This window comes from Pseudoalteromonas sp. Z1A2 (assembly GCF_011378755.1).
Lineage (GTDB): Bacteria > Pseudomonadota > Gammaproteobacteria > Enterobacterales > Alteromonadaceae > Pseudoalteromonas > Pseudoalteromonas distincta.
Genome location: NZ_WTKX01000023.1, coordinates 1 through 57,671, shown reverse-complemented (window position 1 = coordinate 57,671; position 57,671 = coordinate 1). Strand labels below are relative to the sequence as shown.

At 40.2% G+C, this 57,671-nt stretch carries 53 protein-coding genes (1 of these 53 running past the window's edge); 17 read left to right on the top strand and 36 right to left on the bottom strand.

Annotated elements, in window-relative coordinates:
- From GQR47_RS15360 to aceK, 3 genes are all read right to left on the bottom strand, one after another.
- Positions 1 to 107, bottom strand: the start of a protein-coding gene (locus GQR47_RS15360; RefSeq protein ID WP_007582532.1) for a DUF2999 family protein. Its footprint begins 145 nt before the window's first position; the window shows 107 of its 252 coding nt (coding positions 1-107); its start codon is at positions 105 to 107; its stop codon lies beyond the left edge, outside the window.
- 62 nt (positions 108 to 169) lie between these two features.
- Positions 170 to 1,132: a zinc-binding dehydrogenase gene (locus tag GQR47_RS15355; protein ID WP_024595341.1), complete on the bottom strand. Its 963-nt coding sequence runs from the start codon at positions 1,130 to 1,132 to the stop codon at positions 170 to 172.
- Between the two features lie 64 nt (positions 1,133 to 1,196).
- Entirely contained in the window at positions 1,197 to 2,969 is a 1,773-nt protein-coding gene (aceK, locus tag GQR47_RS15350) for a bifunctional isocitrate dehydrogenase kinase/phosphatase (RefSeq protein ID WP_154903268.1), read from the bottom strand.
- A gap of 380 nt (positions 2,970 to 3,349) precedes the next feature.
- Here aceK and GQR47_RS15345 point away from each other — a divergent pair, with 380 nt between their 5' ends.
- From GQR47_RS15345 to GQR47_RS15335, 3 genes are all read left to right on the top strand, one after another.
- Positions 3,350 to 4,297: a LysR family transcriptional regulator gene (locus tag GQR47_RS15345; protein WP_154903270.1), complete on the top strand. Its 948-nt coding sequence runs from the start codon at positions 3,350 to 3,352 to the stop codon at positions 4,295 to 4,297.
- A 74-nt stretch (positions 4,298 to 4,371) separates the two neighbouring features.
- Positions 4,372 to 4,578, top strand: coding sequence for a hypothetical protein (locus GQR47_RS15340; protein ID WP_154903272.1), 207 nt, complete (start codon positions 4,372 to 4,374; stop codon positions 4,576 to 4,578).
- 424 nt (positions 4,579 to 5,002) lie between these two features.
- Positions 5,003 to 5,434, top strand: coding sequence for a hypothetical protein (locus tag GQR47_RS15335; RefSeq protein WP_154903273.1), 432 nt, complete (start codon positions 5,003 to 5,005; stop codon positions 5,432 to 5,434).
- A 12-nt stretch (positions 5,435 to 5,446) separates the two neighbouring features.
- Here GQR47_RS15335 and icd read toward each other — a convergent pair whose 3' ends face one another.
- Positions 5,447 to 6,715, bottom strand: a complete 1,269-nt coding sequence (gene icd / locus GQR47_RS15330; protein WP_138488944.1) for an NADP-dependent isocitrate dehydrogenase — start codon at positions 6,713 to 6,715, stop codon at positions 5,447 to 5,449.
- A gap of 188 nt (positions 6,716 to 6,903) precedes the next feature.
- On the opposite strand from icd, the gene GQR47_RS15325 reads away from it, so the two are divergent.
- A complete protein-coding gene (locus tag GQR47_RS15325) occupies positions 6,904 to 7,707 on the top strand; it encodes a hypothetical protein (RefSeq protein WP_039490175.1) in 804 nt (267 codons plus the stop codon).
- Here the strand turns inward: GQR47_RS15325 and GQR47_RS15320 are convergent.
- The gene (locus GQR47_RS15320) at positions 7,704 to 8,255 is read right to left on the bottom strand and encodes a hypothetical protein (RefSeq protein ID WP_154903276.1); all 552 of its coding nucleotides are present in this window, start codon (positions 8,253 to 8,255) and stop codon (positions 7,704 to 7,706) included. The genes GQR47_RS15325 and GQR47_RS15320 overlap by 4 nt on opposite strands.
- Positions 8,256 to 8,626: 371 nt before the next feature.
- Between GQR47_RS15320 and GQR47_RS15315 the strand changes: the two genes are divergently transcribed.
- Both GQR47_RS15315 and GQR47_RS15310 read left to right on the top strand, forming a co-directional pair.
- Positions 8,627 to 8,794, top strand: a complete 168-nt coding sequence (locus GQR47_RS15315; RefSeq protein ID WP_002961566.1) for a hypothetical protein — start codon at positions 8,627 to 8,629, stop codon at positions 8,792 to 8,794.
- A 139-nt stretch (positions 8,795 to 8,933) separates the two neighbouring features.
- Positions 8,934 to 9,776, top strand: a complete 843-nt coding sequence (locus GQR47_RS15310) for a transporter substrate-binding domain-containing protein (protein WP_154903278.1) — start codon at positions 8,934 to 8,936, stop codon at positions 9,774 to 9,776.
- Between the two features lie 84 nt (positions 9,777 to 9,860).
- Here GQR47_RS15310 and GQR47_RS15305 read toward each other — a convergent pair whose 3' ends face one another.
- From GQR47_RS15305 to GQR47_RS15285, 5 genes are all read right to left on the bottom strand, one after another.
- Entirely contained in the window at positions 9,861 to 10,442 is a 582-nt protein-coding gene (locus GQR47_RS15305; protein ID WP_039489966.1) for a YceI family protein, read from the bottom strand.
- A 1-nt stretch (position 10,443) separates the two neighbouring features.
- Entirely contained in the window at positions 10,444 to 10,995 is a 552-nt protein-coding gene (locus GQR47_RS15300) for a cytochrome b (protein WP_002961572.1), read from the bottom strand.
- A 146-nt stretch (positions 10,996 to 11,141) separates the two neighbouring features.
- The gene (locus tag GQR47_RS15295; protein ID WP_039489969.1) at positions 11,142 to 11,978 is read right to left on the bottom strand and encodes a ScpA family protein; all 837 of its coding nucleotides are present in this window, start codon (positions 11,976 to 11,978) and stop codon (positions 11,142 to 11,144) included.
- Between the two features lie 6 nt (positions 11,979 to 11,984).
- Positions 11,985 to 12,605 carry an L-threonylcarbamoyladenylate synthase gene (locus tag GQR47_RS15290; protein ID WP_154903280.1) on the bottom strand — a complete coding sequence of 207 codons (621 nt, stop codon included), beginning with the start codon at positions 12,603 to 12,605 and terminating at the stop codon, positions 11,985 to 11,987.
- Positions 12,602 to 13,456 (bottom strand): PHP domain-containing protein, encoded by an 855-nt coding sequence (locus GQR47_RS15285; RefSeq protein ID WP_154903282.1) that lies wholly within the window; start codon positions 13,454 to 13,456, stop codon positions 12,602 to 12,604. The genes GQR47_RS15290 and GQR47_RS15285 overlap by 4 nt, the downstream gene beginning before the upstream one ends.
- 464 nt (positions 13,457 to 13,920) lie before the next feature.
- Here GQR47_RS15285 and GQR47_RS15280 point away from each other — a divergent pair, with 464 nt between their 5' ends.
- From GQR47_RS15280 to trpA, 6 genes are read left to right on the top strand one after another with little or no spacing between them, the layout of a single operon-like run.
- A complete protein-coding gene (locus GQR47_RS15280) occupies positions 13,921 to 15,489 on the top strand; it encodes an anthranilate synthase component 1 (RefSeq protein WP_165724016.1) in 1,569 nt (522 codons plus the stop codon).
- A 1-nt stretch (position 15,490) separates the two neighbouring features.
- Positions 15,491 to 16,093 carry an aminodeoxychorismate/anthranilate synthase component II gene (locus tag GQR47_RS15275; protein WP_154903286.1) on the top strand — a complete coding sequence of 201 codons (603 nt, stop codon included), beginning with the start codon at positions 15,491 to 15,493 and terminating at the stop codon, positions 16,091 to 16,093.
- A gap of 11 nt (positions 16,094 to 16,104) precedes the next feature.
- Positions 16,105 to 17,142: an anthranilate phosphoribosyltransferase gene (trpD, locus tag GQR47_RS15270; protein ID WP_154903287.1), complete on the top strand. Its 1,038-nt coding sequence runs from the start codon at positions 16,105 to 16,107 to the stop codon at positions 17,140 to 17,142.
- A complete protein-coding gene (trpCF, locus tag GQR47_RS15265; protein ID WP_154903289.1) occupies positions 17,135 to 18,499 on the top strand; it encodes a bifunctional indole-3-glycerol-phosphate synthase TrpC/phosphoribosylanthranilate isomerase TrpF in 1,365 nt (454 codons plus the stop codon). Before trpD ends, trpCF begins: the two co-directional genes overlap by 8 nt.
- 7 nt (positions 18,500 to 18,506) lie before the next feature.
- Entirely contained in the window at positions 18,507 to 19,691 is a 1,185-nt protein-coding gene (gene trpB / locus GQR47_RS15260) for a tryptophan synthase subunit beta (RefSeq protein WP_002961582.1), read from the top strand.
- A complete protein-coding gene (trpA, locus tag GQR47_RS15255; RefSeq protein ID WP_024595006.1) occupies positions 19,688 to 20,509 on the top strand; it encodes a tryptophan synthase subunit alpha in 822 nt (273 codons plus the stop codon). The genes trpB and trpA overlap by 4 nt, the downstream gene beginning before the upstream one ends.
- Before the next feature lie 64 nt (positions 20,510 to 20,573).
- On the opposite strand, the gene GQR47_RS15250 is transcribed toward trpA, so the two are convergent.
- Positions 20,574 to 21,152, bottom strand: a complete 579-nt coding sequence (locus GQR47_RS15250; protein WP_024595007.1) for a type 1 glutamine amidotransferase domain-containing protein — start codon at positions 21,150 to 21,152, stop codon at positions 20,574 to 20,576.
- Between the two features lie 364 nt (positions 21,153 to 21,516).
- A complete protein-coding gene (locus GQR47_RS15245) occupies positions 21,517 to 21,786 on the bottom strand; it encodes an HU family DNA-binding protein (protein ID WP_007375441.1) in 270 nt (89 codons plus the stop codon).
- 191 nt (positions 21,787 to 21,977) lie between these two features.
- Between GQR47_RS15245 and GQR47_RS15240 the strand changes: the two genes are divergently transcribed.
- Both GQR47_RS15240 and GQR47_RS15235 read left to right on the top strand, forming a co-directional pair.
- Positions 21,978 to 22,553 carry an inner membrane-spanning protein YciB gene (locus tag GQR47_RS15240; protein WP_154903291.1) on the top strand — a complete coding sequence of 192 codons (576 nt, stop codon included), beginning with the start codon at positions 21,978 to 21,980 and terminating at the stop codon, positions 22,551 to 22,553.
- 66 nt (positions 22,554 to 22,619) lie between these two features.
- Positions 22,620 to 23,261: a CPBP family intramembrane glutamic endopeptidase gene (locus GQR47_RS15235; protein WP_002961594.1), complete on the top strand. Its 642-nt coding sequence runs from the start codon at positions 22,620 to 22,622 to the stop codon at positions 23,259 to 23,261.
- A 134-nt stretch (positions 23,262 to 23,395) separates the two neighbouring features.
- Here the strand turns inward: GQR47_RS15235 and GQR47_RS15230 are convergent, their stop codons facing one another.
- The 8 genes from GQR47_RS15230 to GQR47_RS15195 form a co-directional block, all read right to left on the bottom strand.
- On the bottom strand, positions 23,396 to 25,276 hold the full coding sequence (locus GQR47_RS15230; RefSeq protein ID WP_154903293.1) for a hypothetical protein: 1,881 nt from the start codon (positions 25,274 to 25,276) through the stop codon (positions 23,396 to 23,398).
- A 9-nt stretch (positions 25,277 to 25,285) separates the two neighbouring features.
- On the bottom strand, positions 25,286 to 26,377 hold the full coding sequence (locus GQR47_RS15225) for a hypothetical protein (protein ID WP_039489982.1): 1,092 nt from the start codon (positions 26,375 to 26,377) through the stop codon (positions 25,286 to 25,288).
- 62 nt (positions 26,378 to 26,439) lie between these two features.
- The gene (locus GQR47_RS15220; RefSeq protein ID WP_154903295.1) at positions 26,440 to 29,475 is read right to left on the bottom strand and encodes a hypothetical protein; all 3,036 of its coding nucleotides are present in this window, start codon (positions 29,473 to 29,475) and stop codon (positions 26,440 to 26,442) included.
- Positions 29,476 to 29,976: 501 nt separating this feature from the next.
- Complete coding sequence (prpF, locus tag GQR47_RS15215) at positions 29,977 to 31,143, bottom strand: 2-methylaconitate cis-trans isomerase PrpF (protein ID WP_154903296.1); 1,167 nt, start codon at positions 31,141 to 31,143, stop codon at positions 29,977 to 29,979.
- A gap of 11 nt (positions 31,144 to 31,154) precedes the next feature.
- On the bottom strand, positions 31,155 to 33,764 hold the full coding sequence (gene acnD, locus GQR47_RS15210; RefSeq protein WP_165724014.1) for a Fe/S-dependent 2-methylisocitrate dehydratase AcnD: 2,610 nt from the start codon (positions 33,762 to 33,764) through the stop codon (positions 31,155 to 31,157).
- A gap of 158 nt (positions 33,765 to 33,922) precedes the next feature.
- Positions 33,923 to 35,050: a 2-methylcitrate synthase gene (prpC, locus tag GQR47_RS15205; RefSeq protein ID WP_165724013.1), complete on the bottom strand. Its 1,128-nt coding sequence runs from the start codon at positions 35,048 to 35,050 to the stop codon at positions 33,923 to 33,925.
- Positions 35,051 to 35,098: 48 nt separating this feature from the next.
- Positions 35,099 to 35,977, bottom strand: coding sequence for a methylisocitrate lyase (prpB, locus tag GQR47_RS15200; protein ID WP_165724011.1), 879 nt, complete (start codon positions 35,975 to 35,977; stop codon positions 35,099 to 35,101).
- 118 nt (positions 35,978 to 36,095) lie between these two features.
- Complete coding sequence (locus GQR47_RS15195; protein WP_002962362.1) at positions 36,096 to 36,788, bottom strand: GntR family transcriptional regulator; 693 nt, start codon at positions 36,786 to 36,788, stop codon at positions 36,096 to 36,098.
- A gap of 264 nt (positions 36,789 to 37,052) precedes the next feature.
- Here GQR47_RS15195 and rsmF point away from each other — a divergent pair, with 264 nt between their 5' ends.
- Positions 37,053 to 38,504, top strand: coding sequence for a 16S rRNA (cytosine(1407)-C(5))-methyltransferase RsmF (gene rsmF, locus GQR47_RS15190; RefSeq protein WP_165724010.1), 1,452 nt, complete (start codon positions 37,053 to 37,055; stop codon positions 38,502 to 38,504).
- A gap of 308 nt (positions 38,505 to 38,812) precedes the next feature.
- Here rsmF and GQR47_RS15185 read toward each other — a convergent pair whose 3' ends face one another.
- The 14 genes from GQR47_RS15185 to yceD form a co-directional block, all read right to left on the bottom strand.
- A complete protein-coding gene (locus GQR47_RS15185; RefSeq protein ID WP_165724008.1) occupies positions 38,813 to 40,672 on the bottom strand; it encodes an alkaline phosphatase D family protein in 1,860 nt (619 codons plus the stop codon).
- Positions 40,673 to 40,676: 4 nt separating this feature from the next.
- The gene (locus GQR47_RS15180; protein WP_024600474.1) at positions 40,677 to 41,456 is read right to left on the bottom strand and encodes a YchF/TatD family DNA exonuclease; all 780 of its coding nucleotides are present in this window, start codon (positions 41,454 to 41,456) and stop codon (positions 40,677 to 40,679) included.
- A gap of 115 nt (positions 41,457 to 41,571) precedes the next feature.
- Entirely contained in the window at positions 41,572 to 41,898 is a 327-nt protein-coding gene (locus tag GQR47_RS15175; protein ID WP_002962367.1) for a PilZ domain-containing protein, read from the bottom strand.
- An 11-nt stretch (positions 41,899 to 41,909) separates the two neighbouring features.
- Positions 41,910 to 42,824 carry a DNA polymerase III subunit delta' gene (locus GQR47_RS15170; protein WP_165724006.1) on the bottom strand — a complete coding sequence of 305 codons (915 nt, stop codon included), beginning with the start codon at positions 42,822 to 42,824 and terminating at the stop codon, positions 41,910 to 41,912.
- A 1-nt stretch (position 42,825) separates the two neighbouring features.
- Positions 42,826 to 43,452 carry a dTMP kinase gene (gene tmk / locus GQR47_RS15165; RefSeq protein ID WP_002962371.1) on the bottom strand — a complete coding sequence of 209 codons (627 nt, stop codon included), beginning with the start codon at positions 43,450 to 43,452 and terminating at the stop codon, positions 42,826 to 42,828.
- A gap of 6 nt (positions 43,453 to 43,458) precedes the next feature.
- On the bottom strand, positions 43,459 to 44,445 hold the full coding sequence (gene mltG / locus GQR47_RS15160) for an endolytic transglycosylase MltG (RefSeq protein WP_165724004.1): 987 nt from the start codon (positions 44,443 to 44,445) through the stop codon (positions 43,459 to 43,461).
- Entirely contained in the window at positions 44,439 to 45,254 is an 816-nt protein-coding gene (pabC, locus tag GQR47_RS15155; RefSeq protein WP_165724003.1) for an aminodeoxychorismate lyase, read from the bottom strand. The genes mltG and pabC overlap by 7 nt, the downstream gene beginning before the upstream one ends.
- 59 nt (positions 45,255 to 45,313) lie before the next feature.
- Positions 45,314 to 46,552: a beta-ketoacyl-ACP synthase II gene (fabF, locus tag GQR47_RS15150; RefSeq protein ID WP_002962376.1), complete on the bottom strand. Its 1,239-nt coding sequence runs from the start codon at positions 46,550 to 46,552 to the stop codon at positions 45,314 to 45,316.
- 215 nt (positions 46,553 to 46,767) lie between these two features.
- Positions 46,768 to 47,004 carry an acyl carrier protein gene (gene acpP, locus GQR47_RS15145; RefSeq protein WP_002962377.1) on the bottom strand — a complete coding sequence of 79 codons (237 nt, stop codon included), beginning with the start codon at positions 47,002 to 47,004 and terminating at the stop codon, positions 46,768 to 46,770.
- A gap of 250 nt (positions 47,005 to 47,254) precedes the next feature.
- Complete coding sequence (fabG, locus tag GQR47_RS15140) at positions 47,255 to 48,001, bottom strand: 3-oxoacyl-ACP reductase FabG (RefSeq protein WP_002962378.1); 747 nt, start codon at positions 47,999 to 48,001, stop codon at positions 47,255 to 47,257.
- Between the two features lie 11 nt (positions 48,002 to 48,012).
- On the bottom strand, positions 48,013 to 48,939 hold the full coding sequence (fabD, locus tag GQR47_RS15135; RefSeq protein WP_165724001.1) for an ACP S-malonyltransferase: 927 nt from the start codon (positions 48,937 to 48,939) through the stop codon (positions 48,013 to 48,015).
- 52 nt (positions 48,940 to 48,991) lie between these two features.
- Positions 48,992 to 50,032 (bottom strand): phosphate acyltransferase PlsX, encoded by a 1,041-nt coding sequence (gene plsX, locus GQR47_RS15130; RefSeq protein ID WP_002962380.1) that lies wholly within the window; start codon positions 50,030 to 50,032, stop codon positions 48,992 to 48,994.
- Positions 50,033 to 50,044: 12 nt separating this feature from the next.
- Positions 50,045 to 50,215 (bottom strand): 50S ribosomal protein L32, encoded by a 171-nt coding sequence (gene rpmF, locus GQR47_RS15125; RefSeq protein WP_002962381.1) that lies wholly within the window; start codon positions 50,213 to 50,215, stop codon positions 50,045 to 50,047.
- 9 nt (positions 50,216 to 50,224) lie between these two features.
- Positions 50,225 to 50,749: a 23S rRNA accumulation protein YceD gene (gene yceD / locus GQR47_RS15120; RefSeq protein WP_007375269.1), complete on the bottom strand. Its 525-nt coding sequence runs from the start codon at positions 50,747 to 50,749 to the stop codon at positions 50,225 to 50,227.
- A 131-nt stretch (positions 50,750 to 50,880) separates the two neighbouring features.
- Between yceD and GQR47_RS15115 the strand changes: the two genes are divergently transcribed.
- Positions 50,881 to 51,480: a Maf family protein gene (locus GQR47_RS15115; protein WP_154903353.1), complete on the top strand. Its 600-nt coding sequence runs from the start codon at positions 50,881 to 50,883 to the stop codon at positions 51,478 to 51,480.
- A gap of 9 nt (positions 51,481 to 51,489) precedes the next feature.
- Here the strand turns inward: GQR47_RS15115 and GQR47_RS15110 are convergent, their stop codons facing one another.
- Both GQR47_RS15110 and rluC read right to left on the bottom strand, forming a co-directional pair.
- On the bottom strand, positions 51,490 to 52,152 hold the full coding sequence (locus GQR47_RS15110; protein WP_024596137.1) for an HAD-IA family hydrolase: 663 nt from the start codon (positions 52,150 to 52,152) through the stop codon (positions 51,490 to 51,492).
- Positions 52,149 to 53,108, bottom strand: coding sequence for a 23S rRNA pseudouridine(955/2504/2580) synthase RluC (gene rluC / locus GQR47_RS15105; protein WP_024596136.1), 960 nt, complete (start codon positions 53,106 to 53,108; stop codon positions 52,149 to 52,151). Before rluC ends, GQR47_RS15110 begins: the two co-directional genes overlap by 4 nt.
- Positions 53,109 to 53,880: 772 nt before the next feature.
- On the opposite strand from rluC, the gene rne reads away from it, so the two are divergent.
- Positions 53,881 to 57,138 (top strand): ribonuclease E, encoded by a 3,258-nt coding sequence (gene rne, locus GQR47_RS15100; protein ID WP_024596135.1) that lies wholly within the window; start codon positions 53,881 to 53,883, stop codon positions 57,136 to 57,138.
- The last annotated feature ends 533 nt before the right edge of the window (positions 57,139 to 57,671 follow it).

Sequence of the window (57,671 nt, the reverse complement as noted above, 5' to 3'; positions counted from 1 at the left end):
ACAAGCGCCATTGCCATCATTGGGTTTTGAGTAAACGCTTCAAACAATGCTTTTACTTTTTCGTCGCTTACATTGTGCTCTTTAAGTATTGCTAGTATTGGATTCATTATTAAACCTTAAGTGTTTTTTATAGGGCTTAGTATATGGGCTAAACCCTAAAATTAAAGAGTTACTCTACAAGTAAAACCACTTTTCCTGCGTTTTCATTACGCTCTAAAATAGCATGGGCTTCGTTTGCGTCGCTCCAAGGCAATGTTTTATACAAGTTAAAGTCGTACTTTTTAGTGGCAATATCGTTGTAAAAACGCGCTACAAAGTCGTCGCGCACCTGACGTTTAAACTCAATACTACGATTTCTAAGCGTTGAGGCATGAAACGAAATACGCTTTTGTAAAAGCGCGGCAAAATCAACCTCTGCAAAACGTCCATCTAAAAATGCAAGCATTACAATTTGGCAATCCATGGCTGCAATAGCGGCATTTTTATTTAAGTAACTCCCCGAAACAGGATCTACAATTGCATTTGCTGTTAACTCATTTGCTTTCATATATTCTACAAAGTCGGTGGTTTTGTAGTTAATTGCATGATCGGCACCGAGTTCTTTTGCGTGTTGGCATTTATCATCCGTACCAGCGGTAATAACTACGGTAGCACCTGCGCTTTTAGCCATTTGAATTGCTGCACCGCCCACGCCACTAGCACCTGCATGAATAAGCGCTGTTTGCCCTTTTTGTAATTTACCAAGCTCAAATAACGCGCCAAATGCCGTTAAATACACTTCGCTTATTGCGGCGCCCTCAGCCATTGTTACATCATCGGGTAATTCCATAAGCTGTTTTGCATCAACTGCTACATATTCGCTATAAGCACCACCAGAGCACAATGTAAAAATACGCTTGTTTAGCCAGCTTTTATCTACATCTTTTCCAAGCTCAGTAACTGTACCCGCACATTCTAAACCTAAAATCGGGCTATCTCCCGCAGGGGCCGGGTATTTACCTTGGCGCTGCATACTGTCTGCACGGTTTACACCTATTGCTGCAACTTTAACAAGTACCTCATGGCTCTTTAAAACCGGCTTTTCGGTTTCACTAAATGCAAGATTGCCATCTTCATGAGAAATATATTTCATTGTTGCTCCAAGTTTAAAAACTGTAATAACATATAGATGGGGATGAACACAGATTCAAACAACCTCAAAAGCGCCAACTTTGTTTATAAGGATAAACATCGGGTAGATAACCATTATGAACTTGTTGCTGACAATCCTGCCAGAACGTCGCTAAAAACAAGTTACTGTGCTCATTATTAAAATAGTTAAACGCAATATCGTTGGCACTAAAAAACACCTTAAATTGGCTCGGAAATATATCGTTTTCAGCTATATCAAAATACGAGTTACTACTTAGCTCTTCGAGTGCATTTTGGGTTTGTGGAACGTCTCTAAAGTTGCAATCGGTTAGTGGGCAAATTTCGTCAAAATCGTAAAACACCACTCGCCCCCATCGCGTTACGCCAAAGTTTTTCATTAGCATGTCGCCCGGAAATATATTAGCGCCCGCTAACTCTTTAATTGCTTTACCGTAGTCATGCATCACGCTCTCTAAGATTTTGTTATCGCATTGGTTAATATATAAATTAAGCGGGGTCATTTTACGCTCAACATAAACGTGCTTTAAAATGAGTGCCTTACCCGATATAACCATACTGCTACCAATTTGGTTTTTCATCTGCTCAAGCAATTCATCACTAAAACGGCTTAAATCAAACGCTAAATATCTAAATTCGTGTGTGTCTACCAAACGCCCAACCCTATCGGCTTGTTTTACAAAGTTATACTTGTCTATCACTTGTGCTTTGGTGGCTGTTTTTGGCGCACTAAATTTGTCTTTAATTACTTTATAAACGTAATCTAGCCCTTCAATAGTAAATACCAGCATTACCATACCTGGCGTCCCTGGTGCTGTGACATACTTGAAGTTGGCTGGGCTATTTTTAGTCGTATCGACCTTATACCGATAAAACTCAGTTTTGGCGTGCTTTATAAAACCAATGGCGTTAAATAACTCAAAGCGTTGTTTGTGTGGCATTAACACACTTAAGTAATCTACATAACGAGCGGGCTTATCGGTATCAACCATAAAATAGGTGCGTGCAAAGCCAAATAATAAACTTAATTGATCGGCGCCCATCATTACAGCATCAAGCTTTAGTCCCTCATCGGTATTTAAAATAGCGATAGCAAAAGGCATATTGTCGCCATTTTTAGCAATGCAGCGCCCAATTAAATAACAGGCTTTGTTTCTAAAAAATAATGAGTTGGCGTATTCAATATAACCGTCGTTTAAATTTATAAGTTCGTACACCTGTTTGCATTGCTGCTTAGCGCCTTGCATTAACGTACTTTGTAATGTGGCTACATCAAGTTCTAAATGACTAAACGGCACTCTAAATACTTGATTAGTGATAAGCGTTTTAACGGCGTTATTAAACCCATTATTTAGCGATACCCTGCTCACTAAGCTTTCATAAGAGCGTGGCTCACTACGATACTTTGCTTTTAATACAAACAAATGCACAGTACGAATTTTTTTATCGTCCCAAATTGCGCCAAACGTTGAATTAAAAAAAGTATGCGCAATAGGTTTGTTTTCGTGATTTTGTACCATATCGCCGTAAATATTTTTAGCTAACTGCCACGTTTGCGGGCAAGTAAGCTCAGCATAAGCAATAACTCTCACGGCTTCACTCACGTTTTTCACTTCGCGCTCATACACTTGTAAACGTTCACGCATAGCACTTTGCACACTATGGTACTGTCGTTGTTCAAAACGGCTTTGTGCACCCAGTGTAATATTTAAAAATTGCGAAAACATCGCCTCAAATCCAGCAAAAACAGATCGTGCAAGCTTACTGGCAATAACGTTTTGCAGCGTATTATTAGATTGATGTGTTAGCCTATTTTGCATAAATACAGCACTTATATTGATGCCAGTTATGGCGGTTATTTTTATTAATTGTTTACACCTTAGCAAGCAGGCTTTAATTTAGATAATTAATAAACCATATAAATAGAATTTATTGGGCGTATTGACCTTTCGAGGTTAATTTTGCAGCCGTGTATTTGGTTTATAAGCAAGGCAAAGTACATGTAGTGTGGTGGCTCCCCATAAATGTACTTTAACGCTGCATAAAGGCCAAATACACACTGCCCATAGGGTTCTTTCTAGGGACGATTAACTCTTTGTTGCTCGATTTTTACTTAGCCCACTAGGTGGCAAACCTCGCGCCGCGATTAAATCGCCCCTAGATTGAACAAATTTCAACCCTGAAAGGCCAACACGCCCATATGAATATAAGAAATGTCGATCTTAACCTTCTCGTTTATTTAAATGTGTTAATAGATGAAAAAAGTGTGTCGAAAGCTGCAAATAAACTCGCGCTTACGCAACCGGCTATGAGTAACGCATTAAAACGTTTGCGCGATTTATTTGACGACCCGCTACTTGTGCGTGCCGCAGGCTCTATGACGCCAACGGCAAAGGCACTTGCGTTAAAGCCTGAAGTTGAGGCGCTCTTAAAAATGGCCGAAGCTATTACGCAGCCTAGTGAGCAATTTAACCCTGCAACCGCTGAAGTTACCTTTAGAATAATGGCAAATGACTACATAGAGTCGACCTTAATAGCCCCTTTTATAACTGCGCAGCTTAGTAAAAATCCCGGTATTAATTTTGATGTATTAAGTCCAAGCGACATAAACCTGCAAGACATGGAAAAAGGCACTATAGATTTAGCAATAAATCGCTTTAATGGTTTGCCACGCTCGTTTCATCAAGCCAGTGTATGGCGCGATAATTACTGTTGTTTAACCCATCCTAAAAATACATTTTTACAACAATCAGGGTTAGACGACTACTTAAAAAAAGAGCATATTTGGGTAAATCGTGCCGGCTGGGGGCCTGAAGCCGCTGTTACTAATAAATCAGGAAAGCAAAAATTAGGCTGGGTAGATGAAGCGCTTTGGCAACTAGAACAAACCCGTAAAATACGTGTTTTTACTCGCCACTACATGGTCGCAAGCCTGCTTTGCCAATCAGAGCAACTTATTGCCACCCTACCGCGCAGGCAAGCTAAGTTATTAACCTCTCATACTGATTTGGTAATCAGCCCTGTACCATTTCAAATAGTGCCTATTGAAGTAAAAATGATATGGAGCCCACTGCTGCACCATGCAACGGCGCACCAATGGTTAAGGCGTGAGTTATTAGCGTTTGCTAAAACGATTGCAGATAGATAAGTTAAATACAGATATGCTGTGCTATGAGTTTCAAACAAGCTCGGTTTTAGACAATAACTTCAAATGGAGTAAAAATGGAGAGTGCATCAATAATTGCGTGGAGTGTTTTGTTTGGCGGCATTGGTATTGGCTACCTTACTTACGGGCGAAGAAAAAAAGCCGTAGTGCCACTTTGCATTGGTTTATCGCTATTGGTATTTCCGTATTTTATGAGCAGTGTGAGCATGCTGTTGATTGTAGGCGCTATTTTAGTGGCTATTCCCTACTTTATTAAAATTTAACATTACTATTGTTATTGCTACTGTAACGACTAAATAAAATAAATGCTCAAAATAAAAAAGCGCCGTGGTATTCAACTTTGGGAAAATACCATGGCGCTTTTGGAAATCGTCGATATAGGAGTCTACCTACAGTGTATGATTAGCAAGCTTAGTACCAACTTCATAAAACAATTAAAATTCAATAAAAACAATTAACTAAGCATCCACCTTAACTCATCAACTAATCCCCTTGTTCCAGTTTTGTGCACGTTTTTACCTCTCTGCACCAAATTAATTAGTATAATTTAGGTATGTTTTCTATTTTTTATTTAGTTTTAAAACTTACTATTGATGAAATCAATGTCAGTTATTGAAAACAACAATTTCATTAATAATACACTTAGCGCTAGAGTGAAGTTAAGCCAACAAACTAAGAGTAATAATTATGACAACATCAAGCTTCACACAACAAGACGGGTTATTTATTGATGCTAACTTACATCAGTTTATTGAAGAGCAGTTATGCGTAAAAACTAACACCACTGAAACTTACCAAGCATTAGCTACTTTAGTTGATGAGTTTGGTTGTAAATGCCGTAAAACAAAGCACCAACCAAATGATGTGTTAGAAGTGGATACATTGCTAAACGCATACCAACTTAAAAACCACCCACTTTGCCATGTTGATGCACAAACGACAGAAGCCGTTTTAGACGAATATTGCTGCCAGGTTCCTGCAATTATTGTTGTTGCGTTAATGGATACGCTTAGTGGTACGCAGTGCGATGAACCTCAAGCACATGAGATTTACCATCGTGCAGCGCAGTTAACCAACCGCCCTTGCATGCACAGAGTAAAAACTGCCTCAGCAGCTTAATAATGAATGTGTTTAAAAGTGCTCGATAACCTTCTTTGCAAAGCCAGTACAAGTTAAGGTTGTCGAGTTATGAATACTTGAGTTATCGCTCTGCTCTTGCGCTAAATCAAAGGTTACTTCACCGCTTTTAAATGTTTGCTCTAACGCATTTTCTATCAGTAATGCGGCCTCGTCCCATCCCATAAATTTAAGCATTAATACCGCACTTAAAATACTACTGCTGGGGTTTGCTTTGTTTTGCCCTGCTATACGTTCAAACGTGCCGTGTGTAGGCTCAAAAAATGCGACATCGTTATTTAAATTTGCAGCAGGCATTATGCCGACACCGCCAACTTGTGCGCTCAGCATATCCGCTAAAAAGTCACCATTTTGATTAGTCGTCACCACTACATCAAATTGCTCTGGGTGCATTAAACATTGCTGCAGCATGTTGTCGGCTATAACTTCTTTAATAATTAGAGGTGCTTGATTTACTCGCTCTATTTGCAGCCAACGCCCATTTTCATGTGCAGTGGCATTAAATTCGCTTTGTGCAAGTGCATACCCCCAACGCTTAAATGCCCCATCGGTAAATTTAAGTACATTGCCTTTATGCACTAGCGTTAATGATTCACTATCGTTTTTAAGTGCATAGTTAATGGCAAAGCGCATTAGTCGCTCAGAGCCTTCTTTAGATATATTTTTAATACCAATACCGCATTCTTGTGAAAACCTTAAGCGGGTTACGCCCATTTCCTCACATAAAAAATCGAGCATTTTTTCGCTTTCTACACTCCCTGCTTGCCACTCAATACCTGAGTACACGTCTTCGCTGCTATCACGAAGCACTGTTATGTTTGTTAAAAAAGGATTTTTTAAAGGAGAAGGAAGTGCGCTAAAGCCTTTTATAGTTCGCATATTTACAAACAAATCCATTTCTTGCCTGAGTGCAACATTAAGCGATCTAAAGCCACCACCCAGTGGTGTGGTTAACGGCCCTTTTATGGCAATTTTGCAGGCACGTACCGCGTTAATTGTTTCTTGTGGAAACCAGTCACCGTCATACAGCTTTGCGGCCTGCTCGCCATTATAAACTTGCATCCAATGAATTTTCCGTGCACTTTTATAACAATGCTCAATTGCACTATCAACAACGTGGCGCATCACCGGCATAACATCCAGCCCCACGCCATCGCCATCAATAAAAGCAATGATAGGTTCTAACGGTATTTGCCAATGTCCTTGTGCATCAATAGTGATATTTTGGCCGTGCTCAGGAACTTGAATATGCTGATACGTCATGGCTAAAACCTAACTTAAAATAACGATTAATTGATTAAACCATGCTTAGCTAGAGGTGTCTGTATTTGTACTTTTATAGTTACTATCATTTTAAAAAATAAAGAATTAGGCGTGATTATTTATCCATTTAGTTGGTCTTGTATATTAAGCCTGGCGTACCAGTTATTAAATTACAGTGGAGCATTTTAATGAAATACTTTTTTGTACTGCTACTATCAATCAGCTCTTTTAACGTATTAGCCGCTGAAGTAGTCATACATAACCTTAGCTCGCTCTCAAGTAATGCTCAAAATACGGTGTCTACATGGGTTAATCAAAGTGTTGAAAAAACACAAAATACACTGGGGCCTTTAAAGCAAACCACTTTGCCTATTTATTTAAAACCGCAATACTTTGCTTTTGAGCCTGTACCTTGGGCTACAGTTAAGCGAAATAACCCCGATGGGATTGAACTACATATAGATCGCTACGCCAGTTTAAATGCATTCACTAAAGATTGGACGCTATACCATGAACTTTCGCATTTATATTTGCCGCTACTTCCCTACTCCGGTTTTTGGCTAAGCGAGGGTTTTGCCAGTTATATGCAAAACGTAATAATGCGTGACAGCGGTATAATCACCCAGCCACAGTTTGTACAACGTTTAAATGCAGGATTTGATCGTGCCCGCCTGCAAACCAAAACTAAAACACAGCCACTTAATAAGCTCTCTGCCGATATGTGGAAACAACGCGCCCAGCAACGTGTTTATTGGACGGGTGCGGCTTTTTTTGCACAGGCCGACCTTAAGCTACAAAAACAAGGTTTATCTGTCGCGGGTATAATAAAACAGTATCAAACATGCTGTAGACCCGCTCGTTCTAGTGCTAAAACCTTTATAAAAGAGTTAGATAAGTTATCCGGCAGCAGCATTTTTACAACGCTGTATGCAAAATATAATACCCGTACTGATTTTCCTGATATTAATAAAAAGCAGCTAAACACGCTTTAACGGCTGCTCTGTTTTATATAGCTACTATATTCAACCAGCCCTTGCGCATTAAAATTGGTTGAGTACTCGTTCATAAAACCATGCAAAAAATTGGTTTTATAGCACTTAACACCCGCTTTGGTGCTTAAAGCTTTAATAACTTCATCGACATTAAAGTGACTCTCACTTTCTGGGAATATGAATTCACAGGGTACATTTGCATCTAACGCTAAATAATTACGAATTTGCGACGGATAAAAGCCAATTAACTTTTTAAGGTGTGTATTGCCTGTTAATAACTGTGCCCGCCATGCTGCACTTGCCCCTGCGCTAAACGCAATACATGTGGTCGGCACTTTTAAACTCTCAAAGCATTCTAGAAGTTTGTCCGTGTATTTGTCATGGCCACACTGCTGTATAAAATTATTATAACTATCTTGTTCACTTTCAATAGCTTGAATCTTGTTATTGTATGGGTCAAGAATCACTAAATTTGAACTAATTGCCTGTGATAACTTACTTAAAGCAGGGGTTAAACCATAAATATCACTCACTATTAGGTAATTCATACTTATCCTTTGGTAACTAAAAATGGGCTTTGTAAGCAGTTGATAAGATTTATTATAAATATTTTTATAATAAATAGCTTGCACACAATTTATATATAAGTTACCTTCCCTCTCTGGTTTAAAGAAACCGCCGCGGTTAACCATTTACCCTGATCCAGTAAGCCCCGCAAAACGTATATTTGAAAGCTAAGTTATTGTACGGCGAGAACCCCTTGAATAATACCGAGATGATTTTTTACTATCATCGCAAAAGTGTCATAAAGATCGTCAACACTGTAATGAAGCTAAACACAACATCGTTAATTTATTGACTGCAATTTGCTATACAAATATAGCGCAGAATAAATAACAAGAATAAAGTGAGTTTTATTATGTCTTATAAATATAACGGGTCTATGATCCAAATAGCACATCCAGTGCAATCAATTTCAGTAAACAAACATCGTGTAATCTTCAGTGATACACAAGGTTTAAAAAATGCATTATTTCAAAAAGCGAGTGATGCACGCCAGTTTGTTAAGTGGCTAAAAGCTAACTAAGCAACATATAACTTTAATTGCCATTCTATTATTGCAATTATTGATAAGATATTATGCCAGCCTTGTTGCTGGCATTTTACTTTTTAGCCCTTTATTGGTTACAATAGTTTTACAATAATAATTACTGGTAGCTGTTGTAATGCTCCGTATATTTTTAACTTTCTTACTTTTTTTCTGTCTGAGCTCAATAAGCAATGCTAGAACCATAAACTGGCTAGCGCACGATTTTGCACCCTATTATATTTTAAATGGTCAATATCAACACCAAGGCCGTGACGAAAGCATAATTTCTTTACTTGAAAAACAACTTCCTAATATCACCTTTAACCGCATGCTTATCCCCTCAGGTAAAGTAATTCAAGAGCTGTCCAATACTTCAAATAATGTTTGTGCGTTATCGCTTTATAAAAATGATTACAGAAAAGAGCATATTTATTTCACAGACGAAAGCTCAACAACGGGCCTCTCGCCTTCAATAGCAATGCATAAAAAGCTCGCCAAAGCGCTAAATATAGCGGAATCTAAAGAAGTATCACTACTCAATTTAATACAAGATAAAAAACTAACTCTTGGAGTTTCTATGAGCCGCTCTTACGGCCAAGAGATAGATACTTTAATAAACAGTACACCCAACATTGATTTAGTAATTAGACCCACACGCGATAGCCTAGCGAGCCTTACATATATGCTTAACCTAAAACGAATTGATATTTTGCTGGGTTACCCAAGCGAGCATTACTATTTAGCTAAATCAATGCACTTTGAAGAAAACTTAACGCAGCGTCCATTAACCGAATCTCCAGCGCTCAGTTATGGCTTTATTGGTTGTACTAAAAACGAGCAAGGCGCAAAAGACATCGCTATTCTTAATGAGCAGCTTAAAGTTATTAAAAAAACGCAGGCTTATAACGATTTACTTATGCGCTGGTTGCCTGAGGATTTAAGGCCTCTATTAAAGTCACGTATTAATAGCACAAAATAAACAAATTCAAAGTCGCTTAATTTGAGTTTCTGTTAAGCAAAAAAAACGCCACAGTAAGTGGCGTTTTTATATTCAATAACTGTATTACTTACGAACGCCTTCTATTGATAAAATAATATCAACATGAGTAGATGCAGGCCCTAAGTTGTAATCAATACCGTAGTCGGTAAGTTTAAGGCTGGTTTCGCCTTCAAAACCTACGCGGTATCCACCCCACGGATCTTTACCTTCACCCACTTTATCTATTTCAAAGGTAATAGTTTTAGTTACGCCATGCAGCGTAAATTCGCCGGTTACGTCGGCCTCTTCACCATCTTCATCAAATTTAATGCTGGTGCTTTTAAATGTCGCCTTTGGGTATTTATCCACATTTAAAAAATCTTTACCATGTAGGTGCTTATCACGCTCTGCATGGTTAGAATCAAGGCTTGTGGTGTCAATATTTACCATAATTTTTGATGCATCAGGATTTTTAGCATCGTAACTAAATGTGCCGTCAAAAGTATTAAAACGACCATATAACCAGCTGTAACCTAAGTGTTTAATTTTAAAGTTAACAGATGCGTGCCCACCTTTCGTATCAATTACATAATCAGCTGCATTAGCGGCTGTTGCCGATAACATCATTGCAGCCGAAACGGCTGTGCTTACTAATAATTTTTTCATTTTAATCATCCTTTAATGGTTTGATCATTCTGATTAAGGTTTTATCTTTATCGATAAAGTGATGTTTTAACGCCCCTAGTGCATGCAATACTGCAAACCCGATTAATGTGCACGCGCCATAATAATGTACTTTTCCTGCAATATCGGCTTGGTCATCAAATGCAAAATCAAGCGCTGATACGTTAAATAAGGTAAACACTTCTATTGGACGTCCGTCTGCGGTTGATATTAAATACCCTGCAACAACTATAACGGCCAAAATAATATACATAGCAATATGCGCAGTATGTGCTAATTGGTTCATGCCTTTACTTTCACCTAATGGTTTAGGTTGTGTAGATAAAGCACGCCATAAAATTCTAAATAAAAATACGGCCACAAGCGTAATACCAATACTTTTATGTAAATCGAGCGAGCCTTTATACCAGCTATCGTAATAAGTAAGCTCAACCATATATAAACCTAAACCAAACAGGCCAAAAATAGTCAACGCCATGAGCCAATGTAAAATAATGGCGACAAGTCCGTAAGATGAAGGTGTATTTTTAAACATGTGTAAAGTCCTATAATGCTATGACGTTACAATATAGTGCATAGCCCTAAATGAAAATAACATTTACAAACACTTTACGTGCATATACGCACAGAACTTTGATAATTAAAGTCAGTTTTTAAAAGTTGAGGATTAAACAGATAAGTTTATAGGGTGGATTGCTCGCTCAAGCTGACATAAATTAAGCTCTCTGGGCTTACTTGCAAACAAGTAACAAGTCCTTCTTTAATGAGCTCAAGCATGGCTATAAAACTAACCACCACACCACTACGCCCTTCATCAGGCGTAAAAAGCGCATTAAATACCACTGCTGAATTTGCTTTCGATAGCTGTTGTAATATTTGGCTCATTCTCTCTCGGGTTGAGAGTACTTCAGCAGTAATTTGATGATGTTCAAACGTTTTTGCTCGCGCCATAACATCACTCAACGCCAGCATTAAGTCTTTAAGTTCAATATCAGGGAGGTTATGACTTGTGTCTTCATTTATTGGCATAGCGGCATGCGCTATAAAAATATCACGCCCAACACGGGGGATATCATCGAGGTTTTCGGCGGCTTTTTTAAATAACTCATATTCTTGCAGGCGTTTAATAAGCTCAGCGCGAGGGTCTTCTTCCTCTTCAAGTTCTTCGTGAACAGGGAGTAATAAGCGCGACTTAATTTGTGCAAGTAACGCAGCCATTACTAAATATTCACCGGCAAGTTCGAGTTGAAACTCGGTCATCATTTCAACATAACTTACATACTGCTCTGTAATACTAAAAATAGAAAGATCGAGCACATCAAGCTTATGCTTTTTAATTAAATAAAGCAGTAAATCGAGCGGGCCTTCAAAGGTTTCTAATATTATTTCGAGCGCATCGGGCGGGATATATAAGTCTTCTGGTTTATCTACAACCGCTTTACCATGCAAAAAAGCCAGTGGCAGCTTCTGCTGCACTGGCTTTTCACTACTTTTTGTATCAGCAGTACTTTCGCTCACTTGTTATTACTCAAACGGGCTTGTATCACCACAGCCAACACGCAATATTTTAACTTCATCTTCCGACAAGTCGATTACTGTTGTTGCTTGCTCTGGCAAATAACCACCGTGAATAATTAAATCAACGTGTTTATCTAATCGCTCTAATATTTCATCCGGATCAGATTCAGTAAACTGCTGCCCGGGTAAAATTAAAGAACACGACATTAATGGCTCGCCAAGTTCGGCAAGTAACGCACAAGCAATTGGGTGTTCAATTACACGCATGCCAATGGTTTTTTTCTTGTCGTTTAATAAACGCTTAGGGACTTCTTTTGTGCCTTTAAAAATAAAGGTATAAGGCCCTGGCGTATTATTTTTAATTAATCTAAATAGCTGGTTATCTACACGTGCATAAGTAGATAGCTCCGATAAATCACGGCAAACTAGCGTGAAATTATCGTTTTTTTCAATACCACGAATACGCTCTATGCGCTCTTTGGCCTGCTTATTACCAATGTTACAGCCAATGGCATAGCCCGAATCTGTTGGGTAAACAACAACACCGCCTTGTTTAATAATATCAACGGCTTGACTAATCAATCTTGGTTGCGGGTTATCAGGATGAATATGGAATAATTGACTCATGTTAATGCCCCTTCTTGTCCTTCCCAAACTTGCCAAACACCTTGGCAGTCTTTCGGTAAGTATAAATTTTTGCCAAGCTCTAAATAGCTTGTCGGAAAATGAAAATCAGACCCTTGCGAGCAAAGTAGTTCGTACTCACGGCTGAGTTCACCTAAAAATTGACGTTCGCTTGGCGCCTGTTGAGGTTGTGCAACTTCCATTGCGTCTCCTCCTACACTTTTAAATTTTACTAATAATTTGCGTAGCCACTTGTTTGACATTTGATAGCTACTTGGGTGCGCAAGTACAGCAACACCACCAGCAGCATGTATTGCCTCTACAGCGGTTTGCATGGTGCACCAGCAACTAGGTACATAGCCTGTTTTGCCGCGCCCTAAGTACTTTTTAAAAACACCTGGGAAATTTTTAGCTACACCGCGCTCAATAAGGGCACGTGCAAAATGTGCGCGCGTAATTTGCGCGTCTTTTGCCAGCTCTTTAGCTTGCTCGTAAATGCCATCAAAACCATTTTTTGCAAGGCGTGCGCCAATTTCTAGTGCACGCTCTTCTCGCTTTTGCTGCTGAGCCGATAATAAAGAAGTAAGGTCAATATTATTAATATCAATATTTAAACCTACAATATGAATTTCGAAGCTTTCCCATTTGGTAGACACTTCGGTACCCGTTATTAATGAAAGCGGCAAGTTTTCTGCTTCAATAAATTGCTGAGCAGGCTTAATAGCCGCCACAGTGTCATGATCGGTAATAGCAAACACATCAATATTTTTATCAACAGCGCGATGCAATAATTCTTCAACCGTTAAACGCCCGTCTGAATGTGTAGTATGGCTATGTAAATCGTATTTTATCAAAAGAAAACTGCTTAAAATTAAGGGTTACTGGTGTTTATGTAAGTATAACAACTTTTTTGACTAAATTGTTTTAAATAAACACTTGACACAAAAGCATAAGATACGTTTTACTGTAGCCACTTTCAGACACATTAAGAATTAACAATAATGATCAATTCAAACTTAAACACTATTTGGTGGTGGCACTCGTAATTTTCGGGTGATGAATTGTCGTGTCTAGCAAAAATTCAAAACCCGCAACTATGCGGGTTTTTTTATAACTAAATTTTACGAAACATATACGTTAAAAATATTTAATAAATTTTGAGGCAGAAAAACATGAATAACGGTCTTACTCTTACACATCGTTGGTGGTGGCGCCTGATATAGCGGGACGGTAATGATCTGTTTGTAATTTAGATATCGTTATTCAAACCCCGCATTGCAAAAGCACTGCGGGGTTTAATTTTTTGAGGGAATGAGGTTTGATTTTTAGTCATATAACTACCACACCAGGCGAAGTAACAAGCATTACGCAAGTACGCGACTATATTAGTAGCCCTCTTGCATTATACGCGGCACTTGATAAGCCTAACTCACTACTGCTTGAATCGGCTGAGATTGATTCTAAAGACAGTGTAAAAAGTTTAATTTTAGTTGATAGCGCCCTGCGCATTGTATGTAAGGGTAAAACGGTAACTGTTAGCGCACAATCTAATAACGGCAAGCAATTATTAAGCTACTTACAAGCAAATGTTAAGAGCTGTGATTCACAATTAAACGACACAACGCTTACACTTAACTACCAAGACACCAGCAGCGATATAGACGAAGCAAGTAAGCTTGTTGCCGATAACGCCTTCAGCGCTCTTCGTACCTGTATTAACAGCATTCAAAGCACTACCGAAAATCCGTTTTCGGTATTTTTAGGCGGTGTGTTTGCCTACGATATGGTGGCAAACTTTGAGCAATTAAGTGATGTACCTGATGGCGAAAACACCTGCCCAGATTACGTATTTTACTTAGCCGAAACCTTAGTTGTTATTGATCATCAAAAGCAAACAACCGAACTCATTGGCAATGTATTTAATGGCCCAGACGTACACGCTAACTGCTTTGAAGTAGGTAAAGAGCTTGAGCGGTTAAATACGCTGTGCGATAACGCTGCAGAATTTAGTGCGGATATGCAAAGTGGCGAATGTGAAGTAAGCGTTGATATAAGCGACGAAACGTATTGCGAGCAAGTTGTTAAGCTTAAAAAGAACATTGTAGATGGCGATATTTTTCAGGTAGTGCCGTCGCGTACATTTTCACTACCTTGCCCTGATTCTTTACATGCGTATAGCCAGCTTAAAAAGCAAAACCCAAGCCCTTACATGTTTTATATGCGCGATGAAGACTTTGCATTATTTGGCGCGTCTCCTGAGTCGGCCCTTAAGTACGACGTAAGTAATCAGCAAGTAGAAGTTTACCCAATTGCTGGCACTCGCCCACGTGGCAAATTTGCTAATGGGCAAATAAACCCCGACTTAGACAGCCGCATTGAGCTGGAACTAAGAAACGATCAAAAAGAGCGCGCCGAGCATTTAATGCTTGTCGATTTAGCCCGTAACGACGTAGCCCGCATTAGTGTTGCAGGTACTCGTTTTGCCAAAGAGTTATTAAAAGTAGACCGCTATTCACAGGTAATGCATTTAGTTTCACGCGTTGTTGGCACACTAAAACCAGAACTTGATGCACTGCATGCTTACCAAGCGTGTATGAACATGGGCACCCTTGTTGGTGCACCAAAAGTACGTGCTGCTGAGCTTGTACGTCAAACAGAAGGTAAGCGCCGTGGCAGTTATGGCGGCGCAGTAGGTTACTTAACCGGTGATGGCGCAATGGATAGTTGTATTGTTATTCGCTCTGCTTTTGTTAAAAATAACATAGCCTACGTGCAAGCAGGTGCAGGTGTAGTGTTTGACTCAGATCCTATTTCAGAAGCAAACGAAACTCGCGCTAAAGCACAAGCGGTTATCACCGCCATAAAATCTACGTATAAGGCGGTATAAAATGAGTAAAGCGAATCCTATTAAAATCTATTTTTTAGATAACTTTGACTCATTTACATATAACTTAGTTGATGAGCTTACGATGCTTGGCTGCGAACTTGTTGTTTACAGAAACAACATTAGCGCTGAGGTTATTTTTAATAAAATGCGCCAAGAGCAAGGACAAGTGCTATTAGTACTTTCGCCAGGTCCTGGCACACCAAGCGATGCAGGCTGTTTAATGGAGCTTATTGAGCTCTCTAAAGGCCACTTCCCAATGCTAGGCATTTGTTTAGGCCAACAAGCGTTAACACAAAGCTATGGCGGAGTAATCGGTCACGCGGGTGAAACCGTACATGGTAAGTCTTCAATTATTAATTTAGGCGAACATCCTGTATTTGATGGTATGGGCAATACAATGCCTGTAGCACGTTACCATTCATTAATGGCAACAAAAGTGCCTGATAATATAAAGGTTATTGCCCAGTACAAAGATATCCCAATGGCTATTTATCATCATGATGACAACGCATTGGGTTATCAATTTCATCCAGAATCAATACTGACGCCAAACGGCGCAATGCTACTTCAGCAAAGTGTCGCTTACTTAACACGTGCCAAATAATAGAGGACATTATGAGTACACAACCAGAACAACCCATAAATGTTCAACACGCTATTGAACAACTAATTACAGGGCAATCATTAAGCTACGCAGACGCCAAAGCACTGTTTGATGAAATAATGCAAGGTAACATGAGCGAGATTGAGCTAACCGCCCTACTAATAAGCCTTAAAATTAAAGGCGAAGTAAGCGATGAAATAGCAGGTGCTGCAGCCTCAATGCGCGAAAACGCTGTTGCTTTTACTACCAGCAGTACACAACTTGCTGATAGCTGTGGCACTGGCGGCGATGGCTCAAACACAATTAATATAAGCACAACAGCAGCCATAGTTGCCGCTGCTGCCGGCATCAACATGGTAAAACATGGTAATCGCAGTGTATCGAGTAATTCAGGCTCTGCCGACTTACTAAAAGCGTTGGGCATTAATATAGATATGAGCCCAGAGCAGGCAGCAAAATGCCTTGAGCAAACCAATTTTACCTTTTTGTTTGCACCGCACTATCACAGTGGCGTACGCCATGCGATGGGCGTGCGTACAGCGCTTAAAACACGCACTATTTTTAATATTTTAGGCCCGCTTGCTAACCCAGCAGCACCTGATGTGCAATTGTTAGGTGTGTACAATGAAGCGTTATGTATGCCAATGGCACAAACACTTAAAACCCTTGGCACAAAGCGCGCTATGATTGTTCACGGCTCGGGCACTGACGAAATAGCTTTACACGGTCCAACAACGGTAGTTGAGCTGAATAATGGCGAGCTTACACAGTACACACTAAACCCAAGCGACTTTGACCTTGCAAACTATTCACTTGAACAACTCGCTGGTGAAGGCCCACAATACAACGCAAATGCTAGCCTTGAAATCTTACAAGGCAAAGGCACAGATGCACATAATGCTGCCATTGTGGTTAACGTAGCTGCCCTTTTATACCTAACAGGTAAAGCAGAAACGTTAAAAGAAGGGGCAAAGCAAGTACAAACATTATTAAGTTCAGGGCAAGCCATGAACACACTAAATGCAATTATTGAGGTAAGTAATGGCTAATGTATTAGACAAAATTGTTGCTGATAAAAAATTAGAACTAATTGAGCGTAAAGCCGCACGCCCGCTTGAAAGCTTTAAACACCTTGCAGTGCCTACAAGCCGTAGTTTTTACAAAGCATTAGCCGCCCCAGGCACACAGTTTATTTTAGAGTGTAAAAAAGCATCGCCTTCAAAAGGGCTAATTAGAGAGCCATTTGATTTAACCGAAATCACATCGGTTTATAAAAAATACGCTACCTGCATGAGCGTGTTAACTGATGCTAAATATTTTCAAGGCAGTTTTGACTATCTTGAATTTGTGCGCAGCCAAGTAGAACAACCGCTTATCTGTAAAGACTTTTTTATAGATGAGTACCAAGTGTATATGGCGCGTATTTATGGCGGTGACGCTATATTACTGATGCTTTCAGTACTCGATGACGAAAGCTATAAAGCACTGCACGCAGTTGCCGATTCTCTGAATATGTCGGTATTAACCGAAGTAAGTAATGAAGAAGAAGTACACCGTGCACTTGCGCTTGATGCACAAATTATTGGCATTAATAACCGTGATTTACGCGATTTAAGCACCGATTTAGCCACTACCGAAAAGCTACGCAAACTTATTCCGGCTGATAAAGTGGTTATTTCGGAATCGGGTATTTACACCCATCAAGACGTAAAACGTTTAGCTCCATTATGCGATGGTTTTTTAATTGGCAGCTCACTTATGGGCGAGCGTGATTTAGAGCAAGCATGTCGCCGCGTTATTTTAGGTGACAATAAAGTATGTGGTTTAACACGTACCAAAGATGCACAAGCGGCATATCAAAACGGTGCTATTTACGGGGGTTTAATTTTTCATCCTAAATCGCCACGCTATGTTGATTTAGATTGCGCAAAAGAGCTTAGCCAAAGTGCCCCGCTTAATTTTGTGGGTGTGTTTGTAGAGGCCCCAATTGATCAAGTTGCTCAATACGCAAGTGTGCTAAAATTGGCGGCAGTTCAATTACATGGTCAAGAAAGTGACGATTACATCGCTCAGTTGCGTACACAGTTACCTACCGGCTGCGAGATTTGGAAAGCCCAAGCAATAAAAGATGCATTGCCAACGCCTGTAAATGGCGTTGACCGACACCTTTACGATACACACAGCGATACACAAGCTGGCGGTACTGGTAAAGCATTTGATTGGTCGGTGCTTCATGATGCAACCACTCCGTTTATGCTCGCTGGAGGCTTAAATCCAGACAATATTAAAGATGCGCTTTTTAAAGGTGCCTTAGGCCTTGATTTAAACTCAGGCGTTGAAGAATCTGCGGGTAAAAAGTGCCCTAACAAATTACATAATGCTTTTACAAGCATCAGAAATTATTGAGGTTAAAATGCAAAATCCAGCTTATTTTGGCGAGTTTGGCGGTATGTTTGTACCCGAGTTACTTGTCCCTGCGCTTAAGCAGTTAGAAAACGAATTTAACAAAGCACAAAAAGATCCTGAGTTTCAGGCTGAGCTAAGTAAATTATTAAACGAGTATGCGGGTCGTCCTACCCCACTTACTTTAACGCGCAATTTAGTTAAAAACCCAAAAGTAAAACTGTATCTAAAGCGTGAAGACTTATTACACGGCGGCGCACATAAAACCAACCAAGTACTTGGCCAAGCGTTACTTACTAAGCGCATGGGTAAAAAACAAGTAATTGCTGAAACAGGCGCAGGCCAACACGGCGTTGCAACCGCGCTTGCATGTGCATTACTGGGTTTAAAATGTCGAATTTATATGGGCGCAAAAGACGTTGAACGTCAGCAACCTAACGTATTTAGAATGAAGTTAATGGGCGCAGAGGTTATTCCGGTAACAGCGGGTTCTGGCACATTAAAAGATGCAGTAAATGAAGCCCTGCGTGACTGGTCAGCTAATTATCAAGACGCGCACTACCTACTAGGCACAGCTGCTGGTCCTCACCCATTCCCAACAATTGTACGTGAGTATCAAAAAGTTATTGGTGAAGAAGCTAAGCAACAAGTACTTAAAGCAGAAGGTCGTTTACCTGACGCTGTAATTGCCTGTGTTGGTGGTGGTTCAAACGCAATTGGTATGTTCACCGACTTTATTGACGAGCCAGGCGTTAAATTAATTGGTGTTGAGCCTGCTGGGAAAGGGCTTGATACAAATGAGCACGGTGCAACAATTTGTAAAGGCACTAAAGGTATATTACACGGTACTTACACGTACATTATGCAAAACGACGATGGCCAAATTGAAGAGTCTTACTCTGTATCAGCGGGTCTTGATTACCCTGCGGTTGGTCCTCAGCACGCATTTTTACACGAAACCGGTCGAGCGCAATACGTGGGTATCACAGATACAGAAGCGCTTGATGCGTTTCAATCACTTGCTAAAAACGAAGGGATCATTCCGGCGCTTGAATCAAGCCATGCGCTTGCTTATGCACTTAAGTATGCAGAAGAGCAAACCGAGGAAAGCGTTTTAGTTATTAATTTAAGTGGTCGTGGCGATAAAGATTTAGCACACGTTCACAATGTACTATCTGAAAGAGGTCAGCTATGAGCCAAGTAAAAACGGATCGTTACGGCAAAATGTTTGCAGCGCTTAACGAGAAAAAACAAGGTGCGTTTGTACCATTTGTAACAATTGGCGACCCAGGTAAAGAGCAAAGTGTTGCGATTATTAAAAGCCTAATTGACGGCGGCGCTGATGCACTTGAGCTTGGTATTCCGTTTTCTGATCCGATTGCGGATGGTCCTGTAATTCAAAAAGCTAATATTCGCGCACTTGATGTGCACATTAACACGCAAGATTGCTTTGATGTTATTAAAGAGATACGCGAGTATAACGCCGATATTCCAATTGGATTATTGCTTTACTCAAACCTAGTTTTTAAGCGCGGCATAGAAGCATTTTATAAAGATGCAAAAGCGGTAGGTGTAGACTCTATTTTAGTGGCTGACGTGCCTCTGCATGAATCTAAAATATTTAGAAAATCGGCAATGGATAACGGTGTAGACCCAATTTTTATAGCAACACCTAATGCGGATGACGACACACTTCGCCAATGCGCCTCTTACGGTCGTGGTTATACGTATTTACTATCGCGCGCAGGTGTTACCGGTACCGATACAAAAGCACAAATGCCAGCGGGTAATATTGTTACTAAATTAAAAGAATACCATGCAGCTCCTGCTCTTTTAGGATTTGGTATTTCAACGCCAGATGATGTAAAAGCGGCACTTAATGCAGGCGCAGCAGGTGCTATTTCAGGCTCTGCTGTAGTTAAAATTATTGAAGCTAACCTTAACGATTTAGACGCAATGACAACGCAGTTAAAAGCATTTGTTAGTGAAATGAAAGCGGCAACCGCATTATAAAAAGTGTAAATTTAGGCATTAAAAAAGGGCATTTAAATGCCCTTTTTTGTTTTTGAAAAGCAAATTAGTGAGCTTGGTGTTTACCCTCTAAAATCTCTTCAATAAACTTAGCATTAAATGCTTCTAAATCAGCTGGGCTTCGGCTTGTTACCAAACCTTGGTCTACACATACTTCTTGGTCAACCCAATTAGCACCTGCATTAATTAAATCGCTTTTAATACTAGGAAAAGAAGTAATGGTACGGTCGCGCAATTTATTAATTTCAGCTAACAACCACGGTGCGTGGCAAATAGCAGCAACGGGTTTGTTTTTTTCTGCACCAAAAAATCCATCAATAAATGCTTTAGCATCTTTATCTTGGCGTAAACTGTCTGGATTAAATAAACCACCAGGAAGCATAAGCGCGTCGTAATCAGCAGGATCCGCGTTTGTAACTAGTTTATCTACTGTTACTTTATCGCCCCACTTGTCTTCATCCCAGCCAGTAATTTGGCCTTCTTTAATTGATACTATTTCGATGTTTGCACCAGCATCAAGTAATGCGCTGCGTGGAGATAAAAGCTCACTTTGCTCAAATCCATCAGTGGCTAAAATTGCGATTTTTTTGCCTTGTAAACGTGTGCTTGTTTGTAATGTACTCATTGAGATCTCCTTATTTTCTTAAAAGGTATATTTAAAATACACAATCAAAAAAGCACGATGCGTGCCGATAACAAGCAATTGAAAATAAAGGATTTAATCTAAGTAGGATTTATAATGCCATGTAAATTATTTAGAGATTATGAATAATGTACATAGAGGAGATATAAATACGGCTTTGATACTCGGTGATTTAAATACAGAAGCTTCGCTTCTCGCGTGAGCAAGCTCAACGCCTACAACTAACGCTCGGCATTATGTTTATTTTGTAGACGCACAACTTGTTGGCGTGATGGGCAAAGCCCATAATTTTATGTTTAATAACTCCACGCAAAGCTCAATCAACGACCAAGCTAAGTAATGCTATTTAAAGCAGATCTTTTAACGCCTTAGCTGGTTTAAAAACCGCTTTATTTGCGCCTTCTATTTCAATTGCAGCCCCTGTTTGTGGGTTACGCCCAGTACGCGCTGGGTAATAACTTAGCGCAAAGGTACCAAAGCCATTAATTTGAACTTGATCGCCCTCAGAAAGCGATTTAGTAATGACTTTTTGCAAGCTTGAAAGTGCCGCTTGAGAATCTTTTTTTGTTAATTCACTTTTGTGTGCAATGGCAGCAACGAGTTCTGCTTTATTCATTTTAGGCTCCTAAATACACGCCAAATCAGTGTTGGTTAAGCGTGGGAATATGATGATATGAAAAATACCAAACCAAATTGGTAATAAAGCCACGCAGGCTAAGGGTTACAGGGCAACAAGTCAACCTTGTAGTTGCTAAGCTTTATGTGGTAAAAAGCCTTAGACTCTTTTTTGTATAATTTAGGTAGTATATGCACGCATTAATTGAATACATTCCACTCATACTGTTTTTTGCAGTGTTTAAACTCGTCGATATTTATTGGGCTACCGGTTTATTAATGGCCACTACGCTTATTCAAGTTGCTTATAGCTACTTTAAACATGGCAATGTGCCTACTCGTCATTGGATATTTTTTAGCATTGCTGCCGTGTTTGGTACGCTAACGCTGGTACTTCATGATGAGCAATACATTAAATGGAAAGCAACACTGATATATGCAGGTTTAAGTTTAACGTTACTTGTTAGCCGTTATGTACTTAATAAAAATCTCGTTAAAAAAGCGCTTAGCTCAATCCTCGAAAACGCTAATGATACAAAACAAGCCATTGTTGTCCCAGAACCATTATGGGATAAGCTTAACCTAATGTGGGTTGTTATAACTGCTGGTATAGCGGCACTAAACATTTATATTGCATACAATTTTTCGCTCGACTTTTGGGTTAACTTTAAAGTGTTTGGTTTAATGGGTATTACTTTTGTAAGCATTTTTGCCACCATTATTGCCTTGTACAAATACCTCCCTGATGAAGAGGAAACAGCAAAGTAAGCCCCCTCGTCATAAAAGTGTCGTCTTAGCTTGTTAGCTTATTAAAAAAAGCAAGTTGAGACGACCTTGAACGCTAATCAATACCGCTGGTTTGAATTTACCCTCATTTTTATATTGCTGCCCTTGTTGGGTTTTGGATTACGCGAGCATTTAGCTAATTGGCTTATCCCTGCGCTTATTATACTTATGAGTGTGTGTTGTATGTTGCTACTAGGCGATCCCCATTTTAAACGGTTTAGACTCACAAGCCTTGGGCAATTTTCTGCTGTTAAAAGGCGTGTGTTTAGCTTCTTTTTTTTAGGTGCGCTGTTCTCAGGCATGTTTTACGGGATTATTCATCAAGGCAACTGGTTTACCCTTCCCCGTAACTCGTTTAATGATTGGCTTTTACTGTTGGTGCTGTATCCAATACTGTCGGTTATTCCTCAAGAATTAATATTCCGAACGTATTTTTTTCATCGTTATAAACGCATCATGCCAAAAAAAGCAGTGCGTATTGTAGTCAGTGCGAGTGTATTTGCGCTGGCGCATATTGTGTATGCAAATTGGATTGCAGTAGCCTTAGCCTTTTTGGGCGGTTTACTGTTTGCGTATACCTACGCACAAAGCCGCTCAACGGTCGTGTGTGTTATTGAACACAGCTTATGGGGGCTATGGATGTTTACACTCGGGATTGGCAGCTACCTCGATTCAGGCGCATTTAACTAATATAACAAACATTAAAAAATCCGATACTAGAAAACTAATACCGGATTTCGAATAGTTATAAAAACACTTCACTCATCGCAAAAAGCGCTGAGCTGTAAGGCATATGCTGAGTTTTTAATTATTTAATCTAATGGTTAAAATAACGACTCAAACTCACCATTTGGAAATAAAACACCAGGAATACCACGCACTGCAGTAACATCAGCTAGTTTAGTATCACCAACATATAAACCGCCACTGTAATTACGGCCCTTTTGCTTTACATCTAACCAACGTCCATTTTCGCCTTTCGCTATTAGATTAATGTTGCCACTAACATCACGAATACGTAAATCTAACGCGCGATTTTGTATGCTAACAAATATATCTGTAGAAGTAAGTTCTGATAAGTTTTCCACATCGCCTACGTACGCAAATTTAAAATCGCTTGCACCACTCAATGGAAAATCTAATTCAAAAGTAAATGCTAAATCGTCATTATCTTCACCAACAAAAGGCGAAGCCTCTACTGCTGTGATATGAAATGCAGTGCTTTGAATGTCACTTACGTAATCACCATTAAAATCAAAAGTAGATAACGTGGTTGACTCCTCACCTAGTGAATTAACAAAACGATTTAAGTTTACTGATAAATCACCTTCGAGTTTACCCGCTGCTTTATTGATAATTACGTTGGTCGTTACCTGTGTAATACCCGTATCGGCTTCTGGGTTTAATTCACTTTGAGCATCTATGCCATCAAACTCAATCAGCAACTCACTTACATCCACACTTAATACCGTAGTACCATTTGTGACCGTTGCGCTCATTACACCTTCGATTTTATTACCTAATACACCACTTACTCTGAAAGTTGGAATTGATAAATCAATGGTTATAGGTAACTCATCATATGTGCCAGTAATAGCCCAAGTATAAGGTGATTGGTTGTAATCAATATCTAAATCACGAAGCTTATATTGCCCTGATGGTGTAGAGCCATCAGCTAGTGGTGAATAATTTGTGATAACTTCGTTTAAAGCATTACTAAGTGCATCAAGGGTTCTTTGTGTATCTTCATCAAACGCACCTTCAAGCTCAGTAAATTTTGCGTCTAATTCATCTGAATAGCTTTTTTCTTGAAGTCTTGCAACACCAATTATATTTCGCGTATCAACAAGTAACTCTCTTGAGTCTAAGCTTTGCACTTCTGCTGAGCGAGCCTGCCAATTTGCAAATGTAGTTACACTTGCAATCGTTTGCTTAACTTGACCAGCTACATTTTTCAGCAAAGCATTACCTTGGTCGCTAAATAAGTTGTCTGTAACATACTGCGCTGCTAAGTCGCTGTAATCTTGCCAAGCTTGCTGGTCAGTCTCCAAGTTAGTAAATGCATTAAAAGCACTTTCAACACTAAACGAACTATCAGCAACACCAGCTAAAATTGCCGCGTAGGTGAAGGCATTTGTCACCATTTCTGCTTCAACACTTGCATTTAAATTACTGTGCGTTAAATGATAAAAAGGCGTGGCTGATAAACTCGCCTGTGTAGCACTAAAGCCTTCTTCTGTAATTGCTTTACTCAATGGCGATAAATAAACCTTATTTACACCCGGTGCACTAAATGCATCCGCTTTGTAATTAAGGGTAACGGTTGTCAATTCTTGGTAGTCGATTAACCGGTTTGCGTTTAAGTCATTTACATCACCACGCACAGTTCTGCCACACCCTGTAAATCGCGGACAAGGTAGAGCTGTATCGCTAGGTATAAACTCAAAACTATTAAAAGTAAGTGGAGTTACACTTACACTCGCAGTATTGATGTTTTCGACTTCAATTGATTCTTGCACCACCCCATCGCTATCTAAAACATTAAGCGTGCCCTGTGGTGATTGCCAATTAGATACATAAAAACTCACAGAAGAAGATGTAGCAATTTCACTCACTGCAACAGATTCTGAACTGTCACTGTCTGATGAAGAACCACAACCTGCCAATGCAATAGCGACCCCTAAAGGTATAATTTGTTTTAACATCTTCATTCCTTAAAACTTAATGTTCACGTACCAATTCACATTCGCATAATAGGCTTTATCTAAATCTAGGCTATCAGTTTGTAAATTAAGACCAAAATATTCGTTTTCTATACCAACTAAAAATGCTTCGCTTTTTGTTTCGTAGCCTGCTTGTACTCGCCAATGATCCCAAAAGTGAATACGGCCTTTTAATTGGCTAAACGTGTCTTTATCGTAACGTTTTAAAGTTAACTGAGTCGAAAATCGGTCGTTTATTCTGTAATCGGCAAATGCTTGTAGTCGCATTTCCATTTCGAAATCATGAGATACCGTATTTCCAAATGCAGATGTTTTTAATGAAACTGTTGGCTGAGTAATAATATCGCCGTTGTCATCTTCGCTAAATGGAATTTCAGTCGTTTGACCCTTTACAGAGCCGCTGTCTTCGTACTGAGTTTTATAGAGCAAATCTTTTACGCTAAAACCAACTTTAAGCTCATCATTTACTTGCCAATCGGCAAAAATATCTAGGCTATAGCCTAGCCCTTCTGGCTTTTGTGAAGGTGTAAATTCTTTAAATAAAATATCTTTTGAAAAGTTGTAATCGACAGTTACAGCACCTTCAACTTCATCACTAAAAATCTCACCATTTACTGTCGCATCTTGATAGTGTGAGCTGGCAAAAACAGAAAGCTTAGGTGTTATTGTTAATGCATTTTTATCTAAAAATTTAAAATCATAAGATACAAATACACCATTAGACGTTGCTTGTTTAGCATCGAGGTAATAGGTATAAAATCTATCTTCAAACTCTAAATCATTCTTTTCGGTATGAGTATATTTAGCTGTATCAGGATCAAAGTTAAGAACATAGTCATAACGACTTTGTAAACCCACTTTAAAATTACCGTAGCCAACACCCACTTCAAAAATATTATAGGTAAATGCACTGTCACCCGATTTTAATGGTGCATCAAAATCATCTACAAAGGCTTGTACTGGTTGTGCTTCAGTATAAATTTCTGCGTCAAAATGAGTAAATATTTGAAATTGGTTATCTGCGGAAGCAAGAGGAGAAATAAAAGCTGTTGAAAATCCTAACAAGAGAATTTTTTTTTTCATAATTTAATCGCTTTCTATAAAAAAAGGGAAAAGCGCTGCTTTCCCCTTTTATAGTTTAAATATTACTTAGATGAATCAATTAAATCAACATCAGTGTAAGGCACTACATCACCATCGATGTAAGTGATAGATACACCGTTAGTAACTTTAGAAGCAGTACCAAATGACATCATTTCGCCATTGTACATAGCTTTAACATCACCAGTGTAACCTGTAGATTCCATACCAGTTAGAGATAATGTGTAACCCATTGCTGCGTCACCTTTAACCATAACTTCTAATGTACTTTCATCTTCATCACCACTACTGTCAACCATACCCATTACTTTAAAGTCTAAGTCGCCAGACATACCTTCAAGTGTAATACTTGAAGAATCTGATTCTTCAGTTGCAGTAAGGTTTAGCATACCAGTGAAACCAGAATCACCGTCCATAATTTCAACGTGGTTCCAAGCTTGCGTATCGATAATTTCAGCATCATCAATTGTGTCAGCATTTACTGCACCGTCAAATGTGAATATTAAACATGAATCAATTTGAGTAGCATCAATTGTGCCTGCAGCAAAATCAACACAATCTTCAAGTGCTTGTGCTTGTGTATCAGCAGTAACAAGTGAAACAGTTGCGTCATTTTCACCCATTAATGTAGCGCCCCAAGCAACAACTAATTGCTCGCCTTGGTATGAAGCTGAAGCACTGATCATTTCACCGGTAGTTTCGTTCTCTAATTCTAAAACTAACGCATCTAAGTCATAGTTATATGACCAATCAGGTTGACGAGTAGAAGTACCTTCACCTGAGTTACCCATTTCAGCTAATTCATCAATTACGTCAGCAAGAACATCTGCTGCATCGATAACCGCTTGACCGCCAGTGTTAGTAAGGACAGTCATAGTCGATAATGACTCTGATGTAGCTTTAACAGAAGTTAGTACTTCAAGTTTAGCAACCGCCGCTTCAGCAACAAGTTGTAGGTTATAAGCTGTTACAAATTGGTCGCTAGCTAGTTCACCTTGAGCTTCAGCAGCTGTTTGCATAGCTGTAAGCGCATCAATCATTGCTTGTGCGCCTTCGCCTTCAAGGTCTAGGTAAGCATTAGCAGCAACAAGTGCTTGCTCAATAGCAATTTCAAGTGCATCAACAGCAGCAGCAAAATCAGACGCAGCAGTAACAGCAGTCATTGCAAGCTCAAGAGCTTCAGTTGCGTTTGCGGCTGTATCTACCATTGCACCTTCTGCGTTAGCAAGTGCGCTTGTAGAAGCTGCTTCAGCTGTGTCTGCTGCTGATTTTTTCTCATCAGCAACGTCTGCAGTGTCTTCAGCAACTAGTTTTGCTGCAGCAAGAGCAATATCAAACGTTTCAATCGCTGCTTCTGCTTCCGCTACTAGTGCAGCTAATGCAGCGTCGTATGCAACGGTGTCAGTTACAGCAACACCTGCATCTGTTTGTAAAGACGTTGCAGAATCAAGAATCTGTTGGTAATCAGAGCTTTGAGTAACTAACGCTTTTGCAGCAGTTACATAACCTTGTGATTTAACAAAAATAGAACCCGCTTTAGCTGTTAAACCAGCAGTAGCAGCTTCATTTTTCAGTAATGTTACAGCGCTTACAAATGCAGCTGCGTTATCAGCTGTAAGAGCATCGCCACCCATTGCTTGAACATCAGCAAGTGAACTTTGAGCTGTTTCAATATCCATTTCTAATGCAGTAAGTGCAGTTTGTGAAGCTGTAACTTCTACTGTTAAAGCAGCTGCTAGAGCTGTATAAAAATCATCTCCAACTGTACACTCTGCACCAGTACAACCAATTACTTCTAGTGCTTTTTTAACTTTTACTGCAGCGGCTGCAAGGCCGGCATCAGTTGCTGCACCATTTTTAACAGCTTTGTCTTTAGCTGCTTTTGCTTTTTTAGCAATACCTACTGAATTAGCGGCAAACGCATCAATTTGTGCTTGTGTTGCATTAGGGTTGTTAATAGAGAATGCCGCTTTTAAAGCGTTTTCAATTGCAGTTTCATCACCCGTTGCTACAGCAACAAAAATGTTTGCAGTATTTGTAATTGCTGTTTGTAACATTGTAGCTATTGCAGCAATGCCAGCGTCAGTATTACCTTTAAACTGGCCTGATTTAATACCAGCTTTAATGCTGCTCATTACATCACCAATTGAAGGTAAACCTTGAATTGAAGATGAAAGCTGTGCAATTGCTAAAATACCGTCAGTAAGTTCTTCTTCGCCATCAACATTGCTTAAATCTACAGCGCCGCCGTTAGATAAATCGCCAATAATAGCAGAAAGTAAAAGTGCTGCGTCTTGACCCATTACTTGTACAACAGTGTTTAAGCTAGCTGTAGCAATAGCGTCTTCATCTACACTTGAACCTGAGTCAAGAAGAAGACCTGCCACTAACGATGTTAAAAAAGTAACATTAGCTTTATAAGAACCTATAACATTATCGTCGCCAGCTGCACCGCTCGCTCCAGATGTATCTGCTTCAACAGCTGGAATAAACTTAACAACAGAAAGCTCTAGGTCAGTTTTGTACCATTCGCCAAACTCAATATCAGTATCGCCATCATTTTCGTCGTCAACTTCTGGCGCTTCATCGTAAGTGCCACAACCTACGTAAGCATCACAACGTAAAAAGCTATCATCGCCTTCTTCAGACGTTTTAACAGTAATGTAAACAGGTCCAGTAAAATCATCATCTAGGTAGATGCTGTAACGACCGTTTTCATCAGTTAGCACTTCAGGGTTAGCGGCAATTTTACTTGCTTCTACCGCTGCATCTGCAGCATCTTGTGATAGTGCTTCTTCAGAAAAAGACTCAGCCTCTGCTGAAGCAGCTGAGCGAAATGCAACAGGAACGCTTTGACCAGATGCATCTAAAGTCATTACAGTTACTACTGCACTTTTCATTGAACCTTTAACTGCTTTACCTGTTACTTCAATGTTAAATTGTGCATCGCCCGTTGCAGTGAAAGATTCTACAGGTGTAACAGGAATATTTCTGTCGTTATCAGAACCACATGCTGTTAAGCCTAATGTAAGTGCAACTGAAGCTGCAATAGGTGTAAATTTGATCGTACGCTTTACCATTTATTTCTCCTTGATAGCCTGGAATGAGTATCAGAAATTAGTTTAGTTGATAGTGATTTATGTAAGCTTTTATATTCAAAAAGCATCAAAAAAGTACACAATCATAACTTTTGTTACTAGAACATTAAAAATACCATTAAGCTATATAGTTATGCTACATATTTATACGTTTTATAGAAGTATTTATCTTTATTCTATGAGCTACTTCTTTATCAGCATCTCTATTATTCAATAACCTATAGACACTCATAAAGAACCAGCACATATTGATACAATATATTCACTTTATTAAATGAATATTACATATAATCTAGTTTGTTAATTATATTCTTCAAGTAAATGCGGTGGATGAGAGCGAAAAAAGACGATAATTCGAAAAATTAATGAAAAAGGATTATTTCTACCGAGTGTGAGTAGGTTTTACTTTAGCTAAGCAAACGTTTATAAAATTTGTTTGCTTAACTAAAATAAATGTTTAGTTACGCTTAACTTCACCTGTGATTAGTAAGGGACTCTTACAACTCCTTCCATTAATACACGTGCACTTCGGCTCATACTTGCTTTGGTAACTAGCCAGTTGCCAGCATTATTTTTAGCCTCAGCACCTACTTTTAGCGTGCCCGACGGATGACCAAAGTTAACTTCACTCAATGCGCCGCCACCAGCGGCTATATTAACAAGTGTGCCCTCAATAGCCGCAGCCGTGCCAATAGCTACAGCGGCTGTGCCCATCATGGCGTGGTGCAGTTTACCCATCGACATTGCGCGCACGAGTAAGTTAATGTTGGCAGCCTCAATAACTTTACCGCTAGATGCAGTGTAATCTAAAGGCGCTGCAACAAACGCAACCTTTGGCGTATGTTGACGAGCCTGTGCTTCACTAATATTAGTGATTAAGCCCATTTTAACGGCGCCATAAGCACGAATGGTTTCAAGCTTTTTAAGCGCTGCAACATCGTTATTTATATCGTCTTGCAGCTCTGTGCCGGTATAACCAATATCAGCGGCGTTAATAAATACAGTAGGAATACCTGCATTTATCATCGTGGCTTTTAAAGTACCAACACCTGGTACTTCTAAGTCATCAACTACGTTACCTGTTGGGAATAACGCGCCATCGCCATCAGCCGGGTCTATAAATTCAAGTTTTACTTCAGCTGCAGCAAATGTAACGCCATCGAGCTCAAAGTCGCCGGTTTCTTGTACTTCGCCATTGGTCATAGAGACATGCACTAATATGCTTTTTTTAATATTAGCCTGCCACACACGCACAATAGCAACACCGTTATTAGGTACTCGGTTTTTATCGACCAAACCATTATTAATGGCAAAAGCTCCGACTGCTGACGTTAAGTTGCCGCAGTTACCGCTCCAATCCACAAAAGGTCTATCTATCGCCACTTGACCAAACAAGTAATCAACATCGTGCTCGGCTTGCTCACTTTTACTTAGGATTACGGTTTTACTGGTGCTTGATGTAGCGCCGCCCATTCCATCCGTTTGTTTGCCGTACGGATCTGGGCTGCCAATAACACGCAGTAATAAATTATCGCGCGCCTCGCCTGCTACTTGAGCAGGCTTTGGCAAATCAGTTAAATTAAAAAACACACCTTTACTGGTGCCGCCACGCATATAGGTTGCAGGCACTTTAATTTGCGGTTTAAACATAGTGTTTGCCCTTATGCAGATTGCGTTGCTTCTAAAAAGTCTTGAGCAAAGCGTTGTAACACACCACCAGCCGCGTAAATAGAAAGCTCTTCTTGGGTATCTATACGGCACTTCATAGGCACAGTAAGCACTTCACCATCTTTAAGGGTAATACTTAAATTAACGGTGGCGCCTGGTTTTAAATCACCCGTTACATTGTACGTTTCACTGCCATCCAGCTTTAGGGTTTTACGCGTTGTGCCTGCTTTAAACTCAAGCGGTAAAACCCCCATACCAATTAAGTTAGTACGGTGAATACGCTCAAAGCCCTCAGCTGCGATTACTTCAACGCCTGCAAGTCTTACGCCTTTTGCAGCCCAATCGCGCGACGAACCTTGACCGTAATCGGCACCGGCTACAATAATAAGCGGTTGTTTACGCTCCATATAGGCTTCGATTGCTTCCCACATACGTGTGTTAGTGCCTTGTGGCTCTAAGCGTGCGTAAGAACCTTGCTTAACGTCGCCGTTTTCATCAAGCACCATTTCATTAAGTAGTTTTGGGTTTGCAAATGTTGCGCGCTGCGCTGTTAAATGATCGCCCCGGTGCGTTGCGTACGAGTTATAGTCTTCCTCTGGCACATTCATTTTGGTCAGGTATTCGCCAGCAGCACTACTTGCCATAATTGCATTTGATGGCGATAAATGATCCGTTGTAATGTTATCGCCAAGTACTGCAAGCGCACGCATACCAGTCATTGTGCGCTCACCCGCAAGTGCACCTTCCCAATAAGGAGGGCGACGGATGTAGGTGCTTTCTGGGCGCCAATCGTAGAGTGGATCGTTATCTTCACCGTAATCTACGGTTAAATTAAACATAGGCTCGTATACTTTTCTAAATTGCTCTGGCTTAACGCTTTGCTTAATTACTGCGTCAATCTCTTCATCTGATGGCCATAAATCTTTAAGCGTAATGTCGTTGCCTTGTTGATCTTGCCCAAGTACCCCTTTTTCAATATCAAAGCGAATAGTACCTGCAATGGCGTACGCAACAACTAAAGGAGGTGACGCTAAAAATGCTTGCTTAGCATAAGGATGAATGCGTCCATCAAAGTTACGATTGCCAGAAAGTACAGCCGTTGCGTATAAATCACGTTCGATTACTTCTTTTTGAATAACAGGGTCAAGCGCCCCGCTCATACCATTACAGGTAGTACACGCAAAACCAACAATGCCAAAGCCCAGTTGCTCGAGCTCTGTTAGTAGGTTTGCATCTTCAAGGTATGATTGCACCGCTTTTGAGCCCGGTGCTAATGAGGTTTTAACCCAAGGTTTACGCATTAAACCCTTAGCATTTGCGTTACGGGCAAGCAGTGCAGCGGCAATTACATTACGTGGGTTACTGGTATTAGTACAGCTAGTAATAGCAGCAATAATACATGCGCCGTCTGGCATTAAGCCTTCTTCATTTTCAACAACGCCCGAAATACCCTCTTTAGCTAAATCGCTTGTCGATACACGGCGGTGCGGATTAGATGGACCCGCAATATTGCGCCCCACGCTTGATAAATCAAACTTAAGTACACGCTCATATTTTGCAGTTTTTAAGCTATCGCTCCAAAGGCCTGCTGTTTTAGCGTAGTTTTCTACAAGGGCAATTTGCTCTTCTTCACGACCTGTTAAACGCAAGTAATCTATTGTTTTATCATCAATATAAAACATAGCTGCAGTTGCGCCAAATTCAGGTGTCATGTTCGAAATGGTTGCTCTGTCGCCAAGAGTAAGCGCATCGGCACCTTCACCGTAAAACTCTAAATAAGTAGATACAACACGTTGTTCGCGTAAAAATTCAGTAATGGCCAACACAATATCGGTTGCGGTAATACCTGGTTGGCGCTTACCTGTTAGCTCAACACCAACAATATCAGGCAAGCGAATATATGAAGCACGGCCAAGCATAACGCTTTCAGCTTCAAGCCCGCCTACACCCACAGCAATAACACCTAGCGCATCAACATGTGGCGTGTGGCTGTCGGTGCCAACTAAAGTATCTGGGAATGCAATGCCATCTCGGTTTTGAATAACCGGCGACATTTTTTCAAGATTAATTTGATGCATAATGCCGTTACCCGGTGGAATAACGTCAATATTTTTAAACGCAGTTTTAGTCCAGTTTATAAAGTGAAAACGGTCATCATTTCGTCTGTCTTCAATCGCGCGGTTTTTTTCAAATGCGTCAGGATCAAAACCGGCATGCTCTACCGCTAGTGAATGATCCACTATTAACTGTGTGGGTACCACTGGGTTCACTTTTGCCGGGTCGCCGCCTTTTGCTGCAATTGCATCACGAAGCCCAGCTAAATCAACAAGTGCTGTTTGCCCTAAAATATCGTGGCAGACCACGCGCGCCGGATACCACGGAAAATCTAAATCTTGCTTTCGCTCAATTAGCTGGTTAAGTGCATCGGTTAACATGGCAGGATCGCATCGGCGTACTAGGTTTTCGGCAAATACACGCGATGTATAAGGTAGCGTGGCGTATGCACCTGGCTTAATTGCATCTACGGCTTCTTGCGTATCGTAGTAGTCGACATTTGAGCCCGGTAGAGGTCTACGGTATTGGGTATTATTAATTATGGTCATGGTAAGGGTTCGCTAATTTGGTGACGGATGTAATACCAATTTTATTGAGAGTGCAATTGGTATTTTTCAAGAAAGGCTTTAGGTTTGTAGTTGTTTTTATTATATAAAGCATTAAAGCCGTAAAAGGTGAGCCATTGGCTCACCTTAGTTAAAAATAATTAACTTCTTGATTCGATTGGAGTGTAACTGCGTGCATCAGGCCCTGTGTAATCGGCACTTGGGCGAATAATACGGTTGTTAGCGCGTTGCTCTTTTACATGTGCAGTCCAACCAGTGATGCGGCTCATTACAAATATTGGCGTAAATAACTTAGTCGGAATATCCATAAAGTGATAAGCAGATGCATGGAAAAAATCGGCATTACAAAACAGTTTTTTCTCGCGCCACATAATCTCTTCACAACGAACAGACACAGGGTAAAGCACCGTATCGCCCACCTCTGCCGCTAGTTTTTCAGACCATTTTTTAATAATTACATTGCGTGGATCAGATTCGCGATAAATCGCATGACCAAAGCCCATTATTTTGTCTTTACGTTCAAGCATGCCCATGACTTCTTGCTCAGCATGCTCTGCACTTGTAAAACCTTGAATCATATCCATAGCCGCTTCGTTGGCGCCGCCATGTAATGGCCCACGTAACGTACCAATTGCACCTGTTACACAAGAGTGAATATCAGAAAGCGTTGATGCACACACACGCCCTGTAAAAGTAGAAGCGTTAAACTCGTGCTCTGCGTATAAAATTAGTGATACGTTCATCACTTGTGCAAATAACTCACTAGGTGCTTTGTCGTGTAACAGCGTTAAAAAATGTGCGCCAACAGAGTCGTCATCTGTTTGTGTTTCAATGCGTACGCCGTCGTGTGTAAAGCGGTACCAGTAACAAATAATACTTGGGAACACAGCAACCATACGGTCGATTGCATCATTGGCTTCGCTAAAATCATTTTCCATTTCAAGGTTACCCAACATTGAGCAGCCCGTGCGCATTACATCCATTGGATGCGCGTCTTTAGGAATATTTTCAAGCACGGTTTTAAGTGCATCTGGTAAGCCGCGTAAACTTTTAAGTTTAGCTTTATATTCTGCCAATTCGCTTGTGGTTGGTAACTCACCGCGTGAAAGTAAAAAAGACACTTCTTCAAACTGCGCTTTTTCGGCAAGTTCGCTAATATCATAACCACAATACGTTAAACCAGAACCACTTTGTCCAACAGTACACAATGCTGTTTGACCAGCCACTTGTCCGCGTAAACCCGCGCCGCCTAATGCTTTATCTACCATGATCTTCTCCTATCTATAATTTGTGTGTGGTATCTATTTTAATAGTTATTATTTGTCAGATTTTGATGAAAAAAGGGTATCGAGTGTGTTCTCGTACGTGTGGTAATCTAAAAAGTCGTAAAGCTCAGAACGCGTTTGCATATTTTCGATTTGGCTTTGTTGCGAGCCTTCATTCAAAATTGCTGAATACACGTTTAATGCCGCTTTGTTCATCGCTCTAAATGCACTTAGTGGGTAAAGCACCATTTCAACGCCTACATCGCTTAACTGCTCTTTTGTGTAAATTGGTGTTTGGCCAAACTCAGTAATGTTTGCCAAAATTGGAACGTTAATCGCTTTTGCAAATGCTTGGTAATCAGCAAGGTCGTGTACGGCTTCTGCAAAAATAGCGTCAGCACCTGCTTCAACACAGGCAGCTGCACGGTCTATCGCGGCGTTTAGACCTTCTTTTTGAAATGCATCGGTACGAGCCATAATATAAAAATCGCTATCGGTTTTTGCATCCACCGCCGCTTTAATGCGGTCAACCATTTCACCTTGGCTTACAATTTCTTTATTAGGGCGATGACCACAGCGTTTTTGCGCTACTTGGTCTTCTATATGTAAACCCGCCGCACCCGCTTTAGTCATTTCTTTTACTGTGCGTGCAATATTAAATGCCCCACCCCAACCGGTATCGGCATCAACAAGTAATGGTAAGTCGCTCGCACCAGTAATACGGCGAATATCTTCAAGCACGTTATCAAGGCTTGTCATACCTAAATCAGGCATACCAAACGAGGCGTTTGCAACACCGGCACCTGAGAGGTAAATAGCTTGGTGACCCATTTTTTCTGCCATCATCGCGGTGTAGGCGTTAATAGTACCTACCACTTGTAACGGGCGATTATTGGCAATAGCGTGTTTAAATTTTAATCCTGCTGACATTACTTTCTCCTCACTTTGAACGGTTGCTACGTGGAGTAACTTGTAGTTTTAATCTGTAATTGTGACTGTTTAACTGCTCTGCTTAGCTTTTAGCTTTTAGCTTTTAGCTTTTAGCAGCTTATGCTTTTTGCTTAGCTAATAAGTCGAATTTGGTTTGGATATTTGCTTGCGATGCACTGATATGGCGCTTCATGAGCATTTCGGCCAGTTCACCGTCGTGGTTTTCAATGGCGTTAATAATCGCTAAATGCTCATCAAACGCTTTTGATACACGCGGCCCCACCATGCCCATTTGTACACGGTACATGCGTATTAATTGATAGAGCTCATTACACAGTAAATGAATTAAATGCGCGTTTTTACTGCCTTGAATAATACGGTAATGAAAATCTAAATCGCCGGCTTCTTGATAATAAGATTCGCCCTCTTTAACACGCTGTGTTTGTAGGTGCTGATTAAGTAATTGCTTTAAGCCTTTTACTTCTTCGGGTTCCATATTGTCGGCAGCAAGTCTACATGCCAAGCCTTCAAGCGAACTACGAACTTGGTAAACTTCAATCAAGCGCTCAGCGGTAAGGGCAACTACTCGGCAACCTACGTTAGCTTTACGCTCAACAAGGTAGCAACTTTCTAGGCGATTTAACGCCTCTCTAAGCGTTGCACGGCTTACACCATAACGTTTGGCAAGCTCAGGCTCTGATATTTTACTCCCTTGAACTATACTGCCTTCAACAATCTCACGGCGCATATCTACAAATACTTGATCTGATGCGGTAGTTATAGGCGCTTCGTTTAAAAATGTGTGTGTCATAAGTTATTTTTTAGATTGTCGACAATTAGTGTGGTTACTATGAGCTTATTAAAAAATCATGTCAACCCTCAAACCTATCAAAATGGCTAAAAAACACACTCATTGTCGACACTATTAACCTAAAGTCGCATAAAATGGTTTTAAAATGGACTAAAACAATGAAGTGTCGACAGGGCAATAAATCAGATGTTACGTCTTTAAGCGCTGAAAATGCATTATATAAATGCTATTATCGCGCTTTATTTTTATAGTATGAGCTAACGCGTGAACGCCAACACTTTTATCCCTGAGCACTTTATTGATGACGTAAAAACCTATTTACCAGCGCATCTAAACTTAGATGACTTTTTAAATGCGTGTCGCAAGCCGCTCAGAAAATCTATCCGCGTTAATACATTAAAAATTAGCATTGAAGAATTTGTAAAACGTGCAACTGAAAAAAATTGGCTGCTAACCCCAATCCCATGGTGCAGTGAAGGCTTTTGGTTAGAACGTCCCGAAGATGAAGAGCAAAACCTAGCCCTTGGTAATACCGACTTACATCTAAGCGGGGCTATGTACGTACAAGAAGCAAGTTCAATGCTGCCCCCTATCGCATTAAAGCAAAGTATTAAACTCGCAGACTCTCAAAATAACACCGTGCTTGATATGGCATCAGCACCGGGTTCTAAAACATCGCAACTTGCAGCACTTATGGATAACCAAGGCGTGCTTGTTGCAAACGAGCTTTCGTCATCGCGCCTAAAAGTACTTAGCGCAACGCTCAAACGCATGGGAGTAGGCAACTGTGCGCTCTCGCATTTTGATGGCGTTATATTTGGCAACTACATGTTTGAATGCTTTGATAGCATATTACTAGACGCGCCATGCTCTGGCGAAGGCACGGTACGTAAAGACGCCGACGCACTAAAAAATTGGTCCATAGAATCAAACATACAAATAGCCCAGGTACAAAAAGACTTAATTAAAAGCGCATTTTACGCATTAAAGCCAGGTGGCACGTTAGTGTATTCAACCTGTACACTTACTCCGCTCGAAAACCAGCAAGTATGCGATTATTTACTCAGTGAATTTGGCGACTATATAGCGCCTGAGTCACTAAGTGATTTATTTGAAGGTGCAAGCAAAGCCACCACCAGTGAAGGTTATTTGCATGTATGGCCGCAAACATTCGACAGCGAAGGCTTTTTTATTGCTAAATTTAAAAAGCACGCAAGTTGCAATAACCCAAATCAAACAGTTAAAAAAGGCGCGTTTCCGTTTAACGAGTTTGATAAAAAGCAAAGCGTCGCGTTTATGCAATCGCTTAAAAAGCATTTTGGGTTAACTAACCTGCCTGGCAGCCTAATGCAGCGTGACAAAGAACTGTGGTTATTTCCTGAGGGGTTTGAAGCCGTGCAAAATAAAATTAAGTACGCACGCTTAGGTATTCAAATTGGCATTATTCATAAAAATGGCGTTAGGCTAACGCACGAATTTGCTACTGTATTTGGCAATGAGTGTAAAACTAATATTTACGCGTTAAATAACGAGCAAGCAAATGATTATTTCCAAGGTAAAGATATACGCTTAACTGAAGTAACTCAAACAATAGGTGAGGTGATATTAACCCTGTGTGGCTGCCCTATTGGGCTCGGGAAATGGCAAAAAAATAAGATCAAAAATTCACTACCACGAGATCTAGTGAAAAATACGCAGTTAATAAGCTGGGGTTAAACTAAAGTACAAATTACACATAATTAATCTAATCCTTTGTTATCAAATGTAACCAAGGGGCAAAATTAGTTATGCTTTATTTAGTAGTTTTACTACACTTTAAAGTACTTTCTTCTTCTCCCTAATGAACCAAGAAAGTGTTTTAGTTAACGCTAGGCTCAATTTAGAGTCACTTTATAGCTCAGAGGCTTTTTATAAGCCTCTGAGCGTTTTTATTTGTAGGTTCTTATCTAAACAGTACTACGTTTTACTTTTTTCAAACGCTTTACCAAGGGTCCTTATCTACAATTAACTTGTAGGTGAGCAACTTACTGTTTCTCTAAATCAAACTCAGTTAAATGCCCTTCACCGTGTATAAGTTGATATCGGGCTAAATTCCCCTGCTCTAGTGTTATTAAACTAATAGCTGAGTCGCTTACTAAGTATTTTTGCCCTTCACCTATGGTTTGGTGCTTATCTACTTCCATATGCCAACGTTTGGTAAAAAAGTTTAAGGGACTTTTTGGGCCGTATAAAATTGAGTCGAGCTTATCGAGTATGTTTATTAATTTACGCGGGAACTCGTTTTTAATACCGCTGGCGGTAAGTTGCCAAATTCGATTGGGATGATCGCCAAAACGCTTTTGCACCGAAAAGCAAAATGAGTAATGTACATCACCCGATAAAATAAGGGTTTCGTTTGGGGTGTCGGTGCGTCTAAAAGTATCGAGTAGCTTTTTGGCTGAGCCTTCGTGCGCCATCCAGTTTTCTACGTCAACCATGAGCGGTTGGCCACATATGTTAAACATGGCTTGAATGGCTTCTATTGATTTAACACCAAATACAGGGGCTGGCGATACAATAATAACCTGATCGTGGCTTAATAGGCTTTCTTCAAGCTCTGTTAAACGCTCCCAATCAAGTAGGCCTGAAGGCTCGTTAAAGTTTTGCTCATTTCGCCAACGGTGCGTACGTGTATCTAGCACCACTACTTTTGGGGTTGTTGTTAACTCATAATGCCAAAAACTAAAATCGTTTAGTGGTTTATCAAATGCTTTAAACTGCCATAAATTATTAACAGTACGGCTTTGCTTAAAAGGTGTTAGTAACTCGCCTGTTTTATTTAGTGCATCGTTCCCCATTCCTTGAAAAAGCCAATAACTAATTAAACCGTTATTAATGATTCGTTTACTACTTGGGTTTTCATTTATAGCTTGCTCCCACCCAGCGGTGAGGTTCCAATCATCAGTTACATCATGATCGTCAAACATCATTAATGTAGATACATTGGCAAACAATCGCTCTACTTCACTTAAGCCTTTTGCATAATCAATCAGTGCTGTTTTTTCAGCGTCAAAAATAGTTTTGTTTTGCTCGCTTTGACCTAAATACGTTGTGTTTTGTATATCAACGCATTGCCAAGCAGCAGCACTAAAATTTAATAAATAAAGTGCAATGTATTCTTCAAAATGGATAAGGTGATTGTAGGCTTTTACGCTTGAAAAATGAGGTTCGTCTTTTTTTAGCCAGTAACCAACACCTAATTTTGAGCGTTTTTGCCAAGGCGTTTTTGGTAAAAACAAATGGCGATTATAAAGTTGCTCATTTATATCATCCGGTAGCTCAATGGCAAGTGGTTGCTCTTTATAGATACCTAAGACTTTAATTAACTGATGAATAGCTAATAACATGGGGCCTGCTACGTCATCGGCATAAACCTGATCGCCGCTCAGTAATAGCAATTGTGCGCCTTGGTTATTATTACCACGCTGAGTATTTTGCCAGTGACTTGCAGACACTAAGCTGTCTTTTGCTGGGTGATGTGCATTACGGCACGAGCCATGCAAAATATCACTGAGTTTATCGGGGATTACAAATGCAGGCGTTGTTTGATTGCTATAGCACCAAGGGGATAAATCGATTGCTGTATCGTCAATTATAAGTTCATAGCTTAATAAGCTATCTACAGGGAGTTTGTTGTCTATTGGCTTTATAATAACGAAATGCAGGTATAAATGTTCGCCTAAAGAAACCGTATGTTGATCGCTATAACACTCAACATTTAATAAGTTTATTTGGCAGTTTGCAGGCTTGGAGGTAGCAAACTGAATACAGACTCCAGTTTGCTCTGCACGGCGCACCATTGGCCCCATTAGTAAAATAGGAAGGTTTGCCGTGTGAGTAATCATGTATTTAGCCTTTAGCTGCTAATTTAAATAAAGAATAAAAGTTCTCGGTAGTCGCTTTAGCCAGTTCATTAAAGCTAATGCCTTTAAGTTCGCTAATGTAGTAAGCAACGTCTTCTACGTATGCTGGCTGATTAGTTTGCCCACGATACGGTACCGGCGCTAAATAAGGCGAGTCGGTTTCTATTAATAATCTATCTAGCGGTATTTGCTTTACTACTTCTTTTAGTTCAATAGCATTTTTAAAGGTAACAATGCCCGAAATAGAAATATAAAAGCCCATGTCTATGGCTTTTTTAGCCATATCCCAGTCTTCAGTAAAGCAATGTAGTACACCACCGCAGTTTTCGGCCTTGTGCTCACGCATTAAATTAATGGTATCGCTGCGGGCATCACGTGTATGAATAATTAACGGCTTTTGTAATTCGTTAGCTACTTCAATATGCCCAACAAAGCTTGCTTGCTGCACTGCGTGGGTATCTTTTGAATAGTAGTAATCAAGACCCGTTTCGCCAATAGCAACGACTTTTTCGTGTGAGGCTAAGTCAATTAGTTGCTGTTTATTAAGGGCGTCTTTTTGATCAAGTGGATGTACACCACATGAGGCTGAAACATCGTCGTAGTGCTTAATTTTATCAAGCATGCTTGGAAACTGATCAAGCGTTACGCTTACACATAAAAAGTGCTCGATTTGCTTTGCACGCGCTTTATCAAGAACTTGGTCAAGGTTTAAGTCTAATTTATCAAAATCAAGACGATCTAAATGGCAATGAGAATCTACAATCACTATAAGGCCTGTATTATGTTCAGGGTTTAAATTTGTTCTTTTAATTTATTATGTTAGCAATTAAAAGAACCCAATATAGGGCGGCGTTAATCTCAATGAAAAACCGACCCTATAGCTACATGGTATATGTTTGATCGCCTGAGTTTAACATAGTCCCAAGCAGCTTTTCGATTTTAGCGTTTAGGTTTGTTTTATCGTCTAAAAAACTAATACCAATACCTGGAGGATTAGAGCTTTGTGCACCTTGTGGCGTGATCCACGACACTTTACCTGTTACTACATCATCTTCTAAGGCATCGGGCAAGGTAACTCTAAGCGCTAACGAATGCCCTGCTTCGTAACGCATATTAGTACGTACAAATAAGCCACCTTTTTTTAAGTAAGGCATATAACAACGGTATAACTCGTCTAAATCGTCTATGTCTACTAGTAGTTCTTGCATGATTAATCCTTTTAAGAATTTCGCAATGTGTATGCTAATCGTGATACAGCAAGCGGTAAATTAAGGCCAAGTACTTGGGTGTTATTTTGTAAAAACTCGCCTAATGCATTTTGCGCACTTTGATAAGCGTCAAAACTCATGCCTTGCAGTAATTGCTGCTTTAGTTGCACGCTTAAAAACAAAGTAAATATACGAACAAGTTCAGGCTGTTTATTTATTATATCGACTAACGCTTTGAAATTATGGCTTTGTTTAAACTCAGTTGCAAACTTATACAGTGTATCAATATTTTTTAGCTGGTCTTGCTGTTGCCAATGCTTTACTTGCAGCGGTTGGTTATAAAAAAGTGCTAACCAACTATAGTTAGGAATATCTAATGTCTCTAGCCACTGCTGAGCAAGTGCAGTATTAGTTATTTTTACGTCACTTTTAGCGCATCGACTTAAAATAGTTGCAGGGAGCTGCTGTGGTTGGCTTGTGGTTAATATTAAAAAGCGGCTATTAGTTGGCTCTTCAAGTGTTTTTAATAATGCGTTAGCTGCTGCTGTGGTCATTTTTTCGCAATTTTCGATTATCGCGACTTTATTGCCATTTTGCGCTGCAGAGTGATTCATAAAATCACTAATACCACGTATATCGTCTACACCAATACTTTGCCCATCAACTTGCGTTAAACGTTTGTCGGGGTGAGTGCCAGCCAGGTTAAGTAAACAGCTTTTACACTGCCCGCAAGGTTTTAGCATACTGTTTTGCGCAGCTACCTGCTTAGCTATATTTTGGCATAGCAAAGCATTCCCAAGCTCATCACTTAACTCAAACTTACCTACGCCAACAGGCCCACAAAATAATTGCGCATGATGAAAACGCTCTGCGCGATAACTTTTCGCTAAACGTGCTTGAGTATCATGTAGCCAAGGCAATGGCATATTATTTTAGGCCTTCAAAAAATGAATGCAGTACATTGGTTATATCGCGATGTACTTTATCAATACTTTGGTTTGCATCAACCGTTTTAATTGTGTTGTCGTCATTAGCAAGTTCAACATAACGCATACGAGTACGCTGAAAAAACTCAATGGCTTCTTGTTCAATACGGTCAAGCTCACCACGTCCTTTTGCACGTTCAAGGCCTATCACTGGGTCAATATCGAGGTAAATAGTTAAATCAGGCTTTAAGCCCTTTAATACCATTGACGAAAGTGAAGCTAATGTATTTGAGCTAATACCACGCCCACCACCTTGATACGCCTGAGACGATAAGTCATGACGATCAGCAAGTACCCATTGGCCTTTATCAAGCGCTGGGGTAATAACATTGTGCATTAATTGCGAACGTGCTGCGTACATAATAAGCAACTCGGTTTCAAAGGCAATCTCTTCTTCGTGCTCTGCTTTTACAAGCGTACGAAGCGATTCAGCCAGTGGCGTGCCGCCAGGTTCGCGGACGTTAATGAAGTCTATTTTTTGTTTGTTTAAAAAGTCTTGGCATAACGAAATAGCGGTTGATTTGCCCGCGCCTTCTAGCCCTTCTATTACTATAAATTTTGGTTTCATAAACTATTAATTCTTTTTATTTAATATATACGTTTTAACTGCTGCGTTATGCTGTTTTAACGTGGTTGAAAATTGGTGGCTACCATCGCCTTTTGATACAAAGTAAACATATTCACTTTGCGGCGGATTAACTGCAGCTAAAATAGCGGCTTTTGATGGCATTGCAATCGGTGTTGGCGGTAAACCATTAATACGATACGTATTGTAGGGCGTATAATCGCGCAAATCCTTACGTTTAATATCACCATCAAAGTCAGCGCCTAGCCCGTATATTACGGTTGGATCGGTTTGCAGGCGCATATTGGTGTTTAATCGATTAACAAACGCTGATGCAATTAACGGACGCTCGCTGGCAAGGCCTGTTTCTTTTTCAATAATTGAAGCCATTATTAGTGCTTCGTATGCTGTTTTATAGGGTAGATTAGCGGCGCGCTGCTGCCAAGCATCATCTAACGTTTGCTGCATTTTTTGTGCTGCACGTTTTAATACACTGCTTGCAGTATCGTTATTATGATAATGGTAAGTGTCGGGGAATAACCAGCCTTCTAAGTGCGTGTTATTACCCAGTATTTGAGTACTTAGTTCGTCAGTTTTTAAATCGTTTTGTAAATTATCAGCTTTTTTAATAGCACTTAGTACTTCACGTAAGTTTTGCCCTTCAATTATGGTAAAACTAAAACTAATTTGCTGACCTTGGTTAATTTTTTTTACGTTATTAATAACGCTATCGGCTGTTAGCTCGTAAAACCCAGCTTTTAAGTCGGTAAGAGTGGGATCTAACTTGGCAATTACCTGATAACGCCAACAACTTTCTACCCAGTTATTAGCTTGCCATTGTTGGCATAACTTATTAAAGCCAGTGCCATGCTTAACTTCAAATTGTGTGCTTTGTGCTACCTTTAACGGGCTATTTATTGTTGCTTGTAATTGCTGGTAACCAACAGCAGTGGTTATAACAGCTAAAAAAAGTACCGATAAAATAACTTTTAACACTCAGCCTCCTTGGCTAATAATTTAGTTAGTAATGCGTGGCTGTCGTCTGTATTAAATACCTGTTGCTCAATACGTTTTACAGGTACTGCTCCCATTAAGCTATTACACACAAATACGGCGTCTGCTTGGGTTAAGTCTTCTACTTTCACGCGTTTAAATTCAACAGGCAATTTATCACATAACGATTGCAGATAAACGCCCTTTATTCCGCACTCATCAAGCAATGGCGTAAACACACGCTTATTTTCAATCGCAAAAATATTAGCTGCAGAAGCTTCAATTACATTGTTATTGTAATCAAGCACTAACACATCGTCGCAGTTTTGCGTTTGCATTGCTTTTTTAACTAGTACTTGCTCTAGCCGGTTTAGTGTTTTAAGACCCGCTAAATAAGGCTGTGCTGCTAATTTAATTGGGCTTATTTCGAGATTTACACCCTTTTTAACAAGCGCTTCGTAATTACTAGGGTAATCTAATATGCTCAATAAAATAGTAATATTACACTCACTTGGCAGCCCATAACCACGTCCGCCTTCGCCTCGCGTTACAAGTATTTTAAGCACGTTGAGTGGTGCAGCTTTTATATGCAAAGCAATTTGGTTTTCAAGGCGATTAAAATCTAGCTCAGGAAAACCCAAACGCTGTGCGCATTCAATCAAACGCGCTTTATGATGAGCCCAATACTGTACTTGCCCATTAACAACTTTAGCCGTTGTAAAAAAGCCGTCACCGTAATTTAAGCCTCTATCACGCGTGCTTAAAGTGCTGTTTTGATCTACTGCTATTATTGTTTGCATTTTATTTGGCATATAAAAAAAGCCCAGTTAAACAACTGAGCTCTTATAATTTGATTCGTTGTTAAAAAAGATTATACCTTTTTAAATAGCAACGAGCCATTAGTACCACCAAAACCGAACGAGTTACACAGTGCAAAGTCTAACTTTGCATCACGTGCAGTGTGAGCAATATAATCTAAGTCACACCCTTCGTCTGGGTTATCAAGGTTGATAGTTGGCGACACTTTTTGATCTGTCAGTGATAAAATCGAAATAATCGATTCAACCGAGCCTGCAGCACCTAACAAGTGACCCATCATCGATTTAGACGAGCCTACCATTACATCTTTAGCTGCATTACCAAAAATAGATTTAACAGCGGCAGTTTCTGCTTTATCGCCTGCATTTGTAGATGTACCGTGTGCGTTAATGTAACCAATTTGCTCAGCGTTCACTTGCGCATCATTTAGTGCGTTTTGCATTGCAAGGGCAGCACCGGCTCCATCTTCTGGTGGTGATGTCATGTGGTACGCATCGCCGCTCATACCAAAGCCAACAAGCTCAGCATAAATTTTAGCGCCACGTGCTTTTGCATGTTCGTACTCTTCAACTACAACAACACCTGCACCGTCAGAAAGCACAAAGCCATCGCGGTCTTTATCCCAAGGGCGAGAAGCCGCTTGTGGGTCGTCATTGCGGGTTGAAAGTGCACGTGCAGCATTAAAGCCACCCATACCAATTGGGGTACAGGCTTTTTCTGCACCGCCAGCAACCATTGCATCTGCATCACCGTAGGCAATCATGCGCGCGGCATGGCCAATATTATGCAAACCAGTAGTACAGGCAGTTACAATTGAAATATTTGGACCACGAAGTCCATGCATCATTGATAAGTGACCTGAGATCATATTAATAATGGTAGACGGAACATAAAATGGCGATAACTTGCGCGGACCACTATTTAATAACTTAATGTGGTTTTCTTCGATAAGCGTTAAGCCACCAATACCAGAGCCCACAGCTACACCTATACGTGTTGCGTTTTGCTCAGTAATTTCAAGGCCTGAATCTTTAAAGGCTTGAACACCCGCTGCAATGCCGTACTGAATAAACAAGTCCATTTTTTTAGTATCTTTCGCTGACATGTATGCAGTTGCATCAAAGTCATTTATTAAACCAGCGAATTTAGTACCAAATTTTGATGTATCAAAGTGGGTTATTGTTTGAATGCCACTTTTGCCATCTAATAAGCCTTGCCAGGTTGATTGAACATCATTACCTAGCGGCGTCAACATTCCTAAGCCAGTTACGACGACTCGACGTTTAGCCACGGTTTGCCTCCAATAAGGGATATTTACAAGGGGATGATCATACCCAAGCTACCTCAAAGTGCTAGTCCCAAAATAGATTAAAAACGCATAACACAATCAAAATTAATTTTTAGCTAAAATTGAGCATTGAGGCTTAAGTTTTGAATCACGAACTTTGAGGTGGTTTGGATATAAAAAATTAAAGGCAGCGGATGCTGCCTTTAACGTGCGATTAATTACTCAGCGTGTGCTGTTACGTAATCGATAGCAGTTTGTACTGTAGTGATCTTCTCAGCTTCTTCATCTGGGATCTCAGTATCAAACTCTTCTTCAAGAGCCATTACTAGTTCAACAGTATCAAGAGAATCTGCACCTAGGTCATCTACGAAAGAAGATTCATTTTTAACTTCTTCTTCTTTAACACCTAGTTGTTCAATGATAATTTTCTTTACGCGTTCTTGGATATCGCTCATTCTTCTTTCCTTTATTAAAAACGCCGATGCGTTATTTTCAGATTGCCGCGTAGTTTACGCGGCATAATTCTCTGATTCAATGATTTGACCATAAATAATTGTCTGGTCAAACCTCTGAGTGTGTGTTTTGTCTTTTATCGCTTATTTTCGCAGCGATTTCAAGTATGTTTAAAGCAAGTTCACAAATAATTCAATGTTTTTGAGGTAACTTACTTAACTTTATTAGGTAACAATGTGGGTATAATGGTTATTAAACCATGTACATCGCGCCATTTACATGCAAAGTTTCACCTGATACGTACGCAGCAGCGTCAGATGCTAAATAACATACCGCAGCTGCAATTTCGTCTGGTTGGCCTAAACGCCCTGCTGGAACATTTGCAAGTGTTGCTGCTTTTTGCTCATCAGTTAAATCATCAGTCATATCAGTTTGAATAAAACCAGGTGCCACTACGTTTACTGTAATACCACGTGATGCCACTTCGCGTGCAAGTGACTTAGAAAAACCAATGACGCCTGCTTTAGCCGCTGCATAGTTAGCTTGTCCTGCATTACCCATAGTGCCCACTACTGAGCCAATATTGATAATACGACCTTTCTTTTTCTTCATCATTGGACGAAGTACCGCTTTAGATAAACGGAAAATCGAGCTTAAGTTAGTGTCGATTATATCGTCCCATTCAGTCTCTTTCATACGCATTAATAGGTTGTCACGTGTGATACCTGCGTTATTAACAAGTACGTCAATATCGCCAAAATCAGCTTTTATTGCGGCAAGTGTCGCTTCAATAGATGCAGGATCCGTTACGTTTAATGCATAACCTTTACCATTGTCACCTAAGTACTCGCTGATTTTAGCAGCGCCTGACTCGCTTGTAGCAGTGCCTGCTACTTTTGCACCTTGCGCAACTAATGTTGTTGCAATTGCTTTACCAATACCACGGCTAGCGCCAGTAATTAGGACAATTTTGCCCTCTAAAGAAAATAAATTAGACATTTTATATACTCTTATTTAGCAGCAGCGATTGAAGCGGCATCGTTTACTGAGCCACAAACCATTGCTTTATCAATTCGTTTAGCAAGTCCTGTTAATACTTTACCAGGACCAAATTCGTAGCTTTGCGTTACATCTTGTGCAACCAAGGCTTGTACTGTTTCTGTCCAGCGAACTGGGCTGTATAGTTGACGTACTAGTGCATCTTTAATTGCATCAGCGGTCGATTCAGCTTTTACATCAACATTATTAATTACATCACACTTAGGTGTATTAAATGTTAAAGCGGCCAAGTCTACCGCTAGCTTATCAGCAGCTGGCTTCATTAGTTCACAATGTGAAGGTACGCTAACCGAAAGTGGTAATGCGCGTTTAGCACCAGCATCTTTACATGCTTGTGATGCTCTATCTACTGCCGCTTTATGCCCTGCAATAACAACTTGACCAGGAGAATTGTAGTTAACTGGAGATACAACCTCACCTTGCGCTGAGGCAGCACATGCCGCTTTTATTTCTTCATCGCCTAAGCCAATAATCGCAGCCATTGAACCTACGCCTGCAGGTACAGCTTCTTGCATGTATAAACCACGGTTTTCAACAAGCTTAACAGCTTCGCTCAAGCTTAGTACGTCGCTACATACTAGTGCTGAATATTCACCTAAGCTGTGCCCCGCCATAACAACTTCTGCATCTGGGTTTGCTGCAAGCCAATCACGGTAAATAGCAACACTTGCAGTTAATAATGCAGGTTGTGTACGATGAGTTTGATTTAATTTTTCTTCTGGGCCATTAAGAACTAGCTCTGCTAAGTCGTAACCCAGTGCATCTGATGCTTCTGCAAATGTTGCTTTAACAATGTCAGAACTCTCTAGTAGCTCTTTTAACATACCAACGCTTTGCGAGCCTTGACCTGGGAATAGAAGTGCAATTTTTTGTGCCATACTTTGCTCTTTTTAATTAAACAAATAAATAATGAAATACACGGCACATCAATTATTGATTAACCGCCGTGTCTTTAGAATGTGTTTTTTCGAAAATAGCAGCTATTTTATCAGGAAGTTGACGTTCAACCTCTTTTACCGCTTCATCAATTGCTGCTTGAAATGCTTTAGCTGACGCATTTCCATGACTTTTAACGACAATACCGCGCAATCCTACCAGAGAAGCACCGTTATACTGGTCGGGGTTCACCCTTTTATAGAGTTTTTTTATTATTGGACGCAATATAAACGCCATACATTTATACAAAAGGTGCTTTTCGAGCGCAGCTGTAAACTTATTCATAATAAGCTTGGCAATGCCTTCGCATGTTTTAAGCGCCACGTTACCCACAAACCCTTCGCATACAATAACATCAGCTTTGCCAGAAAAAATATCACTTCCTTCGCTATAACCAATGTAATTAATATGTGGGCTTTGCTGCATTAATTGTGCAGCCTGTTTAATATCATCGTGGCCTTTAATGTCCTCAGCGCCAATATTTAATAAGCTAACGCGAGGGTTATCGCACCCAAGTGCTTGACCAGCAACTACAGAGCCCATAATGCCAAACTGATAGAGCATTTGCGCATCGCAATGCACATTAGCACCTAAGTCGAGTAAATATACTGGGTTTTGGCTTTCTGTAGGAACAGATGAAATGAGTGCGGCACGTTTAACACCTGGCAGCATTTTTAATACGTAGTGAGCCATAAAAAATAAAGCGCCGGTATTACCTGAGCTAACACACGCTTGTGCTTCGCCCGACTTAACTAAATCAAGGGCAACACGCATAGATGAATCTTTTTTTGAACGTACAGCAATTGCAGGTTCGCAGGCGTTAGTGACTATTTCACTACAATGACGAATTATGAGTCTTGGATGAGATAAAGAATCGAGGGATTCGAGTTCTTTAGATATAACGTCTTCATTGCCACATAAAATGAGACTTAAATTGGCATGAGCGTTTACCGCATGAACGGCAGCAGGAATAGATGAACGGGGGCCGTAATCGCCCCCCATCATATCTAACGCTATGGTTAGATCTTTCAGCATATAAGTAATCTCTTATTTAGAAATTACTTGAACGCCTTTGTAGTAACCATCTGCAGTCACATGGTGACGACGATGAGTCTCACCAGATGTTTGATCTACAGTTAAAGTTGGACCACTGATCGCATCGTGTGAACGGCGCATGCCGCGTCTTGCACGAGACTTTTTGCTTTTTTGTACAGCCATAGTCTTCTCCTAAGAATCTTTCTTAAGTTGTTTCAAAATATCAAATGGATTAGGTTTATCATCTTCCGCCTTTAATACACCAAAGCTGGCAGGCTTTGCTGAATAACTGCATGAAGCTTCGTTGTGGGTAGCCACTAATGGAATTGCTAAAATTAGTTCGTCTTCAATTAAATCAAAAACGTTAACTTCACCATTTTCATCAAGTGCTACTTCGTCGTAGTCTTCTGGAAAAATATCTAACTCTGTATCTTCACCTACTGGTGAATATGCAAAGTCTTGAACCAAATCCAACCCTAAATCACCATTACAACGTTGACAAATGACAGTAACATGTGTGGACAAATTGCCTCTAATCACAGCGAAACCTTGATCATCGTTTTTGCAATGTATTTTTACCGCTATTTCACCTACTTCTTCCTGCACAACTTTCTCTAAACGAGTAAGTTTTTCAAGCGGTACAATTCCGTCATACTTTAAACGGTGCTGCGCTGCTTTGCCTGGATGAAGAGTGATGGGAATTTTCACCTTTTGCATAGGGGCTGCATCATATAGATAGTTAGTTTGTTAGTCAAAGTAAAAAACCATTTTTACTTGGTTTTTAACGTGTTTTACTCTCGGATCTGATTTATCCTAACTCAATCTGAATTATCGTAGGAAAACAGTCCATGAAGCTTCCACTCATTTTAGCGTCAAGCTCGCCTTTTAGGCAGTCTTTATTACAAAAATTTAATTTACCCTTTGATACGTTTTCACCCGACGTTGACGAATCAGCACTTGAATGCGAAACACCTACTGAACTGGTTAAGCGTTTAAGTGAGTTAAAAGCCTCAGCAGCTAATAAACACTTTAAAAAAGGGTTAGCAATTGGATCAGACCAAGTCGCTGTGTTTAACAATCAAATTTTAGGTAAACCGCACAATAAACAAAATGCTCTAAAACAACTAAATTTATTTAGCGGTAATACTGTAACATTTTTAACTGGGCTTTGTGTTTACGATATTGTAACTGGAACAAAAAAAACCTGTGTAGAACCTTTTAATGTGACGTTTAAAACACTCAGTGATGCACAAATTAGTGCTTATTGCGACGCAGAGCAGCCTTATAACTGTGCTGGCAGCTTTAAAAGTGAAGGGTTGGGTATCTGTTTATTTGAAAAACTAAGCGGAGACGATCCTAATAGCTTAATTGGATTACCATTAATTAAACTCAGCCAATTACTGGCTGAGTTTGGTATTGATGTGCTTACCGCTCAAAACAAGCTCTAGTTAAATAAATTAGCCAAGCAAAACCTGTTGCAATTGAAGATAATTATCTACCGTTGCAACAGGGCTAAGCTTATTTAGCTGCTGTGCGTTATGTACACCCATTGTTACGCCAATTCTATCCACGCCTGCAGCTTTTGCCATTGTCATGTCTATTTGAGTGTCACCAATCATTACAGCGTCTTGAGCGCTTATGCCAAGTTCTTCAAGTAATTGATACAGCATATTTGGAGAGGGCTTAGACAGTGCGTCGTCGCTTGTACGTGTTGCACTAAAAAAATGTCTAAGTTGGCTTTGATCAAGCAAACGCTCTAATCCATCTCGACCTTTACCTGTTGCAACCGCTAAAACAATGCCCTGCTCTTTTAAGGCACCTAAAACGCTGACAACATTATCAAATACAGGAGTTGGCGTGGTATCAACACTATATTGGTGTTTATACCCTTTAATTAGCGCTTGATGCTGCGCGGCATTATTGGGAAATAAAACATCAATTGCTTTTTCAAGCGACATACCAATAATATTTTTAATTGCTAAATCACTTGGCGCCACTAAATTAAGTGACTCAGCACTACTACGAATACAGTTAACTATTTTAGTGACTGAATCCATAACGGTGCCATCCCAATCAAAAATGACGAGCTTATATTTTTTAATTGGCGTCTCTGCAATCACTGTTTTGCGTCTCGTAATTTTAGTAATGTATTTTTAAGCGTTTTATCAAGGGGCGCTTCAATACGCATCGTTGTTTCGTTTTTAGGATGATAAAAACTTAAATCGTGTGCATGTAAGAATAAACGGTTTAACCCAACTTTACGCATAGATTCATCAAACCCTTGATCGCCGTATTTATCATCGCACGCGATAGGATGACCTTTACATTGCGTATGAACACGAATTTGGTGCGTACGCCCTGTAACAGGTGATGCTTGTACGAGTGAGCAATCGTTAAAACGTTCAAGTACTTTAAAACGCGTATGCGAAGGCTTGCCCTCAGTGTTATCTACACGTACTACGCGTTCACCCGATTTAAGTGTATTTTTACGCAGCCCTTCGGTAACGTTTTTAGTTTTAGAGTCCCACTGCCCTTCTACAAGTGCCCAGTAATTTTTTTCCATGGTTTTTTCACGAAGCTGTTCATGCAATGCTGTTAACACCGAACGGCGCTTTGCAATAAGTAAACAGCCCGATGTATCACGGTCAAGCCTGTGAACTAGCTCAAGATTGCGCTCTTCTGGGCGAAGCGCGCGCAGCGCTTCAATTAAACCATAACTTAAACCACTGCCACCATGAACAGCCATACCTGAAGGTTTATTTATGACGATAAGGTATTTATCTTCAAATAAAATATCGTTTTCTAGGCGAGTTACTTTGTCTAACTTTGATGGTACAAACTCTTCACGCTCAGCAACTCTGATAGGTGCAATACGCAGTACATCGTCAAGCTGTAGTTTATATACAGGCTTAATACGCTTTTTATTAACGCGTACCTCACCTTTGCGCAAAAGTTTATAAATAGCGCTTTTAGGCACCCCTTTTAAATGGGTAATAAGAAAGTTATCAATACGCTGACCTAAATGGTCTTCATTGATAGTGACATAAGTTACTTGTAAGTCGTTTTTTTCTGACATTGCCTAATCACTAATTTAAGTAAAATAATTTAGTTGCTAACACTGTAATAATAGTGGGATAATCAGCAGCGCAAATATTTAGTATTTGCAAATAACAACGGTGCTTTTTAACACATTAAAACATTCGTGATGCACATTCTGGGTAGCCGATCATACAGATCCGAGTTAAGTTTTCCAAAGCTTTTATGCCTCCTCAGTTAACACGTGCGATCAATTAACGGCAATGCGCGTAATATATTGCTGGTTAAGTTTGAACATGAAGCGATTTTTAATGTGCTAGAGAAAGCAATGAACAGATAATTTGTCTGATAGTGACGACGTAAAAAACGTCGTTCAGCACTAGCTCAATTATTGTAGTACCGTACAGCAGCTTATTTAGAATTAAAAAAATCTAATAAATAAGCGTTCATTAACATCGGCAGCGATTTTTGCTCTTAAAACGGATATTAGCGATACATCAGTATGTATTGCTCACCAACTTAATGAGCCCTACGCGCCTAATATGAATGATATTTAGTAAGATTAATATGACAGGCCGACTTCTGGGTAAAACTTGTAAACGTAGCTGAAAAGCCGACAGTTTTAGCACCATTAAGAATTTAATAGCGGTAATAATCGCTATTGTTTGCCAGCATTTAAAATACTGCATACGAGATACAGAGCCGTTCCGTTAAAGACCCAGTCGTGAGGCTGCACATTCTAAAAATAGGGACAACTGAACAGGCGAGAAAAACATCGTCATGTCAGCGACATAAATAAGTAGAGTAACAATATGAAACGTATGCTAATCAATGCAACGCAGCAAGAAGAAATGCGCGTAGCACTGGTTGATGGCCAGCGCCTTTATGATTTAGATATCGAAAGCCCAGGTCACGAACAGAAAAAAGCCAATATTTATAAAGGCAAAATCACTCGCATTGAACCATCTCTTGAAGCAGCATTTGTTGATTACGGTGCTGACCGCCATGGTTTCCTTCCTTTAAAAGAAATTGCACGTACTTACTTCCCTGCAGGTTACACTTTTCATGGTCGCCCTAACATTCGCGACGTAATAAAAGAAGGTCAAGAAGTAATAGTACAAGTTGATAAAGAAGAACGCGGCCAAAAAGGCGCAGCGTTAACTACTTTTATCAGTGTTGCTGGTAGCTATTTAGTTCTTATGCCTAATAACCCTCGTGCTGGCGGTATTTCTCGTCGTATTGAAGGTGATGAGCGAACTGAACTTAAAGAAGCATTAGGTCGTTTAGAACTACCTAAAGGTATGGGCTTAATTGTTCGTACAGCGGGTGTTGGCAAGTCATTTGAAGAACTTAACTACGATTTAAAAGCACTATTAGTACATTGGGATGCAATTAAACAAGCAGCCGATAGTGCTAAAGCACCGTTTTTGATTCACCAAGAAAGCAACGTGATTTTCCGCGCAATACGCGATTATTTACGTCGTGACATTGGCGAAATTTTAATTGATAAACCACGTGTTTTTGAAGAAGCTAAAGCGCACATTGAGCGTTTTCGTCCTGACTTTATGAGCCGTGTTAAGCTTTATCAAGGTGACACGCCTTTATTTACACATTACCAAATTGAAAGCCAAATTGAGTCTGCATTCCAGCGTGAAGTACGTCTTCCTTCTGGTGGTTCAATTGTAATTGACCCTACTGAAGCACTGACATCTATTGATATCAACTCGTCTAAGGCAACTAAAGGCGGCGATATTGAAGAGACAGCACTTAATACAAATTTAGAAGCGGCCGATGAAATTGCACGTCAATTACGTCTTCGTGACCTAGGTGGTTTAATTGTAATCGACTTTATCGATATGACTCCTCCACGCCATCAACGTGAAGTAGAGAATCGTTTAAAAGATGCAGCGCGCCCAGACCGTGCTCGCGTTCAAATTGGTAAAATCTCACGCTTTGGTTTACTTGAAATGTCGCGCCAGCGTTTGCGTCCTTCATTAGGTGAAGCAAGCCAAGGCCCATGTCCACGTTGTAGTGGCCAAGGTACTATTCGTTCAAACGAATCAATAGCACTTTCAATTCTTCGCTTAATTGAAGAAGAAGCAATTAAAGACAATACAGCACAAGTAAATGCACAAGTGCCTGTTGCTGTTGCCGCTTATTTATTAAATGAGCAACGTCGTAGTGTTCACCGCATTGAAAAACATCATAAATGTGACGTAGTGATTATTCCAAATCAACATATGGAAACACCACATTATGAAGTTATGCGCTTACGTAAAGACGAAACACTTGAAACTGTAAGTTACGGACAAGTTGTTGCACCGGAGCCTGAAGTATTCGAGATGTCAAAATCTCCAAGTACGCCAGTCCGTGAAGAGCCGATGCTAAAAGGCGTGGTAATGCCTTCTACTCCTGCTCCACAAGCAGCGCCAGCTAAAGCCGTAGAGCCTGCTGCGGTAGCACAAACTAAAACTGAAGGTGGCTTACTAGCTGCTATTGGTAATTGGTTTAAGTCGTTATTTGCAAGTGAATCTGAAGAAGAGAAAAAAGAAGCTGTAGAAAAAGAGCAGCAAGAAACGCGCAATAATGCGCGTCGTGGTAACGATAATCGTCGTCGTAATAACAATCAACGTCGTCGTAATAATAACCCACGCACTAACAAGCCGCGCAATGAGCGTCCAGCCGCTGAAGAGGAAGCTAAAACTGACTCAGCAGCAAGCACCGAGACTCAAGAGAGAAGCGAGAACCGCAACAAGCGCCGTCGTAATCCTAACTCTCGTAAGCGCCCAGAGCATAAAAACCAAGAAAAAGATCAAGTTAAAACTGAAGCCCCTGCAAAGGCGGAAGTAGAAACTGATTCTAAGCCAGCACAAGCTGCAGAGCCTAAAGAGCAGAAGCCTAAAGTTCGCCGTCAACGTCGTAACATACGTAAAAAAGTACGTCTGCAAGATGAAAAAGCTGAGCAAGCTAACTCAACAGAGCAAGCTCCTGAGCAAACGGCTGTGACTGAAACTCCACAAGTTCAAGAGCAAGCTCCTGCTGTAGAAAAGCAAAAGCAAACTCCGGCAGAAAAAACAGCTCACATTAAAGAAGAGAAAGTTGATGTTGTTGATTCTAACGATGAAACAGCAACTACTGAAGACGAACAAGAGCAAACACGTACACGTTCACGTCGTTCTCCTCGTCATCTTCGTGCATCTGGTCAACGTCGTCGTCGCCCTGAAGGTGAAGCAGAAGTTAAATCTGATGAAGCCCCTGCATTTATTCCAGTTGCTGATCAAGCTGCTGCAGAATACGAAGCAGAACTTAAAGCGAAATCAGAAGAAACACCGGTAGATGCGTCGCAACAAGTTGAACAAGCCGTTGCGGTTGAAGACTTAGCAAAAGTTGAAGCTGTAGAAGAGCCAGTAAAAGCTAAAGAACCGGCTAAAGCTGAAACGCCAGTAGCAACTGAAGAGCCAGTTAAAGTTGAAACACCAGTAGCAACTGAAGAGCCTGCTAAAGTTGAAACACCAGTAGCAACTGAAGAGCCTGCTAAAGCTGAAACGCCAGTAGCCACTGAAGAGCCAGCTAAAGTTGAAACCCCAGTAGCCACTGAAGAGCCTGATAAAGTTGAAACACCAGTAGCCACTGAAGAGCCTGCTAAAGCTGAAACACCAGTAGCCACTAAAGAGCCTGCTAAAGCTGAAACACCAGCAGCAACTGAAGAGCCTGCTAAAGTTGAAACGCCAGTAGCCACTGAAGAGTCTGCTAAAGCTGAAACGCCAGTAGTAACTGAAGAGCCTGCTAAAGTTGAAACACCAGTAGCAACTGAAGAGCCTGCTAAAGTTGAAGCAAAATTGAAAACTGAAAAATCAGCACCGCATGTTAAAACAGCGGTTACTCAAGGGTCAGCAAGTGCGCCAATGGCACAACCTACTCCTGTAGCTGATAGCGAAGTGAAACATACGTCTGTAGCAATGGCTCACGATAAACGTGAACTAGTTCCAGACAGTGGTTTACGTGCAGGTTCGATCAAACCTGCTGGTCGTGCAAGCTCTGCAATGACTAAAACAATGAGTGTTGATTAATAACTAACATTCATTAAAAAGCCCCGCTATTTAATAAATAGTGGGGCTTTTTTGTTTATATGATTTGAATAATTATTAAAGTTTCTTCACGCCCACAATAAGCGATTTATTCACAAAGAGGTTAAGAGACGCTGCGCTTTTAGAGGTAGTAATAAGGCTAAGCCTAGCTAACTTAAATAAGCCCCGCTAGCAAACCATCGCTTGTGTTTCTCATTTACTCCTCTTTCACTTCTCTATGTGAAATAGATCTTTTAGTGGTTTTGTTAGCAAAGAAATTAAATAAACAGAAGCGTTGCTTCTCGCGTAAGCAAGCTTCACTACTACAGCCGAAATTTAACACCGTGAATAAAATTAACCTGTAGACGCACAACTTGTTGGCGTGACGGGCACAAAGCCCGTAAAAAGTAATTTTTTCACAAAGAGGTTAAGAGACGCTGCGCTTTTCGGAGTTTTTCAAGTTAGTTGTCGCATCAAAGTAAATTTTATGCCGCCCGCATTGCTTCTTTTTTCTCTGGATTTAAATTTACTTCATT

What these genes read in the sequence shown, in the direction of transcription:
- GQR47_RS15355 (WP_024595341.1), bottom strand. Translation starts at nt 1,132, where the DNA reads ATGAAATATATTTCTCATGAAGATGGCAATCTTGCATTTAGTGAAACC.
- aceK (WP_154903268.1), bottom strand. Translation starts at nt 2,969, where the DNA reads ATGCAAAATAGGCTAACACATCAATCTAATAATACGCTGCAAAACGTT.
- GQR47_RS15345 (WP_154903270.1), top strand. Translation starts at nt 3,350, where the DNA reads ATGAATATAAGAAATGTCGATCTTAACCTTCTCGTTTATTTAAATGTG.
- GQR47_RS15340 (WP_154903272.1), top strand. Translation starts at nt 4,372, where the DNA reads ATGGAGAGTGCATCAATAATTGCGTGGAGTGTTTTGTTTGGCGGCATT.
- GQR47_RS15335 (WP_154903273.1), top strand. Translation starts at nt 5,003, where the DNA reads ATGACAACATCAAGCTTCACACAACAAGACGGGTTATTTATTGATGCT.
- icd (WP_138488944.1), bottom strand. Translation starts at nt 6,715, where the DNA reads ATGACGTATCAGCATATTCAAGTTCCTGAGCACGGCCAAAATATCACT.
- GQR47_RS15325 (WP_039490175.1), top strand. Translation starts at nt 6,904, where the DNA reads ATGAAATACTTTTTTGTACTGCTACTATCAATCAGCTCTTTTAACGTA.
- GQR47_RS15320 (WP_154903276.1), bottom strand. Translation starts at nt 8,255, where the DNA reads ATGAATTACCTAATAGTGAGTGATATTTATGGTTTAACCCCTGCTTTA.
- GQR47_RS15315 (WP_002961566.1), top strand. Translation starts at nt 8,627, where the DNA reads ATGTCTTATAAATATAACGGGTCTATGATCCAAATAGCACATCCAGTG.
- GQR47_RS15310 (WP_154903278.1), top strand. Translation starts at nt 8,934, where the DNA reads ATGCTCCGTATATTTTTAACTTTCTTACTTTTTTTCTGTCTGAGCTCA.
- GQR47_RS15305 (WP_039489966.1), bottom strand. Translation starts at nt 10,442, where the DNA reads ATGAAAAAATTATTAGTAAGCACAGCCGTTTCGGCTGCAATGATGTTA.
- GQR47_RS15300 (WP_002961572.1), bottom strand. Translation starts at nt 10,995, where the DNA reads ATGTTTAAAAATACACCTTCATCTTACGGACTTGTCGCCATTATTTTA.
- GQR47_RS15290 (WP_154903280.1), bottom strand. Translation starts at nt 12,605, where the DNA reads ATGAGTCAATTATTCCATATTCATCCTGATAACCCGCAACCAAGATTG.
- GQR47_RS15275 (WP_154903286.1), top strand. Translation starts at nt 15,491, where the DNA reads ATGAGTAAAGCGAATCCTATTAAAATCTATTTTTTAGATAACTTTGAC.
- trpD (WP_154903287.1), top strand. Translation starts at nt 16,105, where the DNA reads ATGAGTACACAACCAGAACAACCCATAAATGTTCAACACGCTATTGAA.
- trpCF (WP_154903289.1), top strand. Translation starts at nt 17,135, where the DNA reads ATGGCTAATGTATTAGACAAAATTGTTGCTGATAAAAAATTAGAACTA.
- trpB (WP_002961582.1), top strand. Translation starts at nt 18,507, where the DNA reads ATGCAAAATCCAGCTTATTTTGGCGAGTTTGGCGGTATGTTTGTACCC.
- trpA (WP_024595006.1), top strand. Translation starts at nt 19,688, where the DNA reads ATGAGCCAAGTAAAAACGGATCGTTACGGCAAAATGTTTGCAGCGCTT.
- GQR47_RS15250 (WP_024595007.1), bottom strand. Translation starts at nt 21,152, where the DNA reads ATGAGTACATTACAAACAAGCACACGTTTACAAGGCAAAAAAATCGCA.
- GQR47_RS15245 (WP_007375441.1), bottom strand. Translation starts at nt 21,786, where the DNA reads ATGAATAAAGCAGAACTCGTTGCTGCCATTGCACACAAAAGTGAATTA.
- GQR47_RS15240 (WP_154903291.1), top strand. Translation starts at nt 21,978, where the DNA reads ATGCACGCATTAATTGAATACATTCCACTCATACTGTTTTTTGCAGTG.
- GQR47_RS15230 (WP_154903293.1), bottom strand. Translation starts at nt 25,276, where the DNA reads ATGTTAAAACAAATTATACCTTTAGGGGTCGCTATTGCATTGGCAGGT.
- GQR47_RS15225 (WP_039489982.1), bottom strand. Translation starts at nt 26,377, where the DNA reads ATGAAAAAAAAAATTCTCTTGTTAGGATTTTCAACAGCTTTTATTTCT.
- GQR47_RS15220 (WP_154903295.1), bottom strand. Translation starts at nt 29,475, where the DNA reads ATGGTAAAGCGTACGATCAAATTTACACCTATTGCAGCTTCAGTTGCA.
- prpF (WP_154903296.1), bottom strand. Translation starts at nt 31,143, where the DNA reads ATGTTTAAACCGCAAATTAAAGTGCCTGCAACCTATATGCGTGGCGGC.
- acnD (WP_165724014.1), bottom strand. Translation starts at nt 33,764, where the DNA reads ATGACCATAATTAATAATACCCAATACCGTAGACCTCTACCGGGCTCA.
- prpC (WP_165724013.1), bottom strand. Translation starts at nt 35,050, where the DNA reads ATGGTAGATAAAGCATTAGGCGGCGCGGGTTTACGCGGACAAGTGGCT.
- prpB (WP_165724011.1), bottom strand. Translation starts at nt 35,977, where the DNA reads ATGTCAGCAGGATTAAAATTTAAACACGCTATTGCCAATAATCGCCCG.
- GQR47_RS15195 (WP_002962362.1), bottom strand. Translation starts at nt 36,788, where the DNA reads ATGACACACACATTTTTAAACGAAGCGCCTATAACTACCGCATCAGAT.
- GQR47_RS15185 (WP_165724008.1), bottom strand. Translation starts at nt 40,672, where the DNA reads ATGATTACTCACACGGCAAACCTTCCTATTTTACTAATGGGGCCAATG.
- GQR47_RS15175 (WP_002962367.1), bottom strand. Translation starts at nt 41,898, where the DNA reads ATGCAAGAACTACTAGTAGACATAGACGATTTAGACGAGTTATACCGT.
- GQR47_RS15170 (WP_165724006.1), bottom strand. Translation starts at nt 42,824, where the DNA reads ATGCCATTGCCTTGGCTACATGATACTCAAGCACGTTTAGCGAAAAGT.
- tmk (WP_002962371.1), bottom strand. Translation starts at nt 43,452, where the DNA reads ATGAAACCAAAATTTATAGTAATAGAAGGGCTAGAAGGCGCGGGCAAA.
- pabC (WP_165724003.1), bottom strand. Translation starts at nt 45,254, where the DNA reads ATGCCAAATAAAATGCAAACAATAATAGCAGTAGATCAAAACAGCACT.
- acpP (WP_002962377.1), bottom strand. Translation starts at nt 47,004, where the DNA reads ATGAGCGATATCCAAGAACGCGTAAAGAAAATTATCATTGAACAACTA.
- fabG (WP_002962378.1), bottom strand. Translation starts at nt 48,001, where the DNA reads ATGTCTAATTTATTTTCTTTAGAGGGCAAAATTGTCCTAATTACTGGC.
- fabD (WP_165724001.1), bottom strand. Translation starts at nt 48,939, where the DNA reads ATGGCACAAAAAATTGCACTTCTATTCCCAGGTCAAGGCTCGCAAAGC.
- plsX (WP_002962380.1), bottom strand. Translation starts at nt 50,032, where the DNA reads ATGCTGAAAGATCTAACCATAGCGTTAGATATGATGGGGGGCGATTAC.
- rpmF (WP_002962381.1), bottom strand. Translation starts at nt 50,215, where the DNA reads ATGGCTGTACAAAAAAGCAAAAAGTCTCGTGCAAGACGCGGCATGCGC.
- yceD (WP_007375269.1), bottom strand. Translation starts at nt 50,749, where the DNA reads ATGCAAAAGGTGAAAATTCCCATCACTCTTCATCCAGGCAAAGCAGCG.
- GQR47_RS15115 (WP_154903353.1), top strand. Translation starts at nt 50,881, where the DNA reads ATGAAGCTTCCACTCATTTTAGCGTCAAGCTCGCCTTTTAGGCAGTCT.
- rluC (WP_024596136.1), bottom strand. Translation starts at nt 53,108, where the DNA reads ATGTCAGAAAAAAACGACTTACAAGTAACTTATGTCACTATCAATGAA.
- rne (WP_024596135.1), top strand. Translation starts at nt 53,881, where the DNA reads ATGAAACGTATGCTAATCAATGCAACGCAGCAAGAAGAAATGCGCGTA.